Raw genomic sequence first — 56,405 nt, 5'->3', positions numbered from 1 at the left:
GTGACTTCACGTGCCCAGTCGATGGCCAGGCCCAGGCTCTTGAGCTGGGTCTTCATGTAGTCGATGTTTTCGTATGTCCACTTGGCCGGGGCGACGTTGTTTTTCATCGCCGCGTTTTCCGCGGGCATGCCGAAGGCGTCCCAGCCCATCGGCTGCAGGACGTTTTTGCCCAGCATGCGCTGGTAGCGGGCAATCACGTCACCGATGGTGTAGTTGCGCACGTGGCCCATGTGTAGCTTGCCGCTCGGGTACGGGAACATCGATAGGCAATAGTAAGTGTCTTTGCCTGGCTGTTCGGTAACAGCGAACGATTGTTGCTCGTCCCAGAAGTTCTGGGCGGCGGCTTCGATATCACGGGGCGTGTATTGTTCGTGCATGGCTACTTTTGGCTGAGAGAGAAGAGACCTTGTTCCAGGCAGCGGAACCTCGCTGCAACCGGTACTCCGGTGTCGTTTAGAGTGAACGCCGTAGCATACAGCAGCGCCGCGCATCGTGGGAAACCTTGATTGCTAATGGCCGCTGGTCGCGGCAAACGGCTGCTTTTTAGAGTGACGCTAAGCTCAGATGTGGGGGGAGATATTCTGACCTTCAATGAGGTGAACGGATGGGAGAGACGCAGCTACCCGCAATCAAACCGGAGCTTTACGAACGCCTGATCGACCGCCTTGGCCTGGCGCTGGAAGTTGCCAGGACATCGGTGAGATTGCGCGACGAGATGCCAGCCGAGCTGGAGTTGCGTGGCCTTAGCCACGCAGAGTTCGAAGTGATCAAGGCGTACCTGGACACCCTCCCGGAGCGCCAAAATGCCTGTGCCGGCAGTTACCCGCAAGCGGAGCCGACATCGGCCAAGGTCATCTGGCTCAAGGACAAGAAACGCCCCGCCAGCACGGCGAGATCCAGGACGCTGCCACATCGTTAGCCGTTCAGGACGCCAGCCGCAGGCCATCGCGCGCCGGTTCTTCACTACACTTCTCACGATCGTCGCCGGCCGCACACTTGTTGCCCGGCGTCGATCCTCTTAGGCTGCACGCCTTCCATGGAGGTGTGGCCGATGCCGATCCGATTCTTCATCAAACAATGGCTGATGCCGCCTGGCGTCCTCTTGCTGCTGCTGTTGGCGGCGTGGTGGCTGCGCAAGCGGCGCCCACGGCTGGCCGGGCTGTGCTTCGCCGTGGGCCTTGGCAGCTTGTGGCTGATGAGCCTGCCGCTTGCCGTGCAGGAATCGGCGCGCCTGCTGGAGACCGAGCCGCCGCTGGCTGTCAGCGAATGGGCGGGCCTTGCGGGCAGGGCGGATGCCATTGTCGTGCTGGGCGCAGGGCGCGAGCGCGGTGACCCGGCCTGGGGTGGCGATGACCAGCCCACCGCAACGGCCCTTGAGCGCATGCGCTTTGCCGCACGGCTGGCCAAGGCCTCGGGTTTGCCGGTGCTGACCAGTGGTGGCTTGCACTATGGCACACCGCCCAGTGAAGCGCGGTTGATGGCCGATCGCTTGCGTGAGGATTTTGCGGTTGAGGTGAAATGGCAAGAGCAGGCCAGCCGCACCACTTGGGAAAATGCCCGGTTCTCGGCAGACATTCTGCAGCCGCTGGGTATTCGCCGGGTGGTCGTGGTGACGCAGGCCTGGCATATGCAGCGTTCGCGCTGGAGCTTCGAGCAGGCAGGGTTCGACGTGGTGCCGGCACCGATGGGCTTCCTCGGGCGCGAGCATGCTCGCCCGTTTGCCGGGTTGCTGCCGGAAAGCCGGGCGATGTGGCAGAGCGGGCAGTTGTTTAATGAAGCGGTGGGGTTGGTGGGGTATCGGTTGTTCTACTGATCTCGGAGGTACTCGGTCTTTGTAGGAGCGGCCTTGCGTCGCGAAAGGGGTGCGTAGCAGCCCCAGGTTCTGTGGCGCAAAAAAGATCGCTGGGGCCGCTACGCAGCCCTTTCGCGACGCAAGGCCGCTCCTACAAAGACTGCGCCGGTCATTAAGGAGGGCGCAGTCAAACAGTCTTGGCAATCCGCCCTGCCAGCAACGCCCACCCGAGCAACAGCACACAGACAATCGCCAGCGGCCACGAACGCCACTGCAGATAAGGCGTCAGCTGCTGCATCGGCACCACCTCGCCATACAGCACCGCCGGCTGGAACTGTGGGATCTGTGTGGTAATGCGCCCAAACGGGTCGATCAGCGCGGTCACACCGTTGTTGGTGGCGCGGATCATCCAGCGGCCGGCTTCCAGTGCGCGCATCTGTGCCATCTGCAGGTGCTGCAGCGGGCCGATCGAGGTGCCGAACCAGGTGTCGTTGCTGATCGTCAGCAGCAGGTCGCTGCGCGCTGCCAGGCTGGCGGCAAACTCGGGGTAGACCACTTCATAGCAGATGTACGGTGCGATCTGGTAACCCTTGGCCTGCAGCAACGGCTGGTCTTCCGGGCCCCGGGCGAAGTCCGACATCGGCAGGTTGAAGAACTCGATCACGCCGCGCAGCATGTCCTGCAAGGGCACGTACTCGCCGAAGGGCACCAGCTTCTGCTTGAGGTAAGTGCCGTCACCTTCACCGGTTACGGTGATGCCGTTGTAGTAGCGGCGTTGGTGGTGCACCACCTCACGCACCGGCACGCCGGTGATCAGCGCCGAATGGCGCTCGGCGGCAAAGCGCCCCATCACGTCGATGTAGCCCTGGGCCTGGTCCTTGAGCACCGGTACCGCAGTTTCGGGCCAGATCAGCAGGTCTACCGGCTTTGAGGTGAAGCTCATGTCACGGTACAGCGCCAGCTGGGCGTCGATGTGGGCCGGGTCCCACTTCAGGTCCTGCGCGACGTTGCCTTGGATGGCGGCCACCTTCAGCGGCTCGCCGACAGGCTTGGTCCAGGCGTGGCCCTTGAGTGCCATGCCCAGTAGCCAGGGGGCCAGCAGCAGCACGCCGGCGACGGCCAGGAACGAGGGCCGGGCACGCAGGCGGGGCAAGTTGCACAGCAACGCGGCGCTAAGCGCCAGGGTGAACGAGATCAGCCATACACCCCCCAGCGGCGCAAGGCCCGCCAGCGGGCCGTCGAGCTGGCTGTAGCCGGCATAAAGCCAAGGGAAGCCGGTGAGGAACCAGCCGCGGAAGGCCTCCTGCAGCAGCCACAGGGCCGCGAAGCACAAGGCATCAGCCAGTGGCGCCTCATTGCGCCGCAGCCAGCGCGCCCACAGCCACGCGGGCAGGGCGAAGAACCAGGCCAGGGCGGCGAAGAACGCCAACAGCAGCAGGATCGCCAGCAGCGGCGAGGCGCCGCCGTAGGTGGTCATGCTGACGTAGATCCACCAGGTGCCGGCGCCGTACAGGCCGAAACCGAAACACCAGCCACGGCCCATGGCCTGGCGCGGGCTGAGCTCGCGCAGGCCAAGGTAGAGCAGGGCGATGGACAAAAGGGCCAGCGGCCAGATGTCGAATGGCGCCAGGGCCAGGAGGGTGGAAGCGCCGGCCGCCATGGCCAGCAGGTTACCGGGCCAGCCGGGGCGGGTGATCCAACGCATGATTGTCCTTAGCGGGTGATCGGTGTCAGGCGCAGCAAGTGTACCCGCCGGCTGTCGGCATTGAGAATGCGGAACTTGTAGGCGCCGATCTCGGTGGTTTCGTTGCGCTTGGGCAGGTGCCCGAACGCGCTCATCACCAGGCCGCCAACGGTGTCGAATTCGTCATCGGAGAAGCTGCTGTCGAAGAACTCGTTGAAGTTCTCGATCGGCGTCAGTGCCTTGACCAGGAAGTCGCCGCTGGGCAACGGCTTGATGTAGCTGTCTTCCTCGACGTCATGCTCGTCTTCGATGTCGCCGACGATCTGTTCCAGTACGTCTTCGATGGTCACCAGGCCCGCCACACCGCCGTATTCGTCGATGACCACGGCCATGTGGTTATGGTTGGCACGGAACTCGCGCAACAGCACGTTCAGGCGCTTGGACTCGGGCACGAAGGTAGCCGGGCGCAGCAGGTCCTTGATGTTGAAACTGTCGCCGTTCTCTTTGAGGATCAGCGGCAGCAGGTCCTTGGCGAGCAGGATGCCCAGCACATCGTCGTGGCTTTCGCCGATCACCGGGTAGCGCGAGTGCGCGGCGTCGATCACCGCCGGCAGGAACTCGCGAGGCGACTGGCTGGCCTTGATGCTGATCATTTGCGAGCGCGGCACCATGATGTCGCGCACCTGCAGGTCAGCGACCTGGATGGCGCCTTCGACGATGGTCAGCGCTTCGCTGTCGAGCAGCTTGTTCTGATGGGCTTCGCGCAGCAGCTCTAGGAGCTCCTGGCGGTTTTTCGGCTCATGGGCAAAAGCCTGGGTCAGTTTACCCAACCAGGACTTTTGCCCGTTGCTCGATCGATCTTCGCTCATGGCGGTTACTCGTGATCCTTGCAGTGTCAGTGTGTGATTGAATCGGTTTCGTCGTCGGCATAGGGGTCCGGGTGGCCCAGTTCTGCCAGCAATTCTCGTTCCAGGGCTTCCATTTCCTCGGCTTCTTCATCGTCGATGTGGTCGTAACCGAGCAGATGCAGGCAGCCGTGGATTACCAGGTGCGCCCAATGCGCCTCCAGGGCCTTGCCCTGTTCGGCGGCTTCGCGCTCGACCACCGCCACGCAGATCACCAGGTCGCCCAGCAATGGGATATCGAGCAGGTCATCGGGCACGTCGGCGGGGAACGACAACACATTGGTCGCGTAGTCCTTGTGCCGGTAGGTGTGGTTCAGCTCGCGGCCTTCGGTTTCATCGACCAGGCGAATGGTCATTTCCGAGTCGGCTGTGCGCTGGCGAAGGGCCAGCTCGCACCAGCGACGGAAGGCGGCATCATCAGGAACGGCGGCGTCCGTGGCCCGTTGCAGGTCGAGTTCAAGCATCTTTGCCGGGTGCCTCTAGCTGGGCCTGACGGCCTTCGAAGCGGTCGTAGGCCTCGACGATGCGTTGCACCAGTGGGTGACGAACCACATCTTTGGGTTGGAAATGGGTAAAGCTGATACCCGGAACGTCCCTGAGCACGTCGATCACATGCGCCAGGCCCGACTTGGTGCCACGCGGCAGGTCGACCTGGGTGATGTCACCGGTGATCACCGCAGTCGAGCCGAAGCCGATGCGGGTAAGGAACATCTTCATCTGCTCAAGCGTGGTGTTCTGGCTCTCGTCGAGGATGATGAAGCTGTTGTTCAGGGTGCGGCCACGCATGTAGGCCAGCGGGGCGATCTCGATCACCTGGCGCTCGATCAGCTTGGCCACGTGCTCGAAGCCCAGCATTTCGTAGAGCGCGTCATACAGCGGGCGCAGGTACGGGTCGATCTTCTGTGCCAGGTCGCCGGGCAGGAAGCCGAGCTTCTCGCCCGCCTCGACCGCCGGGCGCACCAGCAGGATGCGGCGCACCTGTTCGCGCTCCAGGGCATCCACGGCGCAGGCCACGGCCAGGTAAGTCTTGCCAGTACCGGCCGGGCCAACGCCGAAGTTGATGTCGTTGGCCAGGATTTCCTTGACGTAGCGCTGCTGGTTGACGCCGCGCGGGCGAATATTGCCCTTGCGCGTGCGCAACGAGACGCTGACCTCGTTGACCGCCGGGTTGTCGATGTTCTCGACGGTCGACTCCTGCAGGTACAGATGGACGGTTTCCGGCGACAGGTCAGTGGCCTTGGCCTCGCGATAGAGGCGGCGCAGCAGCTGTTCAGCAGCGGAAGTGGTCTTGGGTTCGCCGATCAGTTCGAACTGATTGCCGCGGTTGCGGATCTCGATGGCCAAGCGTTGTTCGATCAGGCGCAGGTGCTCGTCGAACTGGCCGCACAAGTTGGCGAAACGGTGGGCCTCGAAAGGTTCGAGGATGAAACGATGGGGTTCTATGGGTGCGTTCAAGGTCGTTTTTAGCCGCCCGACGGCAATGGATGTGAGCTCAAGAATAACCCTTGAATGGCAGTGGCGAAAGCACTGAAACGATCAAGGGTCTTGCGGCCTGTGCCGGCCCATCGTGGGCTTGCCTGCGAAGCGGCCGGCACTGCTATGATGCGCGCCTTTTCCTACACATGGGTTATCCCGCCAAACATGAGCAAACGCGAACCCGCCATCTATAAAGTGATCTTCCTCAACCAGGGGCAGGTCTTCGAGATGTATGCCAAGCAGATCTTCCAGAGCGACCTGTGGGGCTTTCTGGAAATCGAAGAGTTCGTCTTCGGCGAGCGCACCCAGGTGGTGGTCGACCCCAGTGAGGAAAAACTCAAGAGCCAGTTCGAAGGTGTGATCCGCAGCTTTGTGCCGATGCATTCGATCGTGCGCATCGATGAGGTCGAGCGCCTGGGCACGGCGAAGATCAGCGAAGCCAAGGGCGGCGGCAACGTGATGCCGTTCCCCATGCCGATGCCGGAGAAGTAGGGCGGTTCAGGGCAGTGGCGAGAACGGCGTACGGCCTTCGGCGTTCTGCAGTTCGAGCAGGTACTTGCGGAAGATCTGGCCGAGCACCTGGGTGGCATGCTCCAGTTCGTCGCGGGGCATCTGTTCGGTGACTTCGTCGGCCATGTCCAGCGCATCCTCAGCACCGTTGACTGCCGCCATTTTCAGCAGAATGTAGGCCTGCACGTTGTTGGCCTTGACCCCTTCGCCCCGGTAGAACATGGCGCCAAGGCGATATTGAGCCTGGGCGTGGCCTTGCAGCGAGGCCTTCTGGAACCAGTTCAGCGCCTTGTTCAGGTCTTTTGGCGTCTGGGTGTAGTAGTACTCGCCCAGTTCGAACTGCGCCTGGGCATCCCCCGTCGTCGCCGTCTGCTCGCAAGCCTTGAGGGCATTGGCGAGGTCTTCTGGCTGAACATTCAGGGTGCAGCGGCCCGTCGCTGGAATCAGCAACGAGTTACCGCCCTCCGCCAGGGCCAGCAGGGGCTGAAGAAGCAACAGGCAGCCCAGGGTCAGGGCGCGGCCGGTGCGGTTCATGGGGATCGACTTACCTCTGCAAAGCTGCGGCCAATGTCTCTGGTGGCACATTATGGGATAAGCAACGCCAACCTTACAAAGTTTTACTCGAATTTCTGCATGGGTGGGGGAGTTGGCTGATTGTCTCGGGCTTTTTTGCGCCTGCACCCGCCGTCTGGTGGGTGCAGGCAACGCCACTTACTTGAGTTTCGCGAACGCTCGCTCAGCCGCATCCAGGGTGATCTGCAGCTCTTTGTCACCGTGGGCGATGGAGGTGAAGCCGGCCTCGAACGCACTCGGCGCCAGGTACACGCCACCTTCGAGCATCAGGTGGAAGAAGCGCTTGAAGCGGTCTGCATCGCTGGCCATCACGTCGTCGAAGGTGACGATGTCGTCGGCGCCACTGAAGTACAGGCCGAACATGGCACCCGCCTGCGTGGTGACGAACGGCACGCCAGCGGCATCGGCGCGTTGCTGCAGGCCGTCGAGCATGCGGCTGGTGAAGTCGGTCAGCTCGGCGTGGAACCCAGGGCGGCTGATCAGCTTCAGCGTGGTCAGGCCGGCGGCCATGGCCAGCGGGTTGCCCGACAGGGTGCCGGCCTGGTAGACCGGGCCGAGCGGGGCGATGCAGCCCATGATCTCGCGCTTGCCGCCGAAGCAGCCGACGGGCATGCCGCCGCCGACGATCTTGCCGAAGGTCGACAGGTCAGGGGTGATGCCATAGTGACCTTGGGCGCCGCCCAGCGAGACGCGGAAGCCGGTCATCACTTCGTCGAAGATCAACACTACACCGTGCTTGTCGCACTGCTCACGCAGGCCTTCGAGGAAGCCTGGCGCGGGCGGTACGCAGTTCATGTTGCCGGCGACCGGCTCGACGATGATGCAGGCCACGGTCTGGCCGACGTCGGCCAGGGTCTTCTCGACCGCGGCAATGTCGTTGAACGGCAGGGTCAGGGTGTGTTTGGCGAAGTCCGCCGGTACGCCCGCCGAGCTTGGCACGCCTTGGGTCAGCAGGCCCGAGCCTGCCTTGACCAGCAGGCTGTCGGAGTGGCCGTGGTAGCAGCCTTCGAACTTGATGATGGCGTCGCGGCCGGTGTAGCCACGGGCCAGGCGGATGGCGCTCATGGTGGCTTCGGTGCCGGAGCTGACCATGCGCACCATCTCCATCGATGGCACGAGCGAGCAGACCAGGTCGGCCATCTCGGTCTCCATGGCCGTCGGTGCGCCATAGGACAGGCCGTGCTGCAGCTGGTTACGCACCGCGTCGAGTACTTCAGGGTGGCCGTGGCCGAGGATCATCGGGCCCCAGGAGCCGACGTAGTCGACGTAGCGCTTGTCATCTTCGTCAACGACATAAGCGCCTTCGGCATGCTTGAAGAACAGGGGCGTGCCGCCAACGCTCTTGAACGCGCGGACCGGCGAGTTGACGCCGCCCGGGATGTGCTTCTGGGCTTGGGCGAACAGGGATTCGGAACGGGACATGGGATCTTCTCTCGAAATCAGGAAGCGAACAGGGCATTGAAGGCACGGGCGCGGCGGGTGACTTCCTGCGCGCTATCGGTACCAAACAAGCCGTGGATCACTGCCAGCAGGTCGGCGCCATGGGCGACCAACGGGGCAGCGTTGTCGAGGGTGACGCCGCCGATCACGGCGATCGGCAGCTTGACCTGGGCGCGGGCCTGCTCCAGCAGGTCGAGGCTGGCGGCCGGCGCGCCCGGCTTGGTCACGGAGTTGAAAAACCGCCCGAAGGCCACGTAGCTGGCGCCTTCGCTGGCGGCCTGCCGGGCCAGGTCGAGCTGGGCGTGGCAGGTCGAGCCGATGATGGCGTTGCGACCGAGCAGGGCGCGGGCCGGGGTGAGTGGGCCGTCGGTCTGGCCCAGGTGTACACCCACGCCCAGGCGGGCGGCCAGTTCGGCATCATCGTTGATGATCAGTTGGGTATCGTAGCGCTCGCACAGGCGCATCAGTGCTTCGGCTTCACGCAGGCGGCGGGCCGCGTCGTCACTCTTGTCGCGGTACTGCAGCAGGCACACGCCGCCCTCCAGCGCCGCTTCGACATGAGACAGGAAACGGCCGGCGAGCAGCTGGCTGTCGGTGATTGCATACAGACCGCGTAGCTTCATCTGAAAGCCTCGTATCAGGAGCAGAAGTCCAGGGGCAGACGGCGTGGTACGAACTGGCCGCGGCCCAGTTGCTCGGCGTCACGCAGGGTCCGCCAGGTGTAGTCCAGGGCGCTGCGTACAGCGCTTTGCAGCTGTTCGCCGAGGGCCAGTCGGCCAGCCAGGGCACTGGCCAGGGTGCAGCCCGAGCCATGATAGCTGCCAGGCAGGCGCTGGCAGGTCCAGGTATGGGGCTGGCCGTCGCGGCTGTACAGGCGGTTGTGGATTTCGTCTTCGTCGCCGTGACCGCCGGTAATCAGCAGGTGTCTACAGAACGGCAACAGTTTCTCGGCACACTCGTCAGCCGTGCCTTCCGGCAGTTCGGCCAGAATGCGCGCTTCCGGCAGGTTGGGCGTGGCGATGGTCGCCAGCGGCAGCAGGCGCTCGCGCACGGCATAGCCGACCTCGTCCTTGCCCAGGCGGCCACCGCCGCCGGCACGCAGCACCGGGTCGCAGACCAACGGCAGGTGCGGGTGGGCAGCCAGCAGTTCGGCGACGGTATCGACCATGTCGATCGAACCCAGCATGCCCAGCTTGACGGCGGCCACCGTGGAGTCGGCCAGCACGGCGTTGGCCTGGGCCAGCACCCACTCGCGGTCGAGTACGCGGAAGTCGGAAACGTTGACGGTATCCTGGACGGTCAGGGCGGTCACCGCAGGTGCGGCGTGACAGCCTTGGGCGATCAGGGCTTCGATATCTGCCTGCAAGCCGGCGCCGCCACTGGGGTCGTGGCCGGAGAGACAGAGGACAACGGGGCGGGAGCTGTAGGTATTCATGGGCGGCGAGCTTACCACCAAACCTATTTGTGGGGATCGTCCTACAAACGGGTTTTGTTGATCGAGTGGTCAGATTTAGTTGTGTGAATCTTCTGAAAGTATTGATTTAGAGCTGTTTTATCGTGATTGCAGGTGGTCGATTGCCAGGTGGGAAAGCTATGCTAGAGTGCTCGGATAACTCGACAAACGGGTTCTGCCGGATTACGTCGTCTCAAACGGATGGGAGGCAACCGCGACGCGACCGGACAGGCCATGCTGGGGCTGTATGCGCTATTTGCTGATTGTGCTTCTGGGCTTGTTGCCTGTGCTGGCCGGGGCGGTCGAATTCGACGATGCCACCCGCCACCTTCCGTTGGGCCAGGCCATGCAGGTCTTCGAGGACCATGATGGCAGCGCCAGCATCGCCGAGGTCAGTGCGCCTGCGTTCGCCAAGCGGTTTCGCGCCCACCACGAGCCGGTGTTGAACGCCGGTTACTCCACATCGGTGTTCTGGCTGAAGATCGACTTGCACTACCTGGCATCGGCCACTGCCTCGCCCCGTGAATGGCTGCTGGAACTGGCCTACCCCCCCCTGGACCACCTTGAGCTGTACCTGCCCGACAGTGCCGGCGCCTACCGCCTGGCCCAGCGCACGGGCGACGCCTTGCCCTACGCCAGCCGGCAGATCCGGCAGAACAACTACCTGTTCGAGTTGCCGCTGCGCCCTGGCCAGGCGCTTACCGTCTACCTGCGCCTGCACAGCCAGGGGTCGGTGCAGGCACCGCTGGCGTTATGGTCCGCCGAAGCCTATATGGAGGACCAGCCGACTCGCCTGTACGTGTTGGGCATGATCTACGGCGTGCTGCTGGTGATGCTGGTGTACAACCTGTTCATCTACCTCAGCGTGCGGGATGTCAGCTACCTCTATTACATCCTCTATATTGCGTCGTTCGGCCTTTACCAGGTCTCGGTGAACGGTGCGGGGGTCGCCTACTTCTGGCCGGACAGCCCCTGGTGGGCGAATGCTTCGACACCGCTGTTCATTGGCGCCGCCGGCTTGTTTGGCTGCCAGTTTGCGCGGCATTTTCTGCAACTGGGCACGATCAGCCGAGGCTTCGACCGGTTGCTGCAACTGTTGATGCTCGGTGGCGCGGTGGTGATGGTGCTGGCCGTGAGCATGCCGTATGGCATCGCCCTGCGCATGGCCACGGTGCTGGCGCTGCTGTTTACGGTCAGCATCTTTACTGCCGGTGTGTATGCCTGGTCGCGCGGCTTGCGGGTAGCGCGCTGGTTCATCATCGCCTGGTCGGCGTTTTTGCTGGGCGGGCTGGTCAACACCTTGATGGTGCTGGGTTACCTGCCGAACCTGTTCATCACCATGTATGCCAGCCAGTTGGGTTCGGCCCTGGAAGTGGCGCTGCTGTCACTGGCGCTGGCCGACCGTATCAACAGCCTGCGCGAGCAGCAGGCGCAAACCTTGCGTGAAACCGGGCGAACGCTGGAGCAACTGAACCTTGAACTGGCCCGGAGCAACCGCATGAAGGACGAGTTCCTGGCCAGCGTGACCCATGAGCTGCGCACACCGATGAATGGTGTGATCGGTTCGCTGGAGCTGATGCACACGCTGCCGATGGACGCCGAGATGGCCCAGTACCATCGCACGGCGGCAGGTTCGGCGCAGGGCATGATGGACATGGTCGACGACATCCTCACCCTTTCCGAATTGCAAGGTGGTCGCCTGCGTGCGCAGCCTGCGCCGTTCAGTTTGCGCAACCTGCTGCAGGGACTGCGTGCCGCGCATGCCGGCCAGGCGCTGGGCAAAGGGTTGTACCTGAGCCTGGACATCCCCGCCGAGCTGCCGGATGCGCTGCTGGGTGATGCGCAAAAACTCAGCCGCTGCCTGGGTTGCCTGCTCGACAACGGCCTGAAGTTCACCCATCAGGGCGGGGTCATGCTGCAAGTGCGCGGTCGACACCTGGGGCCGGACAACCTGGCGCTCACCTTCACGGTCAGCGACAGTGGTATCGGCTTTGATGATCTTGACCAGGCGGCCCTTTATCAGCGTTTTTATCAGCTCGATGGTTCCATGACCCGGCGTTATGGCGGGCTGGGGATTGGCTTGTCGATTTGCCGGCAGATGGGCGAGTTGTTGGGGGCGACGTTGTCGCATGACTCGACACGGGGGTTGGGGAGCCGGTTCGAGCTGACGATGAAAGTCGCGATATCGCAGGTGCAGTTGCCTGCGCACTCGCTGCAGACGCGTCGCTCGTTCTAGGTATATCGATAGCGGGGACGACGCGTTTGGGGCTGACAGTTCAGCGATCGGGGGACTTGTCGATGACCGGCTTGATGGATGGTGATCGGCAGATGCTCTGGGCTTCGCACTACTTCACAGCCATGGCCAAGGCGTTGCTGGATGATGCCGAGTTGGGCTTGATGCGCTGATTTTTGTATCGGTTGTACCGCCCCTTGCGCGGGTGAACCCGCTCCCACAGGAGTTGTGCTTAGCCTGGAAGATGCGCGCTCCGTGTGGGTGTGGGTTTATCCGCAAAGTAGCTGTACGATCAGCTAATCTGGTGGGGATCGACCAGTAAGTAGCTTAGCTATATAGTTGGCGTCTTTGGGCACGTGGGCTTGTGATTTGGTGTTGTGTTTTTTACGTTTCGTCTCTTATTTTATCAGCTTTATTAGGTAATATCCCGCTACCCAGGCAACGCCAAGGGTGTTTAATGAAGATGCAATGAGTATTTTTCTTCTCAAATGTCTGGGGAATTGTAAGTGGTCTTGCTCATCCAGTAGCCCTCTACGAATGCTTGAGGCGGGGGATCCAATGGCGCCAGCGATTACAGAAATAACTAGAATTCTGGAACCTATTTTTTTCTCTCCCCACATGCCGGTCGCAAATGGAAGGCACGCGCTCCGTTGGAGTGCTGAGGTCATTTCTTTATACTGGCGAGAGCAAGCGATGTGAAGGTCAGATACAATCCCGATCAAGGCGAGGCAGATAGGAGTACCTAACAAAAAAAGCCTTAGTTTTACGTCAAGGTGATCAATCATCCCCAAAGACCTCGAAGACTAATTCGCCGAACTCCTCACCCGCTTCCATACCACCGATGCTGCCGGCCAAAGCGCCTCCACCAGTGATCACTATTCCGCATGCTACGGCGTAGGGTCCGAATCTCCAGCAAACCTTCGCAGAGATTCTGCCCGCAAATTTTCCTCCCAACCAGCCACCCGTTAAGCCACCGGAGAAATTACCTGCCTCAGTAACGCTGACTTTTTTACAGGCATTTGTATTGCCCTCTTTGCATACCTCAGAAATTTTCAAAGCAGATCCGCCACCGCCAATAGCAATGCCAATATGTCCTCCGGCCTTTAAATATTTAGCCATCTTGGCAAGCTTGTCCAAATGTGTCGAGTAACCAGGTATGTGTGTCGGTCCTCCCGCTTTACTCCAGTGGTGCACCAAGCTTCTCGACGAGATCCCCAAGTCCCGGCGCAGACTTTCATAGTTTCCGAGATTGAGGCGTTTGTTCAGAACGGTGGCTTTCAAGTTCGTACTCAATTGCGTGAACAGCTTTTGACGCTCCGCAAAAAACTCAGGGTGCCTAAGATGCCCATGTTTGATGAATTGATTTTTATGCAGGTCTTCTATTTTTCGCAATATGTCGCTGAGCTCATCCAGCGACTTGCCAACCATCGCCTCGCTAACCCCCATCGCCAGGCTCACATCGCTGAGCAGCCCGGCAATTTCGGCCTGATGACGCATCATGAATTCGGCTTCCTCCGGCGTCAGATCTGCCAACGCTTCCCGTGCCTGTTTCGCCGCACTCATCGCATGCAGCTCTTCACGGGTGCAGACCGGGCGCCTCTGGCCGTCGCCAATGACAAGCGACTACTTATCGGGTTACTCGTTGGGGCCTGGGGCTGTGCATCATGGACGGTCGTAGGTGCGGGCGCTCTGCGCGGGGCCGGCCCATTGTGTGCACGCGCAACCAGACGATTGCTGCCTAGAGGGCAGCCGCACTGGACCAGTGCGCCATCCACGGCGGTCGGTATCCCGTCCTGCTTCCATCGGCTTTCGCCTTCAACGATGGTCCCCTCGTTACCGCAGAGTGGGCAGGGCGTTGTTTTGTCGCCCACCAGCAGCCAGCCTCTCCCGTGTACACGCCCACGTGCCTGGCCGGCGATACAGAGGGCACCTGTGGTGGTCTGGTCACCGTCGAGCCCCTGGCCTTTGCCAAGGATGTTAATACGCTGGCTCATGGTTCGTTTCTTCCTGAAAGGGTGGAAGCCCGAACCTAGCACTCTGGAAACAGCCCTTTTCACTGGAAGAATGGTTTAGGAAACTTCTTACGCGAAATGCAGATTTGGATGTCGTCCAGTAATCACCGCCGTAGCCAATTGCCATCCCGATTAGTCATTTTTGTCACTTTGACTGACCCCCAGGGAGTGCTTCACTGGTCCTTTCAAGCATGCCCGGCTCCAGGAGCTCCCGATGAACCTGCACCAGTACGCTGAAACCCACGAAGTCACCAACCAGCCGCCGTCGCTTGATGGCGCCAACCTGTACCGCCTTGACCTGCCATTGCAGGAATGGTCGCGGCGCTTTGGCGCCGGCTGGGCCGAGTCGCGGGTCGATGCCTACGGTGCCTTGGCCGGCGGCCCGCTGATGCGCGCGGGCTTCCTGGCCAACGCGCACAAGCCGGAGTTCAGCAGCCACGACCGCTATGGCCATCGTATCGACCTGGTCGAGTTTCACCCGGCCTATCACGAACTGATGCGCACCGCGGTCGAACATGGCCTGCCCTCATTGCCCTGGGCCGAGCCGCGCCCCGGTGCCCATGTGGCGCGGGCTTCGATGACCTACCTGCACACCCAGGCCGAAGCCGGTACCGGCTGCCCGCTGACGATGACGTTTGCCGCGGTGCCGGCGCTCAGGCTGCAGCCTGAGCTGGCCGAGTACTGGCTGCCCAAAGTCCTGGCGCGTGAATACGACCCGCGCAATGTCGGGGACCGGCACAAGGCGGGGGTCACCCTTGGCATGGCCATGACCGAGAAACAGGGCGGCACCGATGTGCGGGCCAACACCACGCGCGCTTATCCTGTGGGTGCGCCTGGGCCGGGCCAGGCCTATGAACTGGTCGGCCACAAGTGGTTTTGCTCGGCGCCCATGTGCGACGCCTTCCTGACCCTGGCCCAGACCGAAAAAGGCCTGAGCTGCTTCCTGTTGCCACGCCATCGCCCGGATGACAACCGCAACCAGTTCTATATCCAGCGGTTGAAAAACAAGCTGGGCAACAGCTCCAATGCCTCCAGCGAAGTGGAGTTTCGTGGCGCCCTGGCGTGGATGGTCGGCGAAGAAGGGCGCGGGGTACCGACCATCATCGAAATGGTCGCCATGACCCGTTTCGACTGCATGGTCGGCTCCAGTGCCTTGATGCGCCAGGCCTTGACCCAGGCGGCCCATCATTGCGCGTATCGCAAGGTCGGCGGCCGGGTGCTGAACGAGCAGCCGCTGATGCAGAACGTGCTGGCCGACCTGGCGCTGGAAAGCGAGGCGGCGCTGGCCCTGAGCCTGCGCATGGGGCAGGCACTGGAACAGCTCGATGACCCGCAGCAGGCGCATTTTGCCCGGCTGGTCACGGCGGTGGGCAAGTACTGGATCTGCAAGCGTGCGCCGGCCATGATCAATGAAGCCGCCGAATGCCTGGGCGGCGCCGGGTATGTCGAAGACAGCATCCTGCCACGGCTGTACCGTGAGGCGCCGGTCAATTCGACCTGGGAAGGCTCGGGCAATGTGCAGTGCCTGGATGTACTGCGGGCCTTGTCCAAGGAACCCGGGGTGCTCGATGCGCTGTTCGCAGAACTGGGGGACGGCCATGGCGACCCTCGGCTTGCCGCGCACATCGGCAACCTCAAGGGGGCGTTCGCCGACACCGCCGACATCCAGTATCGCGCCCGTCAGTTGACCGAGGACATTGCCCTGGCACTGCAGGCCAAACTGCTGCTGGAAGCGGGCAATCCGGTGGTCAGCGATGCCTTCATCGGTAGCCGCCTGGCCGGTGGCGGCCGGGCCTATGGGGCGTTGCCGCGGGGTGTGGATGTGCACGCGCTGGTGGCCAGGGCTACGCCAGCCTGGCAACACTGATCAATGGGGGTGTATTTACCCTCGAAGGCAGGCAAGATGGTCCACATGCATGTCCAGACAGGAAGCACAGTGTGAGCCACGCTTTTGTAGTCGTTGATACCCCAGAACAGGCCGTCGACCGTCTGGCGGCCCTGCATGCTCAGGCCACCGGTGCCCTCAGCCAGGCCCTCAAGCAATACCTCAAGGACCGAACCGAACCAGACGCCGAGGAACGCGGGCTGTTCCGTTACCCGGCGCTGCGCCTGACCTACTACAGCCAAGGTGAAGTCGCGGCCACCACGCGTGCTTACGCCAAGGTGCAGGTAGCCGGTACCTATAGCGTCACCGTCACCCAGCCGGCCGCCTTCCGCGGCTATTTGCTGGAGCAGTTGCGCCCCCTCATGCACGACTACACCGTGACGGTTGAAGTCGGCGTCAGCGAGCAGAACATCCCTTACCCCTACGTGGTCGACCAGGGCGACGAACTGGCCGGCAGCGGTATCACCGCGGCGCAGCTGGCGCGGGTGTTCCCCAGCACCGACCTGTCGGCAGCCACCGACAATATCGCCGATGGCCTGTACGACTGGGACAGCACCGAAACCCTGCCGTTGGCCTTGTTCGATGCCGCGCGCGTGGACTTCTCGCTGCGCCGGCTGGTGCATTACACCGGCAGCGACTGGCGCCACGTGCAGCCGTGGATCTTGCTGACCAACTACCACCGTTATGTCGACCAGTTCATCAGCCATGGCCTGGAGCAGTTGCGTGAAGACCCGCGCTTCGTGCGCATGGTGTTGCCGGGCAATGTGGTGATCGAAAAGGGCATGGACCATGGCGAGACCCAGGCCCTGGTGGCCAGCGTGGTCTGGCACCGTTACCAGATGCCGGCCTATCACCTGATTGCGGGCGACGGCGACGGGGTCACCCTGGTCAACATCGGCGTCGGCCCTTCCAATGCCAAGAACATCACCGACCACCTGGCCGTGCTGCGCCCGCACTGCTGGCTGATGATCGGCCACTGCGGCGGCCTGCGCCAGTCGCAGACCATCGGTGACTATGTGCTAGCGCACGCCTATATGCGGCGCGACGGTATCCTCGACCGCGTGGTGCCGCCGAACATTCCCATCCCGGCCCTGGCCGAGGTGCAACTGGCCTTGCAGGAGGCGGCTGCACAGGTGACCGGTGAGCGTGGCGAAGAGCTGAAGAAACGCCTGCGCACCGGCACCGTGCTGACCTACGACGACCGTAACTGGGAACTGCGCTGGGCCCAGGAGCGGCCATTGATCAACCTGTCACGTGCGGTGGCCGTGGACATGGAGAGTGGCACCATTGCCGCCCAGGGCTACCGGCTGCGTGTGCCGTACGGCACCTTGCTGTGTGTGTCCGACAAACCTCTGCACAGTGAGATCAAGCTGCCGGGGTCGGCCAACGCGTTTTACAACCGCGCGGTCAGCCAGCACTTGAAGATCGGCATCGCCGCACTGGATCTGCTGCGTACCGAGCTCAATTCGCTGCACTCGCGTAAACTGCGTAGCTTCGATGAGCCGCCGTTCCGCTGAGGATCCATGCCCCTGCCACCCCGTTCCAAGCCGCGCCGCCCCCAGGCGCGGCCTGCCGACCAGCGTCGCCAGCCCAAGGCGCCGCCGGCCGAGCCACGCCTGATCCTGTTCAACAAGCCGTTCGACGTGCTGACCCAGTTCAGTGATGGCGAAGGGCGCGCGACCCTCAAGGACTTCATCGACATCCCCGGAGTGTACCCGGCCGGGCGGCTGGACCGTGACAGCGAAGGCTTGCTGCTGCTGACCAACGATGGTGGCCTGCAGGCGCGCATCGCCGACCCCAAGCACAAACTGGCCAAGACCTATTGGGTGCAGGTGGAAGGCGAGGCGAGCGACGAGCAACTGCAACGCCTGCGCGAAGGCGTTGAACTCAATGATGGGCCGACCTTGCCGGCTGAAGCACGGCGCCTGGATGAGCCCGAGCTGTGGCCACGCAACCCGCCGGTGCGCTTTCGCAAGAGCGTGCCGACCAGTTGGTTGGAGCTGGTGATTCGCGAGGGGCGTAACCGCCAGGTGCGGCGGATGACGGCGGCGGTAGGGTTACCGACATTGCGCCTGGTGCGGGTGCGCATTGGTGACTGGGCGCTGGATGGGCTGGAGCAGGGGTGCTGGCGGGAAGTTGCAGCGAAGCTGTCGAGGTAGGTGCAGGGGGCCGCTTTGCGGCCCATTCGCTACGCAAGGTAAAGCGTCGCGCGCCTACACGCCTTCCAGGAATGCCACCACCACGCTCTTGATGATGAAGGCCAGCACCCCCAGACCCAGCACGAAGAACAGGATCATCGTGCCAAACCGCCCGGCCTTGGACTTTTTCGCCAGGTCCCAGACGATGAAACCCATGAAACCGATCAGCACGGTGACCAGGATTATCATCATCCATTCTTCGAATACGGCGGGATCCATCTGTGTTCTCCAGGCAGTCTGAACGCTCGATCATACGCCGGGCGCCCGGGTATTCAACGCAGGTGCGTCAAGGGCAGTTCGGTACTGGCCAGCACCTGGTTGAGCACGAAGCTCGAACGCACGCTGGTGACGCCTTCGATGCGGGTCAGGCTGCCTAGTAGCAATTTCTGGTAATGGTCCATGTCTGGCACCACCACTTTGAGCTGGTAGTCGGCGTCCATACCGGTGACCAGGCTGCATTCGAGCACCTGCGGCAAGTTGCGGATGGCGGCCTCGAAGGTTTCGAAGCGCTCCGGGGTGTGGCGGTCCATGCCGATCAGCACATAGGCGGTCAGGCTCAGGCCGAGCTTCTTGCGGTCGAGCAGGGCAACCTGACGCGAAATGTAGCCGTCGTCCTCCAGCTGCTTGACCCGACGCGAGCACGGCGAAGGTGACAAGCCGATGCGTTCGGCCAGCTCCTGGTTGGAAATGCGCGCATCGCGCTGCAATTCGGCAAGGATGCTCAGGTCGTAGCGGTCAAGTTTGCTCATGGAATATGCCTTTTCTGTTCCGATTGCGGTGAATTATCAATCCGCGATGAAAAATTGCGCAAGTGCTATTTATCTGAGCAATCTTCGCAATCCTCTGTCACCTTCGGTTCGGTATCTTTATCAACAGAATCACTGCCCGGACAACAGTCCACGGCGACGCGCCCTAGGCGGGCGGTCGCGGCCAGCCATCCAACAGGATCCGCCAGGCCCCCGGGCTACACACCGTCCAGAAGACGGCGTGAGGTGAGCCGGCGCCACAAGTGCCGAGCACGGACGACAATTCCCAAAGGGAGGCCCCACGGCCTCCCTTTTTTCATGTCCGCGATTTTAACTTGCCGCTGTGGCCGGCGCGGTAGACTGGCAGCGGCTGCAGTCATTTTTTACCGAGAGGAACACCATGAAGTCGCGCATCTGGCAGTTGGCAGGTGTTGGTTTGGTTGCGTTGAGCATCAGTCTGGGCGCCTTGGCCCAAGGCCCGGATGAGGCGCACGGTGGGCATGGCGGCGACCCCAATGGCGCCCCTGCGGGCCGCTCCCCGCTCAACTCGCGCGACGAAGTGCGCCAGACGCAGCCGCCGCGCGAGAGCTATTACCAGGACATCCCTCGGCGCAATGGCGATAACCGTCACTGGCAGGCCGGTGGGCCTGGGCAGCGGCCGGGCGGTGACTGGCAGGGGCGCCCGGACGGGCATGGCAATGGCTGGGGGCCGGGGCCGCAGTATCGGCCAGGGCAAAGCATCGACCGCTTCCCTGACCGCTACTGGAAGGTGCCCTACCGCGGGCAGGACTACTTCTACTCGGGCGGCTACTGGTACCGGCCGCATGGCGGCAGTTACATCGTCGTGGCGCCGCCCTATGGGGTAAGGGTGGAATACTTGCCGTCGTATGCCCGCGAGGTATGGTTGGGCGGGGCGTTGTTCTTCCTGGTTGCCGATACCTATTACCAGTACCTGGCGGACAGCCGCGAGTACGTGGTGGTCAACCCGCCGGGGGTGGCGCCGGCGCCTGTGCCGGCTGGCAACGGTTACGACGTGGTGGCCTATCCGATGAATGGCCAGGGGCAGGAGCAGCAGGAGCAGGACCGCTACCAATGCCATCGTTGGGCGGTGAGCCAGTCTGGGTTTGATCCGGCCACGGCGGTTTATGCGCCACCGGGCAATGTCACAGACACCTACCGGCGTGCGCTGGGGGCCTGTTTCAGTGGGCGTGGTTACAGCATCAACTGAAGCTGACGCGCCTACACCGGGTCCGCGTGCACCATCACATCCGCCTGTGGATAACGCTGGCGGATCACCTTCGATGCCTCCACGCACAAGCCGTGCGCCTCATGCAGCGCCAGCTCCCCAGGCAACTCCAGGTGCAACTGGACGAACCACTGGTTGCCCGATACCCGCGTGCGCAGGTCATGCACCCCTTTCACCCCGGGGATGGCCAGCACCAGGGCGGCCATCTGCTCGCCCACCTCGCCGGGCAGCGCCTTGTCCATCAGGATGGCGGTGCTTTCCCGCGCGATTTGCAGGGCGCTCCAGAGAATGTAGAAGGCAATGCCCAGCCCGAACAGGGCGTCCAGTTGCGACCAGCCGAACTGCGTCAGCAACAGGGCAAGCAAGATGCTGCCATTGAGCAGCAGGTCGGAGCGGTAGTGCAGTGAGTCGGCGCGCACCGCCGTAGAGCCGGTCAGGCGAATGACCTTGTGCTGCAACGCCAGCAGGGCAATGGTCAGCACCAGCGAAAGCAGCATCACCGCGATGCCGACCGTGGTGTCGCCCAACGGTTGTGGCGTTTGCAGGCGTTCGACCGCCTGCACCCCGATCAACACCGCGCTGACCCCGATAAACAGCGCCTGCGCCATGCCGGCCAGGGCCTCGGCCTTGCCGTGGCCGAACCGGTGGTCGTCATCGGCCGGGCGCAAGGCGTAATGCACGGCGAGCAGATTGAGAAACGAGGCCACGGCGTCCAGTGCCGAATCGGTCAGCCCGGCCAGCAAGCTGACCGAGCCGCTCAGCCACCAGGCCAGTGCCTTGCTCAGCACCAGGATGCTGGCCACCGCCAGTGAGGCGCGGGTGGCCAGGCGCAGCAGGCGCTGGTGTTCAGCCGGGGTGATCATGCTGTGGGCGATGTCCTTGTGTGGTTCAGGCAGCCGGTACCCGCTGGTAGGCCGCCAGTTGCTCGACGCTGCCACGCTGCTGGATCAGGCGCGGGTCGTTCAGCGGCAGGCGCTGGCCCAGCTCGCTTTCGAGGATGGCCTGCAGCTTGAGGTTGTCGACCTTGCCATCGGGGCTTAGCGCTTCGCGCAGTTTTTCCGGGGCGACCTGGGCGGTGCGCCCGCCGGGGTAGTAGATGGCGCCGGTGGCGAAGTCGATGCCGAAGGCGATCAGCCCGGGGATCACGTAGAACAGGATGCCGATGGCGTCCATGGCGGCTACCACGGGGTCGATCTTGCCGTCGATCTGCCCGCGACGGTCTGGGTAGAACAGCGTGCCGCAGGCCGTCAGCTGGGTCAGCAAGGTGACGATGAGGGCGCCGCCGATGACACGGGATGGGATACGCATGTAAATCTCCGAAAAGGTATTCAGCAGGGGCAAGCGAAGCGCCAGCACCTGAAGCTAAGACCATGATAGAGCAGGCTGGGTTCGCCGTTATACTCGCCCGACTGTTCGAGGACCACCATGATTTCATTACCGATCGATACCGTGTTGCCCGCCTTGCGCCAGGCATTGGAAAACCGCGACGAAGCCGTGCTCGAAGCGCCGCCCGGCGCCGGCAAGACCACCCGCGTGCCGCTGGCGTTGCTGGACGCGCCATGGCTGGCCGGGCAGACCATCGTGATGCTCGAACCGCGCCGCCTGGCGGCCCGCGCGGCCGCCGAAAGGCTGGCCAGCGAGCTGGGGGAAAAGGTCGGGGAAACCGTCGGCTACCGCATCCGCCTGGACAGCAAGGTCGGGCCCCAGACCCGTATCGAAGTGGTCACCGAGGGTATCCTCACCCGCCGGCTGCAGGCCGACCCAGGGCTGGAGGGCGTGGGGTTGCTGATCTTCGATGAATTTCACGAACGCAGCCTGGACGCCGACCTGGCGCTGGCGCTGAGCCTCAATGGCCGCGAGTTGCTGCGTGACGAGCCGCTGAAGATCTTGCTGATGTCGGCGACCCTGGAAGGCGAGCGCCTGTCGCGGCTACTCGACGACGCGCCGGTGGTCAGCAGTGAAGGGCGTATGCACCCGGTGGATATCCGCTGGGGGCGGCCCTACCAGCCTGGTGAATTCGTCGAGCCACGGGTCGTCGAGTGTGTCCTGCAGGCCCTGGCGGAGCAGCCAGGCAGCGTACTGGTGTTTCTGCCTGGCCAGGCGGAGATTCGCCGGGTGCATCAGCACCTTCAGGAAGCATTGGCTGACCGCCCGGGTATCCTGCTGTGCCCGCTGCATGGCGAACTCGACCTGAACGCGCAGCGCGCGGCCATCGACCCCGCGCCCAGCGGTATGCGCAAGGTGGTGCTGGCCACCAACATCGCGGAAACCAGCCTGACCATCGACGGCGTGCGCGTGGTGGTGGACGCAGGCCTGGCGCGAGTGCCGCGCTTCGACCCCGGCAGCGGCATGACGCGGCTCGATACCCAGCGCATCTCCCGCGCCAGTGCCACCCAACGCGCCGGCCGTGCCGGGCGCCTGGAACCGGGGGTGTGCTTCCGGCTGTGGTCCGAGGCCCAGCATGACCAGCTGGCCGCCCATGGCAGCGCAGAAATACTCCAGGCCGACCTTGCGGGGCTGGCCTTGCAACTGGCCCGCTGGGGCGTCACCCCCGATCAGTTGCGCTGGCTGGACCAGCCGCCAGCGGCGGCGTTCTCCCAGGCCCAGGACCTGCTGGCACGGCTCAACGCGTTCAAAGCCGGCAGCCGCGACAACTTGAGCGAGCACGGCCAGGCGATGGCCGAATTGCCGGCCCATCCGCGCATCGCTCACTTGCTGCTGCGCGGCCAGGACCTGGGGCTGGCCACCATGGCCTGTGATGTTGCGGCCTTGCTGGGCGAGCGTGATATCCAGCGTGGCGGCGGTGCCGACTTGCACAGCCGGCTGGCGCTGGTCAGTGGTGAAAGCAAAGCATCCCGAGGCGGGCAGGGCGGTGTGCAGCGTGCGCGGCAGCTGGCCCGCCAGTACCGTGGGCTGCTGCGCGGCAAGGTGGGTGCGGGCGTCGCCGACCCCGACCATCCACGCTGGTTGGGCGCGTTGCTGGCGCTGGCCTACCCCGACCGGGTCGCCCAGCAGCGACGCGAAGGCGGCGCCGAGTACCGCCTGGCCAATGGCCGCGCGGCATTGTTCGCCGAGGTCGATGCCTTGATGAAGTGCCCGTGGCTGGTGATTGCCGACCTGGGCAGCCGTCAGGGCCAGCGTGAGGAACGCATCTACCTGGCCGCCGAGTTCGACCCGGCGCTGCTCGACGGTGTGCTGGCCGAGCAGGTCGAGCGTGTCGACCTGCTCGACTGGGACGAGCGCGAACAGGTGCTGCGTGCCGAACGCCAGATCAAGGTCGGCGAGCTGGTGCTCAGCCGCGAACCGTTGCCTGGCCTGGACGATGAAGCCCGCGCCAAGGCGCTGCTCGGCCTGGTACGGCGCAAAGGCCTGAACCTGCTGACCTGGACGCCAGAGTTGCGCCAGTGGCAGGCGCGGGTGGCCTTGCTGCGCCAGCTGGACCTGGAGAAGAACGGGCAGAGCGAGTGGCCTGATCTGGGCGACGAAGCGCTGCTGGCCAGCCTGGAAGATTGGCTGCAACCCTACCTGGGCAAGGTCTCGCGCTTGAGCCATTTTGCCGCGCTGGACCTGTCGTCGATCCTGCGCAACCTGCTGCCATGGCCGTTACCGCAGCGTCTGGATGAGTGGGCGCCGGCGCATCTGGCCGTGCCGTCTGGCTCGAACATCCGCTTGGACTACAGTGAATACCCGCCCATTCTCGCCGTGCGTTTGCAGGAGCTGTTCGGCCTGGCAGACACCCCACGTATTGCCCAGGGGCGTCAGCAGGTCAAGCTGCACCTGCTGTCACCGGCACGCCGGCCGGTGCAGGTGACCCAGGACCTGGCCAACTTCTGGCGCACGACCTATGCCGAGGTGAAGAAGGACCTCAAGGGCCGCTACCCCAAGCACTACTGGCCGGATGACCCGCTGGTTGCTGAAGCCACGGCGCGGGCCAAGCCTCGGGGTACCTGATGGGTTTCAGGCGGAATTACTCGGTGCCTGCACAGGGCGTCCGTTGCAAACCCGCGTGAGGAGGAAGATGGTTTCTTTGCCCTCCAAGACTCGCAGGTAAGAAAAGAAAGGATCGGCCACGGTCTGGTCGTGGTCGAGCCGCACCGTATGCCCTTGATGATCACGCCAACGGCATATCAAGCTGTCGTCGCTCCAGTACAGGGGTTCGAACTTGAAGGGGGCGGACACGCTGGCGTACTGGTATAGCCCAAGGTAGCCGTTGCGGCTGACCCCCATCTTCTTCTCGTGGTCCGCTCCGCTGCCGGTGATCATGAAATGCAGGCGATCGGGTTCTTTCGAGTGAAACAGAAAACGAAACACGCTGGCAGGCTTCTGATGGCCTGCAATCAGCCAATCACTTTGGCCGCTGATCACCTGCTGATTAGCGTCTTTGAACAGGCTGAGGTAGACGGATTTGGGCTTCTCGCGCGGAAGGCTTTCGAGAGTGGTTGCCGGATCGAGGGCCTGCAGAGTGCCGAGGAATATCTCGGCACTTTCTGCCCAATGGCTATCGCTTGCTGCCCAACGGCAATCGGCTGTGGAAGTGATCATGGCGGCTCCGTGTCTTAAGGTCGCGAGCCGCCACGTTCACTGATACGGGGCCATGCTGGCAGCGTGCAGGTCTTCCACGGCGCACGCCTTGTGCAAGGTCACGGGCGTCAGGCGCCGCTATCCGCTTCCAGCAACGTGAACAGGCGGTACAGCACCACAGTACTGAACAGCTGCAAGAAGCCGCTCAGGCTGTCCATGGCCAGTTCCATGCCGGGGGCTGGCTCCGGGAAGGCCATCAGCAACAGCCCGTCGATCAGCCAGATCGGCGCCAGCACGCCCAGCACGCAGATCATGATGCGCATGAAGTGGCCGGTGGTCATCCGCGCGCTTTCGCGCATCGCCTGCACCACCGGCAGGCCACGCAGCACCAGCAGGTATTCGGCGAACACCAGGTTGATCATGATCCACACGCCCGGGAAGATGAACAGCGCCAGGCCCGCCATGATCAGCAGTGAGCTGATCAGAATCAGCAGGGCCAGTTGCGGCCACAGTTGCAGGGCGCGGGCGAACAGGTCGCGCTTGGCGATGTCCTGGCCGTTGCTGCGGGTGTCGAGATAAAGGATCAGCGCCGCGCTGTACAACGGGTAGAACAGCAGGCTGACCAGCATGCCGTAAGCCGGCGACGCCTGGTCGCCCAACTGCCGGTACAGCAGCTGGGTGATCAAGGCTTCAAGCACCACCAGCGGCAGGCACAGCTGGAGAATGTTTGGCAGGTGGCGGCGGAAGAAGTACAGGGAGTCGCGCAGAACGCTCAGCGGATTCATCGGTCAACATCGCATGGCAGTAAAAGCAGGGGCCTAACTTTAGCCCAAAGCGGGCGCGCAGCTGTCACTTGCTGAAAAAAGTTTCACCGCCGTGGTGATTGAATCCCATGCCTGCACCCCCCATCTTTGACGCTGTCCGTTGTCCCGCTTCCCCACGAGGTCGCCTCATGAACACTGAAGAACAAACCCTGATCGATAGCCTGTTCGGCCGCATCAAGCAAGCTGAAGACCCAAGCCAGCCCCGCGATGCCCAGGCCCAGGCGTGCATCGAGGAACACCTGCGTCAGCAGCCGGCGGCGCCGTATTACATGGCCCAGGCGATCCTGGTTCAGGAAGCTGCGCTCAAGCGCCTGGACGAGCAGAACAAGCAACTCGAAGCGGAGCTCAAGCAGGCCCGCGCCCAAGCCGAAGCCAGCCGTGCGGGTAGCAACGCCCCGAGCAACAGCGGCGGTGGTTTTCTGTCGAGCATCTTTGGTTCGGGCGGGCGCAGTGCGCCACCGGCGGTGCAACCGCAGCGGCCTTCGGCGCCTGTTTCTGCCGGCGGTGGCTGGCGTGAACCGTCTGCGCCGGGCTTTAACCAGCAGCCTGCGCAGCAACAGCAGCAAGGCTTCGGCGCAGCCCCGGCGCGGGGTGGCGCCAGCAGCTTCCTGGGTGGCGCGATGCAGACTGCTGCCGGTGTGGCAGGCGGGGTGTTGCTGGCGCAAGGTATCAGCAGCCTGTTCAACCACAACTCACAGCCCGAGGAAGTGGCCGAGGTGATCAAGGAAGAACCGACCCCTGCCAGCGACAGCGGTGGCTGGAATGACCAAGGGGGGCAGCAGCAAGTGGCCGACAACGGCGGCTGGGGCAATGACCAGGGCGGTTACGCCGATACCGATTATGGCAGTGATGATGGGGGCTTCTTCTCCGACGACGATTCCTACGTCTGACGGGTCTGGCATACTGCTGGCATTTTGGGGCTGCAGGGCAGCCCCGAATTCCATCAGATGAAGGGGTTCCAGGTGAAAAAGATCGCGTTGTTCGCCGACGTGCAGAACCTCTACTACACCGTGCGCCAGGCGCACGGTTGTCATTTCAACTACGCCGCGCTGTGGGCCGAGGTCAGCCGTGAAGGGCAGATCGTCGAGGCCGTGGCCTATGCCATCGACCGCGGTGACAGCAAGCAGCAGCAGTTTCAGCAAATTTTGCGCAACCTGGGTTTCGAGGTACGCCTGAAACCGTTCATCCAGCGCAGCGATGGCTCGGCCAAAGGTGACTGGGATGTGGGCATCACCCTGGATGTGATCGATGCGGCCAGCCGCGTGGACCAGGTGGTGCTGGCCTCGGGTGATGGTGACTTCGACCTGTTGCTGGAGCGGGTCATCCAGCGTCACGGTGCTGAAGCGGTGGTGTATGGCGTGCCTGGGCTTACTGCGATGTCACTGATCCGCGCTGCGAGCCGGTATGTGCCTATTGAGGGGCGGTTGTTGTTGCGTCATTGAGGGGTTCGCCATTACATCTTCAGCGCCCATAAGATCGAGCGCCGCCCGCGCGGCGCTTCGCGGGGCAAGCCCGCTCCCACATCTATTTCGGGCCAATGAAAACCAGTACCAGCGCGCGACCGCCTTGTTTGTCGACTCGATATTGAGGCGGGCACTAAAAGGGCGCGCGCCAATGCATCAGGCATCACTGGCCCGAAATAGATGTGGGAGCGGGCTTGCCCCGCGAAGCGCCGCGCGGGCGGCGCTCGATCTCACAGGCGCTGAAAACCTACCGTCAAACTCGCTCCCCCCACCAAGTGTGCCGCTCATTTATTCTGGTTTTGTAACTTATTAATGCTCGGTGGCCTTTCTAAACTAAGCCACCCGTAAACGGATTTTGAGTAACCTTGCCATGCCTGCCTCCCGTCGCTTCCCGCTGCTGCTTATCGGCGCCTTTATGGCCCTGTATCTGGTCTGGGGGTCCACTTATCTGTTCATTCGCATTGGCGTCGAGTCCTGGCCACCGATGCTCATGGCGGGGGTGCGCTTTCTGATCGCCGGGGGCTTGCTGTACGGCTTCCTGCGCTGGCGGGGTGTGCCGGCGCCGACCTGGCCGCAATGGCGGGCGGCGGGGGCAATCGGCTTTCTGCTGCTCAGCTGCGGCAATGGCGGTGTGACCGTGGCCGAGCACGCCGGTGTCGCCTCAGGCGTGGCGGCGCTGGCGGTGGCGACGGTGCCGCTGTTCACCCTGGTGTTCGGCTTGCTGTTCGGTCACCGTAATTCGCGGCTCGAGTGGGCGGGCATCGGCCTTGGGCTGGTCGGTATCGGCCTGCTCAACCTCGGCTCCAACTTGCAGGCAAGCCCGGTTGGCGCAGCACTGATTCTGTTTGCGGCGGCGTCGTGGGCATTCGGTTCGGTGTGGAGCAAGAGCTTGCCGTTGCCCCAGGGGCCTATGGCCAGTGCCGCCGAAATGCTGGTGGGCGGGGTAGTGTTGCTGCTGGGCAGCGTGGTGTCGGGCGAGCGCATGACCCAGATGCCGACCGCCGCCGGTTGGGGCGCGCTGGCCTACCTGGTGTTCTTCGGCTCGATCCTCGCGTTCAGTGCCTACATGTACCTGCTCAAGCATGTACGCCCGGCAGCCGCGACCAGCTATGCCTACGTCAACCCGGCGGTGGCGGTGCTGTTGGGTATCGTCTTCGCCGGTGAGCAGATCGGCGCCGAAGAATGCGTGGCCATGGCAGTCATCATTGGCGCAGTGGTGCTGATTGGCCTGCCGCAGTGGCGCAAGGCACCACAACCTGCGCAACCGCTGAAGGGCGAAATCTGCAAGTAAGCGGGGGTGTTGCGGTAAACTTGCCGCCTTCGCTGAACCCCCTGACGGTATTGCCATGAATTTCGCCAAACTCGGCCTGATCGAACCCTTGCTGCGTACCCTGCAGCAGCTGGACTACACCACCCCGACCCCGGTCCAGGCCCAGGCCATCCCTGCCGTGCTGGCCGGCCGCGACCTGATGGCCGCAGCCCAGACCGGCACCGGCAAGACCGCAGGCTTCGCCCTGCCGGTGCTGCAGCGCCTGGCGCTGGAAGGTGAGAAGGTTGCCAGCAACTCGATCCGCGCGCTGGTGCTGGTACCCACCCGCGAGCTGGCCGAGCAGGTGCACAACAACGTGCGCGAATATGCCGAGAACCTGCCGCTGAGCACCTATGCGGTGTACGGCGGCGTCAGTATCAACCCGCAGATGATGCGCCTGCGCCGTGGCGTCGACCTGCTGGTGGCAACCCCAGGTCGCTTGCTCGACCTGTTCCGCCAGAACGCCGTGAAGTTCAACCAGGTGCAGACCCTGGTGCTTGACGAAGCCGACCGCATGCTCGACCTGGGCTTTGCCGAAGAGCTGCAGTCGGTGTACGCCGCGCTGCCGCGCAAGCGCCAGACGTTGCTGTTTTCCGCGACCTTCTCGGACCAGATCCGGGTGCTCGCCGGCCTGGCCCTGAACGACCCGCTGAGCATCGAAGTCAGCCCGCGCAACGCCGCCGCCTCCACCGTCAAGCAGTGGCTGGTGCCTGTGGACAAGAAGCGCAAGGCCGACCTGTTCTGCCACTTGCTGCGCAAGCAGCGCTGGAGCCAGGTGCTGGTGTTCGCCAAGACCCGCAACGGTGTCGACCAGTTGGTAGAGCGCTTGCTCAGCGAAGGTATCAACGCCGATGGCATCCATGGCGACCGCCCGCAAGCGACGCGCCAGCGTGCCCTGGATACCTTCAAGGCGCGTGAGATCCAGGTATTGGTGGCAACCGATGTGGCCGCACGCGGGCTGGACATCGACGATCTGCCGCTGGTGGTCAACCTCGACCTGCCGATTGTCGCCGAAGATTACGTGCACCGTATCGGCCGCACGGGGCGTGCTGGCAACAAAGGTGAGGCGATTTCGCTGGTGTGTGCCGACGAAGTGCAGATGTTGGCGTCGATCGAGACGCTGATTCGCCAGACTTTGCCGCGGCACGAAGAGCCGGACTTCATCCCTGAGCACCGGGTGCCGATGACCGATGCCAGTGGGCAGGTGATCAAGAAGCCGAAGAAGGCCAAGAAGCCGAAAGAGAACAGCGCCAAGCGTGGCCTGGGGCGCTGGATGGACAGTGCCGAGGCGGCTAGCCCGGCGCCAGCTGTTAAAGCGGTGCGTAAGGTGCCTAGCTTCAATGGCGGACCGCGTAAGCGTAAGCCTTGAGCTAGCGGCGGCTCTGTGGGCGCGGGCTTGCCCCGCGAACACCGGCGAAGCCGGTGCCAGGCACTACGTGCCTCTATTCGTGGAACAAGCCCGCCACCCAATCCGCCGCTGCCCGCCCGGCCCGCAACCCACTGGCAAAGCACGCCGTCAGCAGATAACCCCCCGTCGGCGCCTCCCAGTCCAGCATCTCGCCGGCACAGAACACCCCCGGCAGCGCCTTGACCATCAACCCCGCATCCAGCCCCTCGAAGCGCACCCCACCGGCACTGCTGATCGCTTCATCCAGCGGCCTGGCGCGCACCAAGGTAATCGGCAACGCCTTGATCGCCCGAGCCAGCGCTTGCGGATCGGCGAAGGTCGCCTGGTCCGTCAACTCCCGCAACAAGCCTGCCTTGACCCCGTCGATACCCAGCTGGCTGTGCAGGTGCTTGGCCATCGAGCGTGAACCACGCGGCCTGGCCAACGCTTCAGCAATTTTATCCACAGGCCGGTCTGGCAACAGATCCAGCAGCAGCACCCCGCGGCCCTCGCGGTTGATGGCCTCGCGCACTAGCGCCGACCAGGCGTACACCAGGCTGCCTTCGACCCCTTGCGCAGTGAGAATGAACTCGCCCTTGCGCGGCAGGCTGCCCGGCACGCTGAGGGCAATGTTCTTCAGCGGTGCGCCGGCAAACTTGTCCTTGAGCAAGGTGCTCCAGCCTTCGACTTCAAACCCACAGTTGCTCGGCTGCAAGGGCGAGATATCCACAGCCCGCTCAGCCAGCAGTGGTTGCCACGCACCGTCTGAACCCAGGCGCGCCCAACTGCCCCCACCCAGCGCAAGCACCACGGCTGCCGCTTTCACCCGTCGTTCACCCTGTGGATAAGCGATCCGCAGGCTGCCATCGTCATGCCAGCCCAGCCAGCGATGGCGGGTGTGGATAACTACGCCGCTGTCGCGCAGACGCTTGAGCCAGGCGCGCAGCAGCGGGGCGGCTTTCATGTCGCGAGGGAATACCCTGCCCGAGGTGCCGACGAAGGTTTCGATACCCAGGCCGTGAATCCACTGGCGCAGGGCTTGGGCATCGAAGTTGCGCAGCAGGGCGTCGATCTCGCCCTGGCGTTCGGCGTAGCGCGCGACGAAAGCGGGGTAGGGCTCGGAATGGGTGATGTTCATGCCGCCGACACCGGCCAGCAGGAACTTGCGGCCTACCGAGGGCATGGCATCGAACACCTCGACCGCCAAGCCCGCCTGGGCCAGCGCTTCGGCGGCCATCAGGCCGGCGGGGCCGCCACCGATGACGGCGACAAGGGGAGGGGATGAAGGGCGTAGATCGGGCATGGGCGGCGGCAGGCTGTGGAAAAGAGTGCGCATTCTAGCGCAGCCGGCCCTGCGGAAGCACTGGTCAAAAAATGATCAGATCTTTGCAGGGCACGCAGGCAAAGGGCTGCAGCAGCTTTCGCGCAGCTTATCCACAGGCGGTTCCACAGTCATTGTGAACAACTGATGACCTTCGCCGCGCTGTGATGGAGGATGCCATGGCGCCGCGCCAAGGCTGCGCGGTCCTTGCTGTAGCCACCGCCGATCACCCCCACCACCGGGATATCGCGGCCCAGGCAATGGCGCATGACCCTTTCGTCGCGGGCCGCCAGGCCTTCGTCGGTCAGTTGCAGGTAGCCCAGGGCGTCGTCCTTGTGCACATCCACGCCGGCGTCGTACAGCACCAGGTCGGGTTGGTACAGCGGCAGCAGGTAGTTGAGGGCATCGTCCACGACCTTGAGGTAGGCGGCGTCGCCCATGCCGCGGGGCAGGGGGATGTCCCAGTCGCTCTGCGCCTTGCGGGCCGGGAAGTTCTGTTCACAGTGCAGGGACACGGTGATCGCGTCGGGTGTGTCCTGGAGGATGCGCGCGGTGCCGTCGCCCTGGTGCACGTCGCAGTCGAAGATCAGCACCCGGTGCACCCGCCCGGCCTCCAGCAGGTAGCGGCTGATCACGGCCAGGTCGTTGAAGATGCAGAAGCCGGCGGGGTGATCGTAATGGGCGTGGTGGGTGCCGCCGGCCAGGTGGCAGGCGATGCCGTGCTCTAGGGCTAATTCGGCGCACAGCAGCGAGCCGCCCACGGCGCGCACGGTGCGCCGGGCCAGCGCCTCGCTCCAGGGCAGGCCGAGGCGGCGCTGGTCCTCGCGGGACAGGTCGCCGTTCATGTAGCGCTCGATGTAACCGCGGTCGTGGGCCAGGGCCAGGATGTCGTTGGGGCAGATCTGCGGGCGCAACAGGTCCTGGTCGCGGGTCAGGCCGCTGTCGACCAGGTGGTCGCGCAGCAGGCGAAACTTGTCCATCGGGAAGCGGTGGTCGGCGGGGAACGCCGGGCTGTAGTCATCGTGGTAGATCAGCGGCAACGGCATGGTGGGTTCGCATTCGGGGCCAGTGTTGATCTTGCCAGTTCTTGGGCGGTTGGTGCTATTGCCCGTGGGAGCGGGCTTGCCCCGCGAAGCGCCGCGCGGGCGGCGCTCGATCTCACTGGGTTAAACCTTCGCCCGCGCCTACGCTGTAAACTGCAAGACAGCAAAACCGGAGCACACCCCATGACCCCCATCCCCCAACTGGAAAGCGCACGGCTGGTGCTGCGCCAATGGCATGACGACGACCTGCGCGAGTTCGCCGCGCTGTGCGCCGACCCTCAGGTGATGCGCTACTTCCCGGCGCCGCTGACGCGCCTGGAGGCGGCTGCGCTGATCGGGCGTATCCGTGGCCACTTCAATGAGTACGGGTTCGGCCTGTGGGCGCTGGAGCGCAAGGACAGCGGCGCGTTCATCGGCATGACCGGGCTGTTGCACGTCAGCTTCGATGCCGACTTTGCGCCTGCAGTGGAAATCGGCTGGCGCCTGGCGCGGCGCCACTGGGGCCTGGGCTTTGCCAGCGAGGCCGCCTGGACGTGCCTGCGTTGTGCCTTTGCCCAATTGCGCCTGGATGAGGTGGTGTCGTTCACTAGCGAGAGCAACTTGCCCTCGCAAAAGGTCATGCAGGCCGTTGGCATGCTGCAAGACCCGAGCGGCAGTTTCGAACACCCGCGCCTGCCGGCCGGCCACCCGTTGCGCCCGCATGTGCTGTACCGCATCGACCGTGCACACTGGGAGCAGACCCTGCGTGGCTGAATGGATGGCCATGCGCGGTGCGAATGACAAACCCTGTATCATTTGCCTTCATGAAAGTGCTGTAGAGCCGTGATGCCTTGCTAGGAGAACCCCCGATGAGTCATGTGTTGGACGACCTGGTCGACCTGTTGAGCCTCGAGTCCATCGAGGAGAACCTGTTCCGTGGACGCAGCCAGGACCTGGGCTTCCGCCAGCTGTACGGCGGGCAGGTGCTGGGCCAGTCATTGTCGGCGGCCAGCCAGACGGTCGAGGACGCGCGCCACGTGCATTCGTTGCATGGCTACTTCCTGCGCCCTGGCGATGCCAGCTTGCCGGTGGTCTATTCGGTAGACCGGGTACGTGACGGTGGCAGCTTCAGCACCCGGCGGGTGACCGCGATTCAGAAGGGCCACACTATCTTCACCTGCAGCGCGTCGTTCCAGTACGACGAAGAGGGCTTTGAGCACCAGGCGCAGATGCCGGATGTGGTCGGCCCGGAAAACCTGCCCAGCGAAGTCGAACTGGCCAGTGCCATGGCCGAGCACCTGCCCGAACGCATCCGCGACAAGGTGTTGTGCGCCAAGCCGATCGAAATCCGCCCGGTCACAGAGCGCGACCCGTTCAACCCCAAGCCGGGTGACCCGGTGAAGTACGCCTGGTTCCGTGCCGACGGCAACCTGCCGGACGTGCCAGCGCTGCACAAGTACCTGCTGGCCTATGCCTCTGACTTCGGCCTGCTGACCACCGCGCTGCTGCCCCATGGCAAATCGGTGTGGCAGCGCGACATGCAGATCGCCAGCCTCGATCATTCGCTGTGGTTCCATGGCAACCTGCGTGCAGACGAGTGGTTGCTGTACGCCACCGACAGCCCTTGGGCCGGCAATGCCCGCGGCTTCTGCCGGGGCAGTATCTTCAACCAGGCCGGGCAGCTGGTGGCATCGTCGTGCCAGGAAGGCCTCATTCGTCATCGCAAGGACTGGGCATGAACCTGAGCGAAGTGCGTAACTGGGTGTTCGACATGGACGGCACCCTGACCGTGGCGGTGCACGATTTTGCGGCAATCCGCGAAGCGCTGGAGATCCCGGCCGAGCACGACATCCTGACCCACCTGGCGGCGTTGCCGGCGGCGCAAGCGGCGGCCAAGCACGCCTGGCTGCTGGAGCATGAACGCGACCTGGCGCTGGCCTCGACGGCAGCGACGGGCGCGGTGGAACTGGTGCGCGAGCTGGCCGAGCGCGGCTGCCGGCTGGCGATCCTGACCCGCAATGCCCGCGAGCTTGCGCATGTCACACTAGAGGCCATCGGCCTGGCTGACTGCTTCGCGGTGGAGCATATTCTTGGCCGTGACGAGGCCGCGCCCAAGCCTAGCCCGGACGGCCTTTTGAAAATTGCCGGGGCATGGGGCGTGGCACCCCGCGAGCTGGTAATGGTCGGTGACTACCGCTTCGACCTGGATTGCGGGCGCGCGGCCGGGGCACGGACCATACTGGTCAACCTGCCGGACAACCCGTGGCCGCAATTGACCGATTGGCATGCGGCGGATTGCCGGGCGTTGCGGGTGATGCTCGGCTGATCGTTGGTGTTGGCAAGCTGCCTGCGCGGACTATGCTGAACCGAAATTTTTCCCTTGATGGAGACCCAGCCATGAGCAGCAAGGCCATCTACGTCCAACCTGGCGGCGGCTACGCCAACGTCCAGGTCGGCACCTGCGAGGCGCTTGCGCCACAGGCCGGCGAAATCACCGTGCGTTTGCACGCCAGTTCCCTCAACTACCACGACTTCGCCGTGGTCAGCGGCATGTGGGGGCCGAGCGAGCGGCGCATTCCCATGGCCGACGGTGCCGGTGAAGTGACGGCGGTGGGGGCCGGCGTCAGCGAATTCCAGGTGGGTGACAACGTTGTCAGCACCTTCTTCCCCGACTGGCTCGACGGCCAGGCCAATGTCGAAGGGTTTGCCCGGGTGCCCGGTGATGGCCTGGATGGCTACGCCCGTGCGCAGGTCACCGCGCGTGCCACGTCCTTCACCCTGGCGCCCAAGGGTTACAGCCACGCCGAAGCGGCCACGCTGACCACCGCAGGCCTTACCGCCTGGCGTGCCTTGATGAGCGACGACCACCTCAAGCCCGGCGATACCGTGCTGGTGCAGGGCACGGGTGGGGTGTCGATATTCGCCTTGCAGTTCGCCAAGCTGGCGGGTGCGACGGTGATCGCCACGTCGTCCAGCGATGCCAAGCTCGAGCGCCTCAAGGCCCTGGGCGCCGACCACCTGATCAACTACAAGAGCACCCCGGCCTGGGGCGAGAAGGTGCGTGAGCTTACCGGCAATCGCGGTGTCGACCATGTGATCGAAGTCGGCGGCCCGGCGACCCTGGAGCAATCGATGATTGCCGCGCGTATCGGCGGGCATGTGTCGTTGATCGGTATCCTTACCGGGGTGGCAGGGCAGTTGCCGCTGGTGCAGGCGCTGGTGCGGCAGATCCGCTTGCAGGGCGTGCTGGTCGGCAGCCGGGCTCAGCAGCAGGCAATGGTGCGGGCGATCGATGCCAATGGCTTGCGGCCGGTGGTGGACAAACACTTCGAGCTGGAGCAGATCGTCGATGCCTTCCGCTACCAGGAGAGCAACAAGCATTTCGGCAAGATCTGCCTGACCTGGTAGTTGCTGCGCCGACAAGGCGTTTGTAACGAGCGACCTACAACCCGATACATTCCCGCACATGGGTAGCACCAGGCGGCTGGCTAGAATGCCCCGCTTCTGATGCGACTGATTCTCTTGAAGAGGATGCCCCCCATGTGCGTACTTCCCCGCCTCTGGCAGCGCTTGCTGCCTTTTCTGTTGTCGATGGCGTTCATCCAGACCGCCAGTGCCGTGCAAGCCACCGATGTGCTGGGGCGCAAAGTCGAGCTCGACCATGCGCCCCAGCGCATCGTGCTCGGCGAGGGCCGGTTGTTCTTCGCCCTGGCACTGCTCGACCGCGACAACCCCTTCCAGCGCGTGGTGGGTTGGCAGAACGACATGCGCCTGCTCGACCCCCACACCTATGCGGTGTATGCGCAAAAGTACCCGCAGATCACCCAGTTGCCGCTGATCGGCCAGGCCACCGAGCAAAGCGTCAGCGCTGAACAGATTCTCGCGCTTAAGCCCGACCTGGCGATCTTCAGCATTGCCGGCGAGGGCCCGACCCAGCACAGCCCGGTGGCAGACCTGCTGGCCAAAGCCGGCGTACCGGTGCTGTTCATCGACTTTCGTGTACACCCCATCCGCAATACCCGGGTCAGCATGCAAGCGCTGGGCACGCTGCTCGGTCGCGAGGCCCAGGCCCAGCAATACCTGAGCCTGTATGACCGCCACCTGAAGCGGGTGACCGAGGGCGTGGCCGGCCTGCCGGACAACGCGCGGCCCAAGGTCTTCCTCGAACTGTTGGCCGGGGTCTGGCAGGCGCCTGGGCACACCACCGGCAAGAGCGGCCTGGGCAGCGTGGTCGAGGCCGTGGGCGGGCATAATATTGGTGCCGATGTGGTGCCGGGCGCGCTCGGCGATGTGAGCGTCGAATACGTGCTGCAGGCCGACCCTGATGTGTATATCGCCACCGGCAACCGCGCACCCGGCGTGCTGCTGGGGGCTGGGGTGTCGCTCGATACCGCGCGCCAGAGCCTGGCCAAGATCACCGCACGGCCGGAATTCGCGCCGCTGCGGCCAATCCAGGCGGGCCAGGCGCATGGCCTGTGGCATGACTTCTACAATTCGCCGTTCAACATCCTCGCCATCGAAGCCATGGCCCGCTGGGTACACCCCGAGCGCTTCGAGGGCCTCGACCCGCAGGCGACCCTGGCCGAGATCAACCAGCTGCTCAAGGTCGGCCTGGACGGCCAGTACTGGGTCGACGCCAAGTGACTGCACTGGCTCAGGATGGCGCCGCACTGGCCGCCTGGCACTATCGCCGGCTGCTGTGGCGGCGCGGGTTGCTGGTAGCGGGGCTGGCGCTGTTGCTGCTGGTGACGGTGCTGGGCGACCTGGCCAGTGGCGCCTCGGGCATGAGCCTGGGGCGTTTGCTGCAGGGCATTTTCGAGCCGACCACGCTCAGTGCCACCGAGCGGGTGATCATCTGGAACGTGCGCCTGCCGTACGCGTTGATGGCGGTACTGGTGGGGGCGGCGCTGTCGCTGGCCGGTGCCGAGATGCAGGCGATCCTCGACAACCCGCTGGCCAGCCCCTTCACCCTGGGGGTGTCGTCGTCTGCTGCGCTGGGCGCTTCGCTGGCGATTGCCTACCCGCTCGGGGTTGCCTGGCTGGCGCCGAGCGCCCAGGTGACAGTGATGGCGTTTGCCTTCGCCTGCCTGTCGGTGGTGCTGCTGCAGATGATGTCGCGCCTGCGCGGTGCCGGTGTGCAGAGCCTGGTGCTGTTTGGCATCGCCTTGGTGTTCAGTTGCAACGCGCTGGTGTCGCTGCTGCAATTGCTGGCCACCGAAGACGTGCTGCAGCAACTGGTGTTCTGGACCTTGGGCAGCCTGGCGCGGGCCGACTGGCACAAGCTTGGCCTGCTGGCTCTGGTGCTGGCGGTGCTGCTGCCGTTTTCGCTGCGCGCCGCGCCAGCGATGACCTTGCTGCGTATGGGCGAGGACCGCGCGCGCAGCTTTGGTGTGGACACCCGGCGCCTGCGCCTGGCCTCGTTGCTGCGCATCAGCCTGCTGTCGGCCACTGCGGTGGCGTTTGTCGGCACCATTGGCTTCGTCGGCCTGGTCGGGCCGCACATCGCGCGTTTGCTGGTGGGTGAGGACCAGCGGTTTCTGTTTCCGGCCAGTGCGCTGGTGGGCGCACTGATGCTGTCGTTGTCGTCGCTCGCCAGCAAGTTGCTGCTCCCTGGCGTGATCGTGCCGGTGGGCATCGTCACGGCCTTGGTGGGTGTGCCGGTGTTCGTGGTGCTGGTGTTTCGACGGGGGAGAAGCCTGTGAGCCTGTCGATCGATCATCTTTGCGTTGCCTACGGCGCACGGCAGATTCTGCATGGGGTGACGCTGCCTGCGTTGCCGGCGGGTAGCCTGGTGGCGCTGGTCGGCCCCAACGGCGCGGGCAAGTCCACACTGCTGCGGGCCTTGGCCGGGCTGGAGCGAATGCAGGGCACACTGCGCCTGGATGGCCAGGATGTGACGCGGCTGGGCTTTGCCGAGCGCGCCCGGCGTCTGGCCTACATGCCGCAACAGCTGCCGCCGGGGCTTGCCTTGGGCGTGCTGGAAAGCATCGTTGCGGCGTTGCGTGTCGGCGGCAGTGACGACCTCCTCAGCCATGCCTTTGAGGCGTTGCGGCAGTTGGGCATCGAGGGCCTGGCCGAGCGCTCGCTCGACAGCCTGTCGGGTGGCCAGCGGCAGTTGGTGGCGCTGGCGCAGTTGCTGGCGCGCAATCCGCAGGTACTGCTGCTGGATGAGCCGACCAGTGCGCTGGACCTGCACTACCAGTTGCGGGTGATGGGCGCGGTGCGTGAGCGGGTAGTGGCGCATCGGCTGCTGGCGGTGGCGGTGCTGCATGACATCAACCTGGCGGCCAGCCAGGCCGATTGCCTGGTGGTGTTGCGCGAGGGCAGGGTGGTCGCCTGTGGGGCGCCTGCGGATGTGCTGAAACCGGCGATGCTGGCCGAGGTGTATGGGGTCGAGGCGCGGGTCGAGCAGTGCTCGCAGGGGCGCTTGCAGGTGTTGGTGGATCGGGCGCTGGCCTGACGCCCGGCCTGCGGTTTGTAGGAGCGGCCTTGCGTCGCGAAAGGGGTGCGCAGCAGCCCCAGGTTCTATGTCACAGCAGAGATTGCCGGGGGCGCTGCGCACCCCTTTCGCGACGCAAGGCCGCTCCTACAAAGGCCCGCAAGGTGGTTTCCACAAGGTCATTCGGGCAGCAATCTGTCGCGGCTGTTGGACAGGTGCAGGCACATCGCCGCCCGCGCTGCATCTGGGTCCTGGCGGCGGATGGCATTGAGAATCGCCTCATGCTCCAGGTTGGCCAGGTACGCATGCCGGGCCAACCTGGCCCCGGCACGTTCGGCCAGGGCCATGCGGTTACGTGGGATCAGGCCGCTGCCAAGCTGCACCATCATTTCGCTGAAATACAGGTTGCCGGTGGCCTCGGCGATCAACAGGTGGAAGCGCCGGTCAGCCTCGATGCAACTGTCGCCGGCGGCCGCCAGGTCTTGATAGTCGTCCAGCGCCTGGCGCATGCGTGCCACGTGCCCGTCGTTGCGGCGCACCGCGGCGAGGGCGGCGGCCTGGCCTTCGAGGCCGATGCGCAGCTCCAGCAGGTCGCGCACGCTGGCGGCGTTTTCTGCGCCAACGCGCAGGCCTGCCTGGGGCTGGCGCTCGATCACGAATGTACCGATACCGTGGCGGGGCTCCACCAGCCCTGAGGCCTGCAACTTCGACAAGGCTTCGCGCACCACAGTGCGGCTGACCCCATGCTCGCGCACCAGGGTGTTTTCCGAGGGCAACTTGTCGCCGGGTTTGAACGTACCCAGCAAAATCTGCTGGGTCAGGCTGGAAACCAGGTCGTGGGCGCGGCTGTGGCCGCGAACACGGGTGGGTGCTGTGTCCATGGTGGGCTCGGTGTTATCGGTTGGCTTGTACGACAAGTTAATTCATAAAAATAATTTCTGCTGGTTTTTAGTCTGCTGAAGCCAGCGCTGTGCGCAGTTGTTTTTGAAAGATCGCAGCATTTTCGCATTATGGCAGCTTGTATTTTGGCTTTTTGGCGACTTTATCGATCTTGTCGTACAACTTCGCGAAGCCTATGCTCCCCCCACTGTCATGTCAGACAACCCGCATAAAAACAACTAGTGGGAGACCCGCAAAGTGAACGACACCCTCGCTCCGCCTGCCTGCAATGGCGGCGACACACTGGCCAGCGCCGTGGCCAAGGTCAAACGCCATGTGCTGCCGCTGTTCGTCATCATGTTCATCGTCAACTACCTCGACCGCGTCAACATCGGCTTCGTCCGCCCCCACCTTGAAAGCGACCTGGGCATCAGTGCGGCGGCCTATGGGTTTGGCGCCGGGCTGTTCTTCATCGGCTATGCACTGTTCGAAGTGCCCTCCAACATGCTGCTGCAGCGTGTCGGCGCTCGGCTGTGGCTGACCCGCATCATGTTCACTTGGGGGCTGGTGGCCACGGCCATGGCCTTCGTCCAGACCGAAACCCAGTTCTATGTGCTGCGGTTTCTGCTGGGCGTTGCCGAGGCCGGGTTCTTCCCCGGGGTGATCTACTACTTCACCCGCTGGTTGCCAGGCGCCGAGCGCGGCAAGGCGATTGCCATCTTCCTCAGCGGTTCGGCGCTGGCCTCGCTGATCTCCGGCCCGCTGGCCGGCGCGTTGATGCAGATTCAGGGGCTGGGCTTGCACGGCTGGCAGTGGATGCTGTTCATCGAAGGCATGGCGTCGGTGACGCTGTGCTTCTTCGTGTTCTTCTGGCTCGACTCCAAGCCGCAGGATGCCAAGTGGTTGAGCCAGGCCGAGCAGGCGGCGCTGGTGCAGGCCATCGACAGCGAGCAACGTCAGCGTGAGGCGGTCGGCGCGGTCAAGCTTTCTGCCTGGAGCCTGCTCAAGGATCGCCAGATCGTGCTGTTCTGCCTGATCTACTTCTGCATCCAGTTGACCATCTATGCCGCGACCTTCTGGTTGCCGAGCATCATCAAGCGCATGGGCGACCTCAGCGACCTGCAAGTCGGCTTTTTCAACTCGATCCCCTGGCTGATCTCGATTCTGGCCATGTACGCCTTCGCTTCCGGTTCCAGCCGCTGGAAGTTCCAGCAGGCCTGGGTGGCCGCCGCGTTGGTGATCGCCGCCATCGGCATGTTCATGTCCACCACCGGTGGCCCAGTGTTCGCCTTCGTCGCCATCTGTTTTGCCGCCATCGGGTTCAAGTCGGCCTCGTCACTGTTCTGGCCGATCCCCCAGGGCTACCTGGACGCGCGCATCGCGGCGGCCGTGATCGCGCTGATCAACTCGGTCGGCAACCTCGGCGGCTTCGTCGCGCCCACCACCTTCGGCCTGCTCGAACAACAGACCGGCTCGATCCAGGGCGGCCTGTACGCCTTGGCGGTGACGTCGGTGCTGGCGGCGATCGCCGTGTTCTTCGTCCGCACCCGCCCCAAGGGCGCCCCTTCCGATGAGCTCAAGGCACCTTCGGCCCTGGGCCAGACCCACTGATGACTGCGAGATAAAAACCATGAACATGCAGACGACACCCGCCGTGCACTCCGCCACCCCCGTGGTCACCGACCTGCGCGTGATCCCAGTGGCCGGCCACGACAGCATGCTGCTCAACCTCAGTGGCGCCCATGGCCCGTACTTCACCCGCAACGTGGTGGTGCTGCGCGACAGCGCGGGCAACACCGGCCTGGGCGAAGTGCCGGGTGGCGAGATGATCCGCCAGACCCTGGAAGACGCCCGCAACCTGGTAGTCGGTCAGCCCATTGGCCATTACCAGCGCGTGCTCAATGCCATGCGCCAGGCGTTCGCCAACCGCGATGCCGGCGGCCGCGGGTTACAGACCTTCGACCTGCGCATCGCCGTGCATGCGGTCACCGCCGTCGAGTCGGCCTTGCTCGACTTGCTCGGCCAGCACTTGCACGTGCCCATGGCCGCGCTGCTGGGTGAAGGGCAGCAACGTGAAGCGGTGAAGATGCTGGGTTACCTGTTCTACATCGGCGACCGCCAGCAGACCGACCTGGCCTACCGCGCCGAGGCCGATGCCGACAACGACTGGTTCCGCCTGCGCCATGAGCCGGCGCTGACGCCCGAAGCCGTCGTGCGCCTGGCCGAAGCCGCCCGCCAGCGCTATGGCTTCAGCGACTTCAAGCTCAAAGGTGGCGTACTGCGCGGCGAGGAAGAAATGGAGGCGGTGACCGCCCTGGCCGAGCGCTTCCCCGATGCACGCATCACCCTCGACCCGAACGGCGCCTGGTCACTCAAAGAGGCCATTGCCCTGTGCCGTGACAAGCACGACGTGCTGGCCTATGCCGAAGACCCTTGCGGTGCCGAGAACGGTTACTCGGGCCGTGAGGTGATGGCCGAGTTCCGCCGCGCCACTGGGTTGCCCACCGCCACCAACATGATCGCCACCGACTGGCGGCAGATGGGCCATGCGATCCAGTTGCAATCCGTGGACATCCCCCTGGCCGACCCGCACTTCTGGACCTTGCAGGGCTCGGTACGGGTGGCGCAGATGTGCCATGACTGGGGGCTGACCTGGGGCTCGCACTCCAACAACCATTTCGATATCTCCCTGGCCATGTTCACTCAGGTGGCCGCAGCGGCGCCGGGCGAGATCACCGCCATCGATACCCACTGGATCTGGCAGGACGGCCAACGCCTGACGCGTGAGCCGCTGCGCATCGTCGATGGCCAGGTGCGCGTGCCTGCGCGGCCGGGGCTAGGGGTGGAGATCGATGAGGACCAGTTGGCCAAGGCGCATGAGTGCTACTGCAACATGGGGCTCGGCGCGCGCGATGACAGCGTGGCGATGCAGTTTCTGATACCGGGCTGGCGCTTCGACAACAAGCGGCCTTGCCTGGTGCGCTGAGTCACGGCGGTTCGTTACCCCGATAAACCCGCTCCCGCTTGGGAGCGGGTTTTTTCATGCATGGCCGATACACACCCAAATGAAAAACGATAGCTCCAGACGGCCGGATGGCGCGTTTGGACATGCCAATCGCGACATCTGACGGGAATGGAAAAGCGTTGTCGTGATCGCACACCTGCGGGACGTTCTCGTGTAATTTTCCTACGCCTTACGGGGCTTAAATGAACCCCGAATTCCACTGATGTGTTGCTCAGAAAGCGTGCAAAAGGTCAACAACAGCGCGTGAGCGACGTGTCATTTCGATGGCCTCTCAAGGAGATATTGTTCGCCTACGCCTGCCCCCGTCCTTCCTTGTGTCAGCAAAAAGAGAACAAGATCAATGAACACCGTGGGATCTGATGGCAACCTTGCACAAGGTTTCAAGCCACGTCATGTAACGATGTTGTCCATCGCGGGCATCATCGGTGCGGGACTTTTCGTAGGCTCCGGGCACGCGATCGCTGCGGCCGGGCCAGCCACCATAATTTCTTACTTCGTGGCCGGTACCTTGGTGGTACTGGTCATGCGCATGCTCGGCGAGATGGCCGTAGCGCACCCTGACACCGGATCGTTCTCCACCTACGCTGACCAGGCCATCGGCCGCTGGGCTGGCTACACCATCGGCTGGTTGTACTGGTGGTTCTGGGTGTTGGTGATCCCCATCGAGGCACTGGCGGCGGGGCATGTGCTGAACGCCTGGTTCCCGCAGGTGGACAGCTGGATCTTCGCCCTGGCCTCGGTGCTGCTGCTGGCGGGCACCAATTTGTTCAGCGTGGCCAAGTACGGTGAGTTCGAATTCTGGTTCGCCATTCTCAAGGTCACGGCGATCCTTGGCTTCATCGGCCTGGGCTTCGCGGCGCTGATGGGCTGGTTGCCAAACCGTGAAGTCAGCGGGTTGAGCGGGTTGATCGCCGAGCACGGTGGTTTCGCGCCCAACGGCTGGTCGGCGGTCATCGGCGCCTTCATTACCGTGATGTTCAGCTTCATTGGTACCGAGGCTGTGACCATCGCCGCCTCCGAGTCCAGCGACCCTTCACGCAACATCGCCAAGGCCACGCGTTCGGTGATCTGGCGGATCAGTACCTTCTACATCCTGTCGATCTTCGTGATCATCTCGGTGGTGCCGTGGAACGATCCACAGCTGGCGGTGGTGGGCTCCTACCAGCGTGCGCTGGAGATCATGAACATCCCCAACGCGGCCTTCATGGTCGACCTGGTGGTGCTGGTGGCGGTGACCAGCTGCATGAACTCGTCGATCTACATTGCTTCGCGGATGATGTATTCGCTGGCCAAGCGCGGTGATGCACCGGCCTTCCTGAACAAAACCTCGAAAGTCGGCGTGCCGCGCTCTGCGGTGTTCGGCAGTACCTTGATCGGCGCGGCCATTGCTGTGCTCAATTACTTCGCGCCCAAGGGCGTGTTCGAGTTCCTGCTGGCCAGCTCCGGCGCCATCGCCTTGCTGGTGTACCTGGTCATCGCCATCTCCCAGTTGCGCATGCGCCGCCGGCTGGAGCGCGAGAACACCGAGCTGAAGTTCCGCATGTGGCTGTTCCCGTGGTTGACCTGGGCCGTGATCATCTTCATCGCGGCGGCGCTGGCGGTGATGATGTACACGCCTGAGCACCGGGTGGAAGTGAGCTCGACACTGGGCCTGGCGATTGTGATTTCCTTCTTGGGGATCGTCACTTCGCGGGGGCATGCGCAGGTGGTGGCGGCGCGGTCGGTGGGGTGACGGGGACGAATGCCTGGCTGGGGTTTTGTAGTGGTGCATAGATCGAGCGCCGCCCGCGCGGCGCTTCGCGGGGCCAGCCCGCTCCCACATCTGTTTCGGGCCAGTCTCGCCTATTAGAGAGGCGCGCGACCCCTTGTTTGTACGACGCAATATCGAGGTGGGCACCAAGGGGCCGCGCGCTAATGCCTCAGGAATAACTGGCCCGAAACAGATGTGGGAGCGGGCTGGCCCCGCGAAGCGCCGCGCGGGCGGCGCTCGATCTCACAGGCGCTGAAAATGCCGAGGCAAACACTGACGCCCCACCACCCTTCAAACAGCCAATCAGCGGCGCACCCTTTCGATATACCTGACCACCGCCGGCGCCTTCTCGAAACGCCGATGAATCAGGCTCAGCCACGAACTGGCCTGGCAATCGGCAATGCGTCGGTAATTCACCTGCGCCAAGCTGATGCGCTGCACCACCGACTCCGGCACCACGGCAATGCCCTGGCCCAACGACACCAACGTGATCACCGCCACCAGGCTACCGGGTTGCGGGCCCAGTCGCGGGACAAACCCCCCTTGTGCCGCCACTTCCAGCGTGCCGGAAATCTGCTCGGGAAGAATGAAGGTTTCACCGGCCAGGCGTGCCGCCGGGATCTGTGGCAGCTCGTTGATCCGTGAGCTGGCGGGCAGGGCGAGGACAAAACCTTCCTGGTGCAGGCCGATGGCTTGCAGCGTGTCAGGCAGTTCCATGGGCGAGCGCACGTAGGCGAGGTCGAGCAGGCCGTCGCTGACCCTGTCGGGCAGCTCGGCCATGGGCAGTTCGCGGATGTTCAGGCGCACGCCGGGGTAGCTTTCGCTGAAGCCGATCACTTGCCGCTGCAGCATGCCCGAATAGGCAGCAGAGGCCACATAGCCCAATTCGATGCTGCCACTCTCGCCTCGGCCCGCACGCTGCGCACCCAGTTGCGCCGCGTCGAACTGGCGTACGGTCTGTTCGGCTTCGATCAGCAAGGCTTGGCCGGCGGCGGTGAGGTTGACCTCGCGCTGGCTGCGTTCGAACAGGCGTACTCCCAGCTCGCGTTCCATGTCCTGGATCTGCCGGCTGAGGGTGGGCGGAGCGATGCCCAGCTGTTCCGCAGCCCGGGTGAAATGGCCGTGTTGGGCGACGCAGAGGAAGTAGCGGAAATGGCGGATTTCCATGCGGTGTTACCTGCAAGCTAATGACGCGGGCCTTGGGGGCTAACAAGCCTCGGGGCTGACGGCGTTAAGGTGAAGACAACACTACAAGGCTGGTGGCGTGGCGGCAAAGGTATCGGCAGTTGCCGGTGACACAGCAAGGGGCCCCATGACAACCAGCCCGCTTCTGGAGCCTTGCCATGCCCATCACCGCTTCCCCGCGCTTCACCTTGCTCACCGCCTCGCTGGTCTGTGCGCTGATCATCCTCGACACCAACATCGTTGCCGTCAGCCTGCCCAGTATCGCCCGTGACTTGTCCGGCTCGTTTGCCGACATCGAATGGGTGGTCAGCGCGTATCTGCTGGCCTTCGCCGCGTGCCTGCTGCCAGCAGGCAGCCTGGCCGACCGCTTCGGTCGGCGGCGCATGCTGCTTATCGGCCTGGCCGTGTTTGGCGCCGCGTCGCTGGCCTGTGGCGCCGCCCCCACCCTGATGTTCCTTGACCTGGCCAGGGCCGCCAAGGGCATCGGCGCGGCCATGCTGCTGACAGCGGCCCTCGCGGCCATCGGCCATCGCTTCCATGAACCCCAGCAACGCCTGAGCGCCTGGGCCTTCTGGGGCGCCTGCATGGGCGCCACCATCACCTTCGCACCCCTGCTCGGCGGGGTGATTGCCAGCACCCTGGGCTGGCGCTGGATCTTCTACATCAACCTGCCGCTGGTGGTAGTGCTGGCAGTGATGGTGCTGCGCAGCGTCGAGCCCTCGCGCGACAGCGCCGCAGCGCGCCTCGACCCGTGGGGTAGCCTGACGTTCGCCGGCAGCCTGGGTTACCTGATCTGGGCAATGATCGACGCCAACCAGGTCGGCTGGGGCAGCGCTCAGACCCTGGGGCGGATGCTGATCAGCGCGTTCCTGTTCGGCCTGTTCATCATGGCCGAGCGCAGCCAGGCGCGGCCGATGATCGACTTGCGGCTGATGCGCAGCGGGCGCTTCGTCGGTGCCTTGCTGGGCATGTTCGCCTACGCCGCCTGCGCCCAGGTCATGATGACCCTGTTGCCGCTGTACCTGCAGAACGGCCTGCAACTGTCGGCCCTGGCTGCCGGTGCGGGCATGCTGCCATTTGCCGTGGCCATGTTGCTGACCCCGCGGCTGGGCATGCGCCTGGCTGCGCACTTGAGCCCGGCGCAGGTTTTTACCCTTGGCCTGGTGCTGGTGGGGGTGGGCAACCTGCTGTGTGCTTGGGCCGCAGGCTACGGCGGCTACACCGCCTTTGCCCTGGCCAGCCTGGTGCTGGGCGCGGGCGCAGGCCTGCTCAATGGCGATACGCAGAAGAACATCATGGCCTGCGTGCCGCGTGAGCGCACCGGCATGGCCTCGGGGTTGAGTACCACCACGCGGTTCGGCGCGATTGTGCTGGCCATCGGTGTGCTTGGGGGTGTACTGGCTACCCGTAGCGGGCAATTGCTCTACGACTCGATGGCCGCCGTGGCGCCCGCGCATCTGGGCCAGGTTGCCGCGATGGCCACGCGGGTTGCGGCGGGCGACCTGCAGGCGGCGTTGGCCGTGCTTGAGCCCGGCTTGCGGGAGGCAGTGGCCCCCTTGGCCCGCCAGGCGTTCATGGGTGGGTTCGAGGCAGTGTTGCAGGCCGCAGGTGTGGCGGCGCTGCTGTTCGCGGTATTGGTCGGCACGTTGCTTAGCCGGCCACTGCCCGCCCTGCAGGATGCGCTGGTGGCGGGGCAGGCTTAAGGCAGGGCGATTTTTGTTGCTGCCGCGCAACTATTTCAGTGCAACACTGTCATTCACTTCGCGCCGACCATGAAGGGGCGATGAGGCGCACTCACTCTGCCGAAGAAGGAGCTTCACGTGCACAATGACCAATACCCGGACGACGTTCCCACCCCACACATCGAACTGCCTCCCGGCGTGTTCCCTCCAATGCCCGGCTATACCATCGCAGACCTGCTGTTTGTGGCTAACCAGCCCGTCGAAGCGTTCCTTGAAGCGCACGCCATTGACCCCGGCCTGATTCGCGAAACCAGCACAGCCCTGGTCAGCCATGTGTATGCGGTTTTCGAAAGGGAAGATGTTCAGTACCAGATCGCAACGTGGTACCAGAAGCCTTATGACCACCCCTCCATGTGCACGCGCAGCATCGAGATCATCGCTGAACAGTTTGGGGTACTGGCGCTGGACGCCGCCGCCGATTCCTTGGAGGGTTCACCTTTGCTGCAATTGGGTGAAGACTTTTATCTGGAATTCATCAGGCTGGCGGGCGAGGCCATCAAGTACCACATTCTGAAGTTGAATGACCGAGAAAACCCGGCGCATTCCGCGGGGCACGAGGCAGCACAATGAGACTGGACGGCGGTTATAACGGTTCTGCTCAGCAGGCCGAGGCCAACCTTTACGTCGGCCGCGAGCAAGGGCGCCGCGAGGGCCGCAAAGCAGGCTTCGAAGAGGGCCGCTCGCAGGGTTATTCAGAAGGCTGGGATGCCGGCGCGGCCCGCGCCAACACAAAACTGGAGCCGCTGCGCGACCACGTTCGCCAGTACTTCACAGAAGCGGTACTCCTCAGGTCACAGGTGAAGCGCCAGCAAGCCGTGATCGACGTGATACACGAGCAGTTGTCCAAAATTGCACAGGCCCAGGCAGCCCAGCGCCCGGGAATGGCCGCGGCGGGGCGCGACACAGGTCTGGCCGAGACCATCACCACCCTGCAGAATTCCAACGCTTGGCTGCGCGCCAAGGTTGAGGCGATGGATGCCCAAATTCAGGCTTCACACGCACAGGCCAAGCTGCAGACTCAGCAGTACAACCAGAGCCTTGTGTTCGTACATGCCGCGCAAGAAGTACTGGAAGAGTTTCTGGACGATGATTCGCCGGAAGCCGAGTTCATACGCGAGCAGTTTGCGGCGCGGTATCAGCAGCAGGTGGCGCTGAGTGTGCGTGACGGGGATTTAGAAATGGCCCCGCATCAAGACGAGACTTTCCACAAGTCATTACCCGGCACCCGGCAGTTCATCGTCGACATGCTGCAGGCCGTTGCGTCCCGGTAAACGCTGAAGAACCTGGCCCAGCGCTGTGGGCATTGAGCATCGGGGGATCGATAGACAGTGCGCGAATGACGTGGGTGCGCAGCTAGCCTGAAAATAAATGAGGTGTTTTCTCATTCTCGTTCGGCTTGTAGGGAAGGCCGGAATACAGGCCAGTCCGCCAGCACTCCACGGAGCGAGAAAATGAGTTCGACCCCGGTTCCCCAGCGCCACCCCTTGAATCGAGCCTTGCACGGCGCCTTCCTGGGGTTGGTTGTCAGCAGCTATGCATTGCCGTCGCTTGCGCAACCGTCGCCCGCTGATCACAACAGCCAGCTGCAGCAGTGGAGCATCCCTGCCGGCCCGCTGGCGCCGGCGCTTGACCGCTTTGCGCGGCAGGCAGGTGTCAGCCTTTCCTACGATGCGCAGAGCATCGCCGACCGCACGTCCCAAGGCGTACAAGGCCCGCTTGAAACACCGGCAGCCCTGTCGTCGTTGTTGCAGGGCACCGAGCTACAGGCGCAGCAGCAAGGCCCGAACGCCTACCTGGTGATCCCGCAAGTAAAGCCTGCCGGCCCGCTCGAACTGGGTGCGACCGAGGACTATCGCCTTGCGCCGGTCATCATCAATGCCAAGGTCAAGGCCAGTGCTGACGACGACACCGACTCGGTGGTTGCCAAGGAGCTTTGGGTGGGAGGCAAGGTCGCCACCAGCATCCTCAACACACCTGCGTCCGTGTCTGTGGTTACCCGCAAGGAAATGGAGCAGCGCAGTGTCAGCACCACGGAAGAGGCGCTGCTCTACACCCCCGGCGTCATCAGCGACTTTTATGGCTCGGACGACCGCAACGACTACTTCCAGATCCGCGGCTTCCAGGCCACGACCTACCGCGATGGCCTGACCTTGAGCTCGATGCGCGGCGTGCGTGAAGACCCGTTCGCCTACGAGCGCATCGAGATTCTGCGCGGCGCCAACTCCACCCTGTTTGGCCCGGCAGACCCAGGCGGCTCGGTAAACTTCGTGACCAAACAGCCGCGCTTCGAGCAGTTTGGCCAAGGCTATGTGACCTACGGCTCCTATGACCATGCCGAAACAGGCATCGACGTAGGCGATGCCCTGAACGACGAAAAAACCCTGGCCGGCCGCTTCACCGCCAAGATGCAGAACAGCGACCGCGAGTACGACCATTCCCAGGACGACAACCGCTTCGTGATGGGTGGCCTGACCTGGGCGCCCACCGACTACACCTCGGCCACCGTGATTCTGGACTACCTGAAGACCGACAGTTCGCCGAACAGCGGTGGTTACCCGCTGGACAAGGAATACGACCGCAGCGATTTTTACGGTGAGCCCAGCTACAACTTCCACAACGTCGAGCGCACCAGCCTCAGCGGCAACATCACCCACGACTTCGACAACGGCTTCGTGCTGCGCAGCAACCTGCGTTACAGCGAGTTGAGCGATGACTTTGGCTACGCCTACCTCAGCGATAGCCCGACGCGCGTTGGCACCACCATTCCACGCTACGTGTTTGGTACCGACAGCGACGCCGACCAGCTCAACGGCAACCTGATGCTGCAGTACGATGCCCAGTTCGAGCACGTCGACAGCAGCACCCTGGTGGGTGTGGAATATCTGGACTCGACCACCAAGCAAAGCTCCGTCTATGGCCTGGCACCTTCGATCGACATCGCCAACCCGGTATTCACCGGTGTGCCAGGCGGCATCACGCCCTATACCCGCAAAAAGAATGACGCCACGACCAAGGCGGTGTTCCTGCAGCAGAACCTGTCGTTCTACGACCGCGTCATCGCCACTGCGGGCGTGCGTAATGACTCCATGGAGCTGTCCAGCAAGGAGTACATCGGCGCGGTGGGGAGTGAAAGCGACAACTTCTCCGAAACCTCTTACCGCGGTGCGCTGACCTACATCGTCAACGATGAGGTTTCGACCTATGTGAGCATGGTCGAATCGGTCTCGCCGCCCCAGGTCGGCGTCACCCCGCAGACCGGCCGGCAGTACGAAGTGGGTATCAAGTATTCGCCCATGGGCATGGACGCGTTGTTCTCAGCTGCCATTTATGACCTGACCCAGGAAAACGTCACCATCGCCGTGGTGCTACCGAGCGGCATCATCGAGCAGCAGACGGTGGGTGAGTCCCGCGTGCGCGGCCTTGATCTGGAAGCCAAGGCGCAAGTGACGCAGAACATCAGCGTGATCGGGGCTTATTCGTATATGGAGTCCGAAGTGCTGCGCGGGGCGTTGTATGACGGCTCGTCGCTCAAGGGTAAGGAATTTACCACCGCGCCGAAGCATTCGGCGTCGTTGTGGAGCTACTACAGCATTCCTGACACGGACGTGAGCGTCGGCCTGGGCGCGCGGTATGTTGGCGCGTATTACATGGATGCTGCCAATACCAAGAAGAGCGATGGGACCACGTTGTTTGATGCGGCTTTGAACTACCGGATTGCCAAGGGCACCGACCTTGCCCTGAATGTCAGCAACCTGTTTGATGAGCAGCATGTGGTGGGTTCCGGCACGGCGAACTACTACAACCCAGGGCGCGAATTCACGGCCAAGTTGAGTTACAACTGGTAACGCAGGCTTTTGCGGTGCCCGCCGTATGGCGGGCATGCACGGCGGCTTCGACGACAACCTTGTGTGGGCGGTTTTTCAAATGAGAGACTAAGTAGTCGATCTAATGAATAGCGTTGCAGGTCGGCTTCTGCATCCCTGGAGAAAGCATGAGAAAAGTCGACCCTGAGAAACACCAGGCCAAGCTGCAGCACATCCTCGAAGCCGCTGTGGCGTGCTTTGCCGAAAAAGGCTTCCGCGGCACTTCGACCAACGAGATCTGTGCCGCAGCGGGCATGAGCCCAGGCAACCTGTTTCACTACTTCCCCAACAAACAGGCAGTGATTGAAGCCATTGTGGAGGAAGACCGACGTGAAATGAGCGAACGCTTCGCCCAACTTGCCGAGGAGCCCGATGCCATTGTGGCTATCGAACAATTGGCAAAAGGCTTGCTCAAGCAGTGCGCCGACCCGGTCTACGCCAAGATCGGGGTCGAGGTCGTTGCCGAGAGCATGCGCAACCCTGAGATGGCCACCTTGTTCGCGGCCAGCGAGGCTTCGATCAAGGGCGATCTGGTTGCCCTTCTGCGCCGGGGGATCGCCCAAGGCCAGATTGATACCGCTCTGGACCCGAAAATCGCTGCTACCTGGCTGCTCGCGCTCATTGACGGAGCCGTCTCGCGCTCTGTGCTGGACCGCGATTTCAAGCTCAAAGCCTATACGCCAACGTTGATGCGCATGATCCGGCGGTTTCTCGAATAATGCGCTTGGGCTAACGGGTGCAGGCTTGTTGTGCCCGGGGCCCTGATTCGCCGTGAAGCCGGATCACGCGCTGGGCAGCAAACAAGGCGAACAGGGGCGCGAAGGCGAATACGCCGAACAGCCAGGTTGCAGCGTTCGCCGTGCCCAGGCTACCGCCTGGGTCTGTCAGCCCGGCAAGGTTTGCCACCATGCCGGCCAGCGCCGCGCCGAGTGCTGTGGCGAACAGCTGCACGGTGGTGATGGACGCCGCGGCCAAGTCCTGCTCGCCTGCCGACGCGACCTGAAACACGCGGGTCAGCAGGTGCGGCCAGGCCAGGCCCACCCCCAACCCGATTGCAACCAGTGCCAGGCAGATCGGCGTGATCGTCAGCCAGCCGCCTGCACTTTCGCTTCGAATCAGAATGGCAAGCGCCACCATGCCGGCCAACCCAAGGATCGGACCGGCGAGGATGGCGCGCCTGATGCCTTTATCACTCGCCCCGGCACTGGCGAGGGACCCGAGCGTCCACCCGGCAGCCATGAGCGCAGCGAGATAGCCGGCGGCGAGGGGGGATTGATGGTGGAGCACCTGGAGGAACAGCGGCACGAAAATCTCGCCACTGGTAACAGCGACGGCCAGCAGCGACATGGTCGCATACAGGGCGCACAACGCAGAGGTGAGGCTGAATGCACCTGCCGGCAGCAGCCTATGCCGTGAGCGGCTTTCGGTGCCTATCAGCAAGGCTGTGAGAATAACCGCGGCGCCAAGGCCGGCGATGTTCCAGGGCAAGCTTGGCGAGACGCTGCCGGCCGAAACGGCCAGCACCGCCGAGGTCAGAAACACCAATTGGGCAAGTGGCAGCGGCGCGCGCGCTGACCGTTCAGCACGGCGTTTGGGCAGCACGACGCCAGCCAGCAGTGCGAACAACACGGCGACCGGGATCAGTGACCAGAACGCGGCGCGCCACGCGCCGAGTTCAGCGAAGATACCGCCGACCGCAGGGCCGACCAACGTCGCCACTCCCCACATGCCCGAGACCAGCGCCATTGCACGTGGCCATAAGGCCTCGTCGAAAACCAGCCGGATCATGGCGTAGGAGAGGGCGAACAGAAAACCCCCGCCGAGCCCCTGAACAAGCCGCCCCGCCAACATGATCGGCATCGAGGGGGCAAACGCACACAGCAGCGCGCCGCAGGCAAACACCAGTGTGGCGACGATGTAGGCGCCACGTGGCCCAGCGGCGCCAAGCAACCTGGCCGAGAGCGCTGAACCGAGGATCGAGGCCGCGACGAACAGCGTGGTATTCCACGCGTAATAGTCGATACCGCCGATGTCCTTGACCACTGAAGGCAAAATAGTGGTCGCAATGTAGACGTTGACCGCATGCAGCACCACGCCCCCGGCCAACGCGAGCGAGCGCACGCCATTCGCGCCCGACAGCAGGGCAGCCCAGCCAGCATTGGCCGGGCGGTTATCCACAGGTGTGCCTGCTTCTGACACGGATTGCGCGCTTTGGGCAGGTGAGGCGTGATGCTTGTTCATGTCGGCTCCACTTCGATCGTTCACCCGCCGCGGCGAGCAGGGTTTGCGAAGGCAAACCGACACCCCTTATAAAACCTCAGGTTAAGGTGAGGTCAAGCGGCATTTGAATTCATGTTAGCGATGAGCCCAGCATAAACACCGTTGAGCTGCTCCAGCTCGGTGTGCGTTCCGCATTCAACAACGCGGCCATGCTGCAGAACGACGATCTGATCAGCATGCCGAATGGTGGAGAGGCGGTGGGCAATGGTGATTGTGGTGCGGCCCTTTGCCAGGGCCGCCAGGGCAACTTCCATGGCGCGTTCGGTTTTTGTGTCCAACGCACTGGTCGCTTCATCGAGCAGCAGGATCGGAGGGTTGCGCAGGATCGTGCGGGCGAGCGCAAGGCGCTGCTTTTCACCGCCCGAGAACCGGTAACCGCGGTCGCCAACCAGCGTGTCATACCCGTCGGGCAAGGCCGACAGGCTGTCGTGAATTTGCGCGATCTTGGCCGCCGCGATCAGCTCTTCAGCGGTGGCGTCGGGTTTTGCGAAGCGAAGGTCGCAGAGCACACCAGGATCAGGCAGACGACCCGTGCTATTTGCAGTTTATAGGGGATGAACAACGCGATGATCCGGTTTGCCGACACATGCTTGGCTGCAAGGTCATGGTAGGTATCAGCTTTTGCGATGCCATGTTCGGTCATTTTTATTCCGGCCCTGTAGGCACTGAATGGTTGCCCACCCTCGGTGAGCGTTCCTTGTAGCGATATCCCTGAGCAGGGGGCCGCTTCGGCACCCTGGACGCTTCCGTCGGCGCGAGTGTATTCTAGACTAAGTGCTTAGTCTATTAATTGCGAAGGGATGAACCGGGCTGCTGTTCCCGGTGCCAAGGGAGGTTAGGGTGACAAAGAAATCCAGGATTCTGGCGTGGGTAGGTGGCCTTGCGGTTCTGCTAGGGCTGGCGGTCTTTGTGGTGCGGAACGTAGCCGACTTTGAGCTCGACGATGCGCGAGTTTCAACGTTGAAGTTTCGCTCGGGTGCGGCGGATTTGTTCGGAACGCTGATGCTGCCAGCGCATGTGCAATCTGCCCCTGTGGTGTTGATCATTCATGGTGACGGCCCTATGGACCGCTTCGCATCCCGTGGGTATTTGCCGCTTATCAATAGCCTGCTCGATGCGGGGATCGGCGTGTTTACCTGGGACAAACAGGGCATAGGGGAGAGCAGCGGAAATTGGCTTGACCAGTCGATGTCCGATCGCGCTGCAGAAGCCCTGGCCGCACTGGCTTGCGTGCGCATGGCCCCCGGCGTTGCTGGGCAAAAGGTCGGTTTTCTGGGGTTCTCGCAAGGTGGCTGGGTGATCCCGCGAGCCGCCAGTGAAGGCGACCCAGACTTCTCGGTGATTATCGGCGGGGCGGTAAACTGGCGACGCCAGGGCATGTACTACACCCGGTTGCGATTGGCCGACGAGGGGCTTGCTCGAGCTGAAATTGACGTGAGGGTGCGGGAGCAATACCAGAAGAACGACAAGGTGTTTGGCCCTTTGAAAGACCAGGACGCGGCCCATGCTTTTCCTGATATGGACCGTGCCCATTTCAACTTCGTCTTGAAAAATTACAACGAAGACGTGACGCCAGCATTGAAAACCATGAAAGGGCCGGTGCTGGCGGTTTGGGGCGCGCAGGATGTGAATGTCGATGCGGCCGAAGACTCGAACGTCTACAGGGCGCAGTTTGCGGGTGCCAGTGGACGGCAAGTTGTCGTGGTCCCCAACGCCACTCATGGCTTGTTAAGAGCGGGATTATTCAATTATCAGTTGCTCTCGCAATGGCCGCGATGGAAGACGTATTTGTTCGTGGCGCTTGGTCGTCACGCCTATGCGCCCAGCACCTTGGCCTTCATCAGTGGCTGGATCACGTCTTCGTCATCGACCGAACGGCCAACCGCCGGTGGGCAGTCCACAAATGTAGGAGCGAGCTTAGCTCGCGATGCGCCGCGCGGGCGGCGCTCGATCTGATAGGCGCCGAAAATGCCAAGCCAGGCACCTGGTGGCCCCAAATACAAGCTCCAGGCATTCACAACCCCCCTGAAAAAGCCGAGGACACCCTGGCCCCCATCGCCCGTGCGGCACGGGCCTTGGGCACGTAATTTTCATTGGTACTTCTGAAACGCCACACTAAGGCACGATCTTCCACCGCTCAGGCGCCAACCAGGGTTTTGAACAGTGGCTCCTGCGACAGCCGAGCACGAGTGTCTTCAAGCGTTAAACGCACGGCCGCATCACCGAACACCAAGCCCTGAAGGTAGGTGAAGTGTGGATTGAACAGGCCGAGCGTACTCAATAGCTGGCGCAGGTAAGGCGTCAGAAAGTCCGGTTGCCGCGCGGATTCACCTTGGTGAAAGCCACCAGAGCCCACCAACACGAACACCGGGCGGTTTTTCAGGAGCCCGGTCTTGCCCTCGGGGCCTGGTCACCCCACACCTGCCACCCGTTCCCACCCCCGCGCGCCACCACCCAGAGCAGGTGTTCGTGTGTGCAGGTTATCGTGCCTGCCTGGACCTGATCAGCCACACATTGATGCGCCCGGGCGACACCTGCTGGCTGGAAGAGCCCGGCCACTTCATGGCCAGGAACGCCCTGCTGGAAGCCGGCGCGCAATTGGTGCCGATCCCCGTGGATGAGGACGGCCTCGACGTCGCGCAAGGCATTGCCCGCGCCCCGGATGCACGCTTTGCCGTGGTTACGCCGACCCACCAGAGCCCACTGGGCATGTCGCTGTCATTGCCGCGCCGGTTGGCCCTGCTGGACTGGGCCAACCGGCGCGGTAGCTGGGTTATCGAGGATGACTACGACAGTGAGTACCGCTATCAGGGCAAGCCCTTGCCCGCACTCAAGAGCCTCGATCAGCAAGGCCGCGTGCTGTACACCGGCACCTTCAGCAAGGTGCTGTTTGCAGGCCTGCGCCTGGCTTACCTGATGGTGCCGGCGGAGCAGAGCGCCGCGTTCGCCCGCCAGGCGGACCGGCTGCATAACCACTGCCCGTATGTGCTTCAGGCGATGGTCTGCGCGTTTCTGCAGGAGGGGCACTTTGCCCGGCATTTGAAGAAAATGCGCAGCCTTTATGCGCTGCGTCGACGGTGGTTGGTTGAGGCGCTGGGGCAGCAGTTTGGGGGAAGGGTAGAGATCAACCCGCAGGCGGGGGGGATGCACCTGGTTGTGGAGATTCGGGAAGGGGATGATATCGAGATTGCTCGGCGTGCTCGGGCGGTTGGAGTGGCGGTGGAGCCGCTCTCGGAGTGGTA

General features: G+C 63.5%; 51 protein-coding genes and 4 pseudogenes (1 of these 55 cut by a window edge). 31 read left to right on the top strand and 24 right to left on the bottom strand.

Annotated elements, in window-relative coordinates; all coding sequences use genetic code 11:
* Positions 1–377, bottom strand: the 5' portion of a protein-coding gene (leuS, locus tag PC358_RS18410) for a leucine--tRNA ligase (protein WP_033701708.1). The gene continues 2,230 nt to the left of window position 1, outside the view; 377 of the gene's 2,607 nt are visible here — the first part of the coding sequence; it begins with the start codon at positions 375–377; the stop codon falls past the left edge of the window.
* 227 nt (positions 378–604) lie between these two features.
* Here leuS and PC358_RS18405 point away from each other — a divergent pair, with 227 nt between their 5' ends.
* Positions 605–919 (top strand): hypothetical protein, encoded by a 315-nt coding sequence (locus tag PC358_RS18405; RefSeq protein WP_033701707.1) that lies wholly within the window; start codon positions 605–607, stop codon positions 917–919.
* Positions 920–1,051: 132 nt separating this feature from the next.
* Positions 1,052–1,813: a YdcF family protein gene (locus PC358_RS18400; protein ID WP_033701706.1), complete on the top strand. Its 762-nt coding sequence runs from the start codon at positions 1,052–1,054 to the stop codon at positions 1,811–1,813.
* A gap of 166 nt (positions 1,814–1,979) precedes the next feature.
* Here the strand turns inward: PC358_RS18400 and lnt are convergent, their stop codons facing one another.
* The 4 genes from lnt to PC358_RS18380 are packed head-to-tail and all read right to left on the bottom strand — an operon-like array spanning position 1,980 to position 5,836.
* Positions 1,980–3,497, bottom strand: a complete 1,518-nt coding sequence (gene lnt / locus PC358_RS18395) for an apolipoprotein N-acyltransferase (protein ID WP_033701705.1) — start codon at positions 3,495–3,497, stop codon at positions 1,980–1,982.
* Positions 3,498–3,505: 8 nt separating this feature from the next.
* Positions 3,506–4,345 carry an HlyC/CorC family transporter gene (locus PC358_RS18390; protein ID WP_033701704.1) on the bottom strand — a complete coding sequence of 280 codons (840 nt, stop codon included), beginning with the start codon at positions 4,343–4,345 and terminating at the stop codon, positions 3,506–3,508.
* Between the two features lie 26 nt (positions 4,346–4,371).
* Positions 4,372–4,845, bottom strand: coding sequence for an rRNA maturation RNase YbeY (gene ybeY / locus PC358_RS18385; protein ID WP_033701702.1), 474 nt, complete (start codon positions 4,843–4,845; stop codon positions 4,372–4,374).
* A complete protein-coding gene (locus PC358_RS18380) occupies positions 4,838–5,836 on the bottom strand; it encodes a PhoH family protein (RefSeq protein ID WP_033701701.1) in 999 nt (332 codons plus the stop codon). Before PC358_RS18380 ends, ybeY begins: the two co-directional genes overlap by 8 nt.
* A 186-nt stretch (positions 5,837–6,022) precedes the next feature.
* Between PC358_RS18380 and PC358_RS18375 the strand changes: the two genes are divergently transcribed.
* The gene (locus PC358_RS18375) at positions 6,023–6,349 is read left to right on the top strand and encodes a DUF1820 family protein (RefSeq protein ID WP_033702578.1); all 327 of its coding nucleotides are present in this window, start codon (positions 6,023–6,025) and stop codon (positions 6,347–6,349) included.
* A 6-nt stretch (positions 6,350–6,355) separates the two neighbouring features.
* Here the strand turns inward: PC358_RS18375 and PC358_RS18370 are convergent, their stop codons facing one another.
* The 4 genes from PC358_RS18370 to PC358_RS18355 form a co-directional block, all read right to left on the bottom strand.
* Positions 6,356–6,901 (bottom strand): tetratricopeptide repeat protein, encoded by a 546-nt coding sequence (locus PC358_RS18370; protein ID WP_033701700.1) that lies wholly within the window; start codon positions 6,899–6,901, stop codon positions 6,356–6,358.
* Between the two features lie 177 nt (positions 6,902–7,078).
* Positions 7,079–8,362, bottom strand: a complete 1,284-nt coding sequence (gene hemL, locus PC358_RS18365; RefSeq protein ID WP_033701699.1) for a glutamate-1-semialdehyde 2,1-aminomutase — start codon at positions 8,360–8,362, stop codon at positions 7,079–7,081.
* Positions 8,363–8,379: 17 nt separating this feature from the next.
* Positions 8,380–9,003, bottom strand: a complete 624-nt coding sequence (gene thiE, locus PC358_RS18360; protein WP_033701698.1) for a thiamine phosphate synthase — start codon at positions 9,001–9,003, stop codon at positions 8,380–8,382.
* Positions 9,004–9,017: 14 nt separating this feature from the next.
* Positions 9,018–9,815: a hydroxymethylpyrimidine/phosphomethylpyrimidine kinase gene (locus PC358_RS18355; protein WP_033701697.1), complete on the bottom strand. Its 798-nt coding sequence runs from the start codon at positions 9,813–9,815 to the stop codon at positions 9,018–9,020.
* A gap of 265 nt (positions 9,816–10,080) precedes the next feature.
* On the opposite strand from PC358_RS18355, the gene PC358_RS18350 reads away from it, so the two are divergent.
* Together PC358_RS18350 and PC358_RS27805 are read left to right on the top strand one after the other, a co-directional pair.
* The gene (locus tag PC358_RS18350; protein ID WP_033701696.1) at positions 10,081–12,069 is read left to right on the top strand and encodes a sensor histidine kinase; all 1,989 of its coding nucleotides are present in this window, start codon (positions 10,081–10,083) and stop codon (positions 12,067–12,069) included.
* Between the two features lie 53 nt (positions 12,070–12,122).
* Positions 12,123–12,239: pseudogene (locus tag PC358_RS27805) on the top strand (DUF3077 domain-containing protein); the annotation flags it as partial.
* Between the two features lie 604 nt (positions 12,240–12,843).
* Here the strand turns inward: PC358_RS27805 and PC358_RS18345 are convergent.
* Positions 12,844–14,060: pseudogene (locus PC358_RS18345) on the bottom strand (PAAR domain-containing protein).
* Between the two features lie 232 nt (positions 14,061–14,292).
* Between PC358_RS18345 and PC358_RS18340 the strand changes: the two are divergent.
* The 3 genes from PC358_RS18340 to PC358_RS18330 all read left to right on the top strand — a co-directional run bounded on the left by PC358_RS18340 (position 14,293) and on the right by PC358_RS18330 (position 18,122).
* Positions 14,293–15,945: an acyl-CoA dehydrogenase family protein gene (locus PC358_RS18340; RefSeq protein WP_033701694.1), complete on the top strand. Its 1,653-nt coding sequence runs from the start codon at positions 14,293–14,295 to the stop codon at positions 15,943–15,945.
* Between the two features lie 71 nt (positions 15,946–16,016).
* The gene (gene amn, locus PC358_RS18335; RefSeq protein WP_033701693.1) at positions 16,017–17,480 is read left to right on the top strand and encodes an AMP nucleosidase; all 1,464 of its coding nucleotides are present in this window, start codon (positions 16,017–16,019) and stop codon (positions 17,478–17,480) included.
* A 6-nt stretch (positions 17,481–17,486) separates the two neighbouring features.
* Complete coding sequence (locus tag PC358_RS18330; protein WP_033701692.1) at positions 17,487–18,122, top strand: pseudouridine synthase; 636 nt, start codon at positions 17,487–17,489, stop codon at positions 18,120–18,122.
* A gap of 54 nt (positions 18,123–18,176) precedes the next feature.
* Here PC358_RS18330 and PC358_RS18325 read toward each other — a convergent pair whose 3' ends face one another.
* Both PC358_RS18325 and PC358_RS18320 read right to left on the bottom strand, forming a co-directional pair.
* Positions 18,177–18,380, bottom strand: a complete 204-nt coding sequence (locus tag PC358_RS18325) for a DUF2788 domain-containing protein (RefSeq protein ID WP_033701689.1) — start codon at positions 18,378–18,380, stop codon at positions 18,177–18,179.
* 53 nt (positions 18,381–18,433) lie between these two features.
* Positions 18,434–18,910: an Lrp/AsnC family transcriptional regulator gene (locus PC358_RS18320; RefSeq protein WP_003249795.1), complete on the bottom strand. Its 477-nt coding sequence runs from the start codon at positions 18,908–18,910 to the stop codon at positions 18,434–18,436.
* A gap of 397 nt (positions 18,911–19,307) precedes the next feature.
* Between PC358_RS18320 and PC358_RS18315 the strand changes: the two genes are divergently transcribed.
* A complete protein-coding gene (locus PC358_RS18315) occupies positions 19,308–20,135 on the top strand; it encodes a DUF6515 family protein (RefSeq protein ID WP_033701687.1) in 828 nt (275 codons plus the stop codon).
* 11 nt (positions 20,136–20,146) lie between these two features.
* Here the strand turns inward: PC358_RS18315 and PC358_RS18310 are convergent, their stop codons facing one another.
* Both PC358_RS18310 and PC358_RS18305 read right to left on the bottom strand, forming a co-directional pair.
* On the bottom strand, positions 20,147–21,016 hold the full coding sequence (locus PC358_RS18310; RefSeq protein ID WP_033701686.1) for a cation diffusion facilitator family transporter: 870 nt from the start codon (positions 21,014–21,016) through the stop codon (positions 20,147–20,149).
* 25 nt (positions 21,017–21,041) lie between these two features.
* Positions 21,042–21,461: a hypothetical protein gene (locus tag PC358_RS18305; protein ID WP_033702577.1), complete on the bottom strand. Its 420-nt coding sequence runs from the start codon at positions 21,459–21,461 to the stop codon at positions 21,042–21,044.
* 117 nt (positions 21,462–21,578) lie between these two features.
* Here PC358_RS18305 and hrpB point away from each other — a divergent pair, with 117 nt between their 5' ends.
* Positions 21,579–24,104, top strand: coding sequence for an ATP-dependent helicase HrpB (gene hrpB, locus PC358_RS18300; protein ID WP_033701685.1), 2,526 nt, complete (start codon positions 21,579–21,581; stop codon positions 24,102–24,104).
* A gap of 6 nt (positions 24,105–24,110) precedes the next feature.
* Here hrpB and PC358_RS18295 read toward each other — a convergent pair whose 3' ends face one another.
* Complete coding sequence (locus tag PC358_RS18295; RefSeq protein WP_050506141.1) at positions 24,111–24,695, bottom strand: hypothetical protein; 585 nt, start codon at positions 24,693–24,695, stop codon at positions 24,111–24,113.
* A gap of 107 nt (positions 24,696–24,802) precedes the next feature.
* Complete coding sequence (locus tag PC358_RS18290; RefSeq protein ID WP_033701684.1) at positions 24,803–25,459, bottom strand: YciC family protein; 657 nt, start codon at positions 25,457–25,459, stop codon at positions 24,803–24,805.
* Between the two features lie 167 nt (positions 25,460–25,626).
* Between PC358_RS18290 and PC358_RS18285 the strand changes: the two genes are divergently transcribed.
* The 4 genes from PC358_RS18285 to PC358_RS18270 all read left to right on the top strand — a co-directional run bounded on the left by PC358_RS18285 (position 25,627) and on the right by PC358_RS18270 (position 29,639).
* On the top strand, positions 25,627–26,388 hold the full coding sequence (locus PC358_RS18285; protein ID WP_033701683.1) for a DUF2076 domain-containing protein: 762 nt from the start codon (positions 25,627–25,629) through the stop codon (positions 26,386–26,388).
* A gap of 57 nt (positions 26,389–26,445) precedes the next feature.
* Positions 26,446–26,940, top strand: a complete 495-nt coding sequence (locus tag PC358_RS18280) for an NYN domain-containing protein (RefSeq protein ID WP_156311438.1) — start codon at positions 26,446–26,448, stop codon at positions 26,938–26,940.
* Positions 26,941–27,331: 391 nt separating this feature from the next.
* Positions 27,332–28,252, top strand: coding sequence for a drug/metabolite exporter YedA (yedA, locus tag PC358_RS18275; RefSeq protein ID WP_033701682.1), 921 nt, complete (start codon positions 27,332–27,334; stop codon positions 28,250–28,252).
* 55 nt (positions 28,253–28,307) lie between these two features.
* Positions 28,308–29,639 carry an RNA helicase RhlE1 gene (locus tag PC358_RS18270; RefSeq protein ID WP_033701681.1) on the top strand — a complete coding sequence of 444 codons (1,332 nt, stop codon included), beginning with the start codon at positions 28,308–28,310 and terminating at the stop codon, positions 29,637–29,639.
* Between the two features lie 73 nt (positions 29,640–29,712).
* Here PC358_RS18270 and PC358_RS18265 read toward each other — a convergent pair whose 3' ends face one another.
* Together PC358_RS18265 and PC358_RS18260 are read right to left on the bottom strand one after the other, a co-directional pair.
* Positions 29,713–30,960: a TIGR03862 family flavoprotein gene (locus tag PC358_RS18265; RefSeq protein WP_033701680.1), complete on the bottom strand. Its 1,248-nt coding sequence runs from the start codon at positions 30,958–30,960 to the stop codon at positions 29,713–29,715.
* A gap of 149 nt (positions 30,961–31,109) precedes the next feature.
* Positions 31,110–32,024, bottom strand: coding sequence for a histone deacetylase family protein (locus PC358_RS18260; protein WP_033701679.1), 915 nt, complete (start codon positions 32,022–32,024; stop codon positions 31,110–31,112).
* 180 nt (positions 32,025–32,204) lie between these two features.
* Here PC358_RS18260 and PC358_RS18255 point away from each other — a divergent pair, with 180 nt between their 5' ends.
* From PC358_RS18255 to PC358_RS18225, 7 genes are all read left to right on the top strand, one after another.
* Positions 32,205–32,774, top strand: a complete 570-nt coding sequence (locus tag PC358_RS18255) for a GNAT family N-acetyltransferase (RefSeq protein WP_033701678.1) — start codon at positions 32,205–32,207, stop codon at positions 32,772–32,774.
* Positions 32,775–32,869: 95 nt separating this feature from the next.
* A complete protein-coding gene (tesB, locus tag PC358_RS18250) occupies positions 32,870–33,739 on the top strand; it encodes an acyl-CoA thioesterase II (protein WP_033701677.1) in 870 nt (289 codons plus the stop codon).
* Entirely contained in the window at positions 33,736–34,326 is a 591-nt protein-coding gene (locus PC358_RS18245; RefSeq protein WP_033701675.1) for an HAD family hydrolase, read from the top strand. The genes tesB and PC358_RS18245 overlap by 4 nt, the downstream gene beginning before the upstream one ends.
* A 71-nt stretch (positions 34,327–34,397) precedes the next feature.
* On the top strand, positions 34,398–35,408 hold the full coding sequence (locus PC358_RS18240) for a zinc-dependent alcohol dehydrogenase family protein (protein WP_033701674.1): 1,011 nt from the start codon (positions 34,398–34,400) through the stop codon (positions 35,406–35,408).
* 132 nt (positions 35,409–35,540) lie between these two features.
* A complete protein-coding gene (locus tag PC358_RS18235) occupies positions 35,541–36,644 on the top strand; it encodes an ABC transporter substrate-binding protein (protein ID WP_033701673.1) in 1,104 nt (367 codons plus the stop codon).
* Positions 36,641–37,702, top strand: a complete 1,062-nt coding sequence (locus PC358_RS18230; protein ID WP_033701672.1) for a FecCD family ABC transporter permease — start codon at positions 36,641–36,643, stop codon at positions 37,700–37,702. The genes PC358_RS18235 and PC358_RS18230 overlap by 4 nt, the downstream gene beginning before the upstream one ends.
* Positions 37,699–38,460, top strand: coding sequence for an ABC transporter ATP-binding protein (locus PC358_RS18225; protein ID WP_033701670.1), 762 nt, complete (start codon positions 37,699–37,701; stop codon positions 38,458–38,460). The genes PC358_RS18230 and PC358_RS18225 overlap by 4 nt, the downstream gene beginning before the upstream one ends.
* Positions 38,461–38,618: 158 nt before the next feature.
* Here PC358_RS18225 and PC358_RS18220 read toward each other — a convergent pair whose 3' ends face one another.
* Positions 38,619–39,320: a FadR/GntR family transcriptional regulator gene (locus tag PC358_RS18220; RefSeq protein WP_033702574.1), complete on the bottom strand. Its 702-nt coding sequence runs from the start codon at positions 39,318–39,320 to the stop codon at positions 38,619–38,621.
* A 256-nt stretch (positions 39,321–39,576) separates the two neighbouring features.
* Here PC358_RS18220 and PC358_RS18215 point away from each other — a divergent pair, with 256 nt between their 5' ends.
* From PC358_RS18215 to gabP, 3 genes are all read left to right on the top strand, one after another.
* Positions 39,577–40,929, top strand: coding sequence for an MFS transporter (locus PC358_RS18215; protein WP_033701668.1), 1,353 nt, complete (start codon positions 39,577–39,579; stop codon positions 40,927–40,929).
* A 19-nt stretch (positions 40,930–40,948) separates the two neighbouring features.
* Entirely contained in the window at positions 40,949–42,304 is a 1,356-nt protein-coding gene (gene gudD / locus PC358_RS18210) for a glucarate dehydratase (RefSeq protein ID WP_033701667.1), read from the top strand.
* A gap of 379 nt (positions 42,305–42,683) precedes the next feature.
* Complete coding sequence (gene gabP, locus PC358_RS18205) at positions 42,684–44,075, top strand: GABA permease (RefSeq protein WP_033701666.1); 1,392 nt, start codon at positions 42,684–42,686, stop codon at positions 44,073–44,075.
* 321 nt (positions 44,076–44,396) lie between these two features.
* On the opposite strand, the gene PC358_RS18200 is transcribed toward gabP, so the two are convergent.
* A complete protein-coding gene (locus PC358_RS18200; RefSeq protein WP_033701665.1) occupies positions 44,397–45,260 on the bottom strand; it encodes a LysR family transcriptional regulator in 864 nt (287 codons plus the stop codon).
* A gap of 176 nt (positions 45,261–45,436) precedes the next feature.
* Between PC358_RS18200 and PC358_RS18195 the strand changes: the two genes are divergently transcribed.
* The 5 genes from PC358_RS18195 to PC358_RS18175 all read left to right on the top strand — a co-directional run bounded on the left by PC358_RS18195 (position 45,437) and on the right by PC358_RS18175 (position 51,602).
* Positions 45,437–46,981, top strand: coding sequence for an MFS transporter (locus tag PC358_RS18195; RefSeq protein ID WP_033701663.1), 1,545 nt, complete (start codon positions 45,437–45,439; stop codon positions 46,979–46,981).
* A 117-nt stretch (positions 46,982–47,098) separates the two neighbouring features.
* On the top strand, positions 47,099–47,590 hold the full coding sequence (locus tag PC358_RS18190) for a hypothetical protein (RefSeq protein ID WP_033701662.1): 492 nt from the start codon (positions 47,099–47,101) through the stop codon (positions 47,588–47,590).
* A complete protein-coding gene (locus PC358_RS18185; RefSeq protein WP_033701661.1) occupies positions 47,587–48,291 on the top strand; it encodes a FliH/SctL family protein in 705 nt (234 codons plus the stop codon). The genes PC358_RS18190 and PC358_RS18185 overlap by 4 nt, the downstream gene beginning before the upstream one ends.
* 180 nt (positions 48,292–48,471) lie before the next feature.
* Positions 48,472–50,865 carry a TonB-dependent siderophore receptor gene (locus PC358_RS18180; protein WP_033701660.1) on the top strand — a complete coding sequence of 798 codons (2,394 nt, stop codon included), beginning with the start codon at positions 48,472–48,474 and terminating at the stop codon, positions 50,863–50,865.
* A gap of 146 nt (positions 50,866–51,011) precedes the next feature.
* A complete protein-coding gene (locus PC358_RS18175; protein ID WP_033701658.1) occupies positions 51,012–51,602 on the top strand; it encodes a TetR/AcrR family transcriptional regulator in 591 nt (196 codons plus the stop codon).
* Positions 51,603–51,612: 10 nt separating this feature from the next.
* Here the strand turns inward: PC358_RS18175 and PC358_RS18170 are convergent, their stop codons facing one another.
* The 3 genes from PC358_RS18170 to PC358_RS27800 all read right to left on the bottom strand — a co-directional run bounded on the left by PC358_RS18170 (position 51,613) and on the right by PC358_RS27800 (position 53,806).
* Positions 51,613–53,124 carry an MFS transporter gene (locus PC358_RS18170; protein ID WP_033701657.1) on the bottom strand — a complete coding sequence of 504 codons (1,512 nt, stop codon included), beginning with the start codon at positions 53,122–53,124 and terminating at the stop codon, positions 51,613–51,615.
* Positions 53,125–53,216: 92 nt separating this feature from the next.
* The gene (locus PC358_RS18165; protein ID WP_033701655.1) at positions 53,217–53,672 is read right to left on the bottom strand and encodes an ATP-binding cassette domain-containing protein; all 456 of its coding nucleotides are present in this window, start codon (positions 53,670–53,672) and stop codon (positions 53,217–53,219) included.
* Complete coding sequence (locus PC358_RS27800; RefSeq protein ID WP_156056800.1) at positions 53,621–53,806, bottom strand: hypothetical protein; 186 nt, start codon at positions 53,804–53,806, stop codon at positions 53,621–53,623. Before PC358_RS27800 ends, PC358_RS18165 begins: the two co-directional genes overlap by 52 nt.
* 197 nt (positions 53,807–54,003) lie before the next feature.
* Between PC358_RS27800 and PC358_RS18160 the strand changes: the two genes are divergently transcribed.
* Positions 54,004–55,119: an alpha/beta hydrolase family protein gene (locus PC358_RS18160; RefSeq protein ID WP_077068666.1), complete on the top strand. Its 1,116-nt coding sequence runs from the start codon at positions 54,004–54,006 to the stop codon at positions 55,117–55,119.
* Between the two features lie 181 nt (positions 55,120–55,300).
* On the opposite strand, the pseudogene PC358_RS18155 reads toward PC358_RS18160, so the two are convergent.
* A pseudogene (locus PC358_RS18155) lies at positions 55,301–55,549 on the bottom strand (FMN-dependent NADH-azoreductase); the annotation flags it as partial.
* 65 nt (positions 55,550–55,614) lie between these two features.
* On the opposite strand from PC358_RS18155, the pseudogene PC358_RS18150 reads away from it, so the two are divergent.
* A pseudogene (locus PC358_RS18150) lies at positions 55,615–56,405 on the top strand (aminotransferase-like domain-containing protein); the annotation flags it as partial.

This window comes from Pseudomonas capeferrum (genome assembly GCF_000731675.1).
GTDB classification, from domain to species: domain Bacteria; phylum Pseudomonadota; class Gammaproteobacteria; order Pseudomonadales; family Pseudomonadaceae; genus Aquipseudomonas; species Aquipseudomonas capeferrum.
Note: the sequence above shows the minus strand (reverse complement) of the source record. Positions and strands in the feature narration are given on the sequence as shown.

Excerpts from the sequence above, each read along its gene's own strand:
- PC358_RS18405 (WP_033701707.1), top strand. The coding sequence starts at position 605 with ATGGGAGAGACGCAGCTACCCGCAATCAAACCGGAGCTTTACGAACGC.
- PC358_RS18400 (WP_033701706.1), top strand. The coding sequence starts at position 1,052 with ATGCCGATCCGATTCTTCATCAAACAATGGCTGATGCCGCCTGGCGTC.
- lnt (WP_033701705.1), bottom strand. The coding sequence starts at position 3,497 with ATGCGTTGGATCACCCGCCCCGGCTGGCCCGGTAACCTGCTGGCCATG.
- PC358_RS18390 (WP_033701704.1), bottom strand. The coding sequence starts at position 4,345 with ATGAGCGAAGATCGATCGAGCAACGGGCAAAAGTCCTGGTTGGGTAAA.
- ybeY (WP_033701702.1), bottom strand. The coding sequence starts at position 4,845 with ATGCTTGAACTCGACCTGCAACGGGCCACGGACGCCGCCGTTCCTGAT.
- PC358_RS18375 (WP_033702578.1), top strand. The coding sequence starts at position 6,023 with ATGAGCAAACGCGAACCCGCCATCTATAAAGTGATCTTCCTCAACCAG.
- PC358_RS18370 (WP_033701700.1), bottom strand. The coding sequence starts at position 6,901 with ATGAACCGCACCGGCCGCGCCCTGACCCTGGGCTGCCTGTTGCTTCTT.
- hemL (WP_033701699.1), bottom strand. The coding sequence starts at position 8,362 with ATGTCCCGTTCCGAATCCCTGTTCGCCCAAGCCCAGAAGCACATCCCG.
- thiE (WP_033701698.1), bottom strand. The coding sequence starts at position 9,003 with ATGAAGCTACGCGGTCTGTATGCAATCACCGACAGCCAGCTGCTCGCC.
- PC358_RS18355 (WP_033701697.1), bottom strand. The coding sequence starts at position 9,815 with ATGAATACCTACAGCTCCCGCCCCGTTGTCCTCTGTCTCTCCGGCCAC.
- PC358_RS18350 (WP_033701696.1), top strand. The coding sequence starts at position 10,081 with ATGCGCTATTTGCTGATTGTGCTTCTGGGCTTGTTGCCTGTGCTGGCC.
- PC358_RS18340 (WP_033701694.1), top strand. The coding sequence starts at position 14,293 with ATGAACCTGCACCAGTACGCTGAAACCCACGAAGTCACCAACCAGCCG.
- PC358_RS18330 (WP_033701692.1), top strand. The coding sequence starts at position 17,487 with ATGCCCCTGCCACCCCGTTCCAAGCCGCGCCGCCCCCAGGCGCGGCCT.
- PC358_RS18325 (WP_033701689.1), bottom strand. The coding sequence starts at position 18,380 with ATGGATCCCGCCGTATTCGAAGAATGGATGATGATAATCCTGGTCACC.
- PC358_RS18320 (WP_003249795.1), bottom strand. The coding sequence starts at position 18,910 with ATGAGCAAACTTGACCGCTACGACCTGAGCATCCTTGCCGAATTGCAG.
- PC358_RS18315 (WP_033701687.1), top strand. The coding sequence starts at position 19,308 with ATGAAGTCGCGCATCTGGCAGTTGGCAGGTGTTGGTTTGGTTGCGTTG.
- PC358_RS18310 (WP_033701686.1), bottom strand. The coding sequence starts at position 21,016 with ATGATCACCCCGGCTGAACACCAGCGCCTGCTGCGCCTGGCCACCCGC.
- PC358_RS18305 (WP_033702577.1), bottom strand. The coding sequence starts at position 21,461 with ATGCGTATCCCATCCCGTGTCATCGGCGGCGCCCTCATCGTCACCTTG.
- hrpB (WP_033701685.1), top strand. The coding sequence starts at position 21,579 with ATGATTTCATTACCGATCGATACCGTGTTGCCCGCCTTGCGCCAGGCA.
- PC358_RS18295 (WP_050506141.1), bottom strand. The coding sequence starts at position 24,695 with ATGATCACTTCCACAGCCGATTGCCGTTGGGCAGCAAGCGATAGCCAT.
- PC358_RS18290 (WP_033701684.1), bottom strand. The coding sequence starts at position 25,459 with ATGAATCCGCTGAGCGTTCTGCGCGACTCCCTGTACTTCTTCCGCCGC.
- PC358_RS18285 (WP_033701683.1), top strand. The coding sequence starts at position 25,627 with ATGAACACTGAAGAACAAACCCTGATCGATAGCCTGTTCGGCCGCATC.
- PC358_RS18280 (WP_156311438.1), top strand. The coding sequence starts at position 26,446 with ATGAAGGGGTTCCAGGTGAAAAAGATCGCGTTGTTCGCCGACGTGCAG.
- yedA (WP_033701682.1), top strand. The coding sequence starts at position 27,332 with ATGCCTGCCTCCCGTCGCTTCCCGCTGCTGCTTATCGGCGCCTTTATG.
- PC358_RS18270 (WP_033701681.1), top strand. The coding sequence starts at position 28,308 with ATGAATTTCGCCAAACTCGGCCTGATCGAACCCTTGCTGCGTACCCTG.
- PC358_RS18265 (WP_033701680.1), bottom strand. The coding sequence starts at position 30,960 with ATGCCCGATCTACGCCCTTCATCCCCTCCCCTTGTCGCCGTCATCGGT.
- PC358_RS18260 (WP_033701679.1), bottom strand. The coding sequence starts at position 32,024 with ATGCCGTTGCCGCTGATCTACCACGATGACTACAGCCCGGCGTTCCCC.
- PC358_RS18255 (WP_033701678.1), top strand. The coding sequence starts at position 32,205 with ATGACCCCCATCCCCCAACTGGAAAGCGCACGGCTGGTGCTGCGCCAA.
- tesB (WP_033701677.1), top strand. The coding sequence starts at position 32,870 with ATGAGTCATGTGTTGGACGACCTGGTCGACCTGTTGAGCCTCGAGTCC.
- PC358_RS18245 (WP_033701675.1), top strand. The coding sequence starts at position 33,736 with ATGAACCTGAGCGAAGTGCGTAACTGGGTGTTCGACATGGACGGCACC.
- PC358_RS18240 (WP_033701674.1), top strand. The coding sequence starts at position 34,398 with ATGAGCAGCAAGGCCATCTACGTCCAACCTGGCGGCGGCTACGCCAAC.
- PC358_RS18235 (WP_033701673.1), top strand. The coding sequence starts at position 35,541 with ATGTGCGTACTTCCCCGCCTCTGGCAGCGCTTGCTGCCTTTTCTGTTG.
- PC358_RS18220 (WP_033702574.1), bottom strand. The coding sequence starts at position 39,320 with ATGGACACAGCACCCACCCGTGTTCGCGGCCACAGCCGCGCCCACGAC.
- gudD (WP_033701667.1), top strand. The coding sequence starts at position 40,949 with ATGAACATGCAGACGACACCCGCCGTGCACTCCGCCACCCCCGTGGTC.
- gabP (WP_033701666.1), top strand. The coding sequence starts at position 42,684 with ATGAACACCGTGGGATCTGATGGCAACCTTGCACAAGGTTTCAAGCCA.
- PC358_RS18200 (WP_033701665.1), bottom strand. The coding sequence starts at position 45,260 with ATGGAAATCCGCCATTTCCGCTACTTCCTCTGCGTCGCCCAACACGGC.
- PC358_RS18195 (WP_033701663.1), top strand. The coding sequence starts at position 45,437 with ATGCCCATCACCGCTTCCCCGCGCTTCACCTTGCTCACCGCCTCGCTG.
- PC358_RS18185 (WP_033701661.1), top strand. The coding sequence starts at position 47,587 with ATGAGACTGGACGGCGGTTATAACGGTTCTGCTCAGCAGGCCGAGGCC.
- PC358_RS18180 (WP_033701660.1), top strand. The coding sequence starts at position 48,472 with ATGAGTTCGACCCCGGTTCCCCAGCGCCACCCCTTGAATCGAGCCTTG.
- PC358_RS18175 (WP_033701658.1), top strand. The coding sequence starts at position 51,012 with ATGAGAAAAGTCGACCCTGAGAAACACCAGGCCAAGCTGCAGCACATC.
- PC358_RS18170 (WP_033701657.1), bottom strand. The coding sequence starts at position 53,124 with ATGAACAAGCATCACGCCTCACCTGCCCAAAGCGCGCAATCCGTGTCA.
- PC358_RS27800 (WP_156056800.1), bottom strand. The coding sequence starts at position 53,806 with ATGACCGAACATGGCATCGCAAAAGCTGATACCTACCATGACCTTGCA.